The organism is Nocardia sp. NPDC055321 (assembly GCF_053645575.1).
On the sequence record NZ_JBSHMS010000002.1, the window covers coordinates 279332 to 337002 of the forward strand.

Genomic DNA, 57671 nt, shown 5'->3' on the forward strand with positions numbered 1-57671 from the left:
TGGCGGTTCATCCGGCACGGCATTCTTTTCCACCGTTTGGGGGCGCGGAGGCACGAGCATCCGCGCCCGCATCGTGCGTTCGGGGTCGGTGTCGCCGGGCGCCCGGCAGTCGCGATGTTTCACGGGAAACCATGACGCGCACTCGAGAATCGGGCGCGTTGTGCGTGTCGGGTGCGCATAGTTGCCGTTCAACTTCCGTATTGTGTCCGGTACTGGCAAGCTAGTCCTCGTCGAGCGTGAGCGCAGACTGCGATGCCCGGCAGCGGCTCGAAATCGGCTGCGGCGTCAGCTGGGAACGGCTTCGGGATGGGTATCGATCGTCGCGCACCTCGCACCTTCTCGGTGACAACGCAACGTCGCGTCATGCCCACTGGCCTTCGTAGTCGGTCTGTCGTCGAGGTTGCCAGGTGCGGCGGTAGTGATGGAATGCGCCAGCTCGGCCACGTGTCTTTGAGTTCTCGGGGTTAGGAGCCTGTATGTCCAACGGTCCGGCGAATGTTTCACGGGAAACAACGTCCCGAGTGCCCGGCATGCTCGATACCGGATCCTTCGATGTAGAAGAGTTCAGTCGCACGCCCTTCGGCAACATCTCCCCTATCGAAACCCCCATCGCCGCGGAAGCCTCCCGCGCCAGCCAGGTGCTGCACCCCAACGGCGCCGGCGCGATACCGCGCCCCCGGGAACAGCGGGTCATCACCATCGCCAATCAGAAAGGCGGCGTGGGTAAGACGACCACGACCGTCAACCTGGCCGCCGCGCTCGCCATGCAGGGCATGCGCGTGCTGGTGGTCGATCTCGATCCGCAGGGCAACGCGAGCACCGCGCTCGGTATCCCCCACCACTCCGGCATCCCGTCGAGCTACGAACTACTCATCGGCGAATGCTCGGTGAAGGACGCCATCCAGCAGAGCCCGCACAGCGAACGGCTGCTGTGCATTCCGGCCACCATCGATCTGGCCGGCGCCGAGATCGAACTCGTCTCCATGGTCGCCCGCGAGAACCGCCTGAAGTCCGCCATTCAGGAGGCGAACCTCGCCGGCTACGACATCGACTACGTCATGATCGACTGCCCGCCCTCGCTCGGCCTGCTCACGGTCAACGCCATGGTCGCCGCCAAAGAGGTGCTGATCCCCATCCAGTGCGAGTACTACGCGCTCGAAGGCGTCGGCCAGCTGCTGCGCAACATCGGTCTGGTGCAGGCTCATCTCAACCCCGAATTGCATGTCTCCACGGTCGTTCTCACCATGTACGACGGCCGCACCAAGCTCGCCGATCAGGTGGCGGAAGAGGTGCGCGGCCACTTCGGTGACGCGGTGCTGCGCTCGGTCATCCCGCGCAGCGTCAAGGTCTCCGAAGCGCCGGGCTACGGCATGACGGTGCTGGATTACGATCCCGGTTCCCGCGGCGCCATGAGCTACCTCGACGCGGGTCGCGAGATGGCTTCCCGCGCGGCGCAGCCCGCCGGATCGGCCGCCGTGCCCGATGCTGGTGTGTAGTAGATGAGTTCGATCCGGTGGGTGATGAAGGAAAGGGGTCAGTAGACCGATGAGTCAGGCGAAGAAAGGTGGACTGGGACGCGGTCTCGCCGCGCTGATCCCGACCGGGCCGACGGCGACACCGGGCGGCCTGGGCAGCGCCGCCGCCAACGTGGTCATCGGCCTGGACCCGATCGGCCCGCAGCCGGCTTCGGCCTTCCTGCACCGGGTTCCGGATCCGGCCGATGTGGTCGAGGACGCGGTGGATCTCGCGGGCGCGGACGCCGGTGCGACGTACCGGGAGATCCCGCCCGAGCAGATCGTCCCGAACCCGAAGCAGCCGCGTCAGGTGTTCGAGGACGAGGCGCTCGCCGAACTGGTGCACTCCATCAAGGAATTCGGCCTCATGCAGCCCATCGTGGTGCGGCAGGTCGAATCCGGGGCGACGCCGAAGTATCAGCTCATCATGGGCGAGCGGCGGTGGCGCGCCAGCCAGGAAGCGGGGCTGGGGGCCATCCCGGCGATCGTGCGCGAGACCGCGGACGAGTCGCTGCTGCGGGACGCGTTGCTGGAGAACATCCATCGGGTGCAGTTGAATCCCCTCGAAGAGGCGGCGGCCTATCAGCAGCTGCTCGAGGAGTTCGGCGTCACCCATGATGAACTGGCTTCGCGAATCGGCCGCTCCCGACCGGTCGTGACGAATATGATTCGCCTGCTGAAACTTCCGATTCCGGTGCAGCGCCGGGTCGCGGCCGGCGTGTTGTCCGCCGGGCACGCCCGCGCACTGCTGGCGCTGGAGGGTGGAGCCGACGCGCAGGAGGCACTGGCCGCGCGGATCGTCGCCGAAGGTATGTCGGTGCGGGCGACCGAGGAGGCCGTCACCCTGGCCAACCGGGAACCCGATTCCGCCGCCACTCCCCCGAGTGCCAAGCGGAAGCCGATCCAGATGCCGGGCCTGCAGGATGTAGCGGAGCGATTGTCGGAATCCTTCGACACTCGGGTCACCGTGATTCTCGGAAAGCGCAAGGGCAAGATCACTGTCGAGTTCGGTTCCGTGGACGACCTCGAACGCATCGTCAGCCTGATGGAGCAAGCGAAGAGCTGAGCGGTCTCAGGGGCTCCGCCCCCGGGCTCCGAAAGTGTGGAAAATCGGAGGTTCGGGCCCCCACCCACCGGGTCGGGGAGGAAACGTCACTGTGACAGAGGCGTTCAGCACCCCTGAACAGAGGCCCGGAGAGGCGTGTTGCTTTGATCGCTTATTCTTGCTGGCGAGCGGATATTGATGCGGCGTGAGTGTGGATGAATCGGACAGCTGGAGGCTGAGCAGAGCGGTGTCGACCAGCGTTACCGCACTAACCCTCGGCGGACTCGACAAACTTCCGGCACACGCCCGGCGGTGTGTGTTCTGGGAGATCGATCCGGCGGTGGCCGCGGACTCCCGGGAATTCAGTGACCCGGTCTTCGAGAAGGAGGCCTGGCTCTCCTCCGTGCTACTGGAGTGGGGTTCCTGCGGGCAGGTCGCACTGGTCGACGACAAGCCCGCCGGGTGCGCGATCTACTCGCCGCCGAATCGGGTGCCGCGCGCCGGACTGTTCCCCACCTCCCCCGTGAGCCCGGACGCGGTCCTGCTGACCACGCTGCGGGCCGAAAACCCCTACCACCACAACGGGGTAGCCCAGCAGCTCATTCAGGCCGTGGTGAGCGATCTGGTGCGTCGTGGCGTCCGGGCCATCGAGGCGTTCGGCCTGCGCTGGGATCCGCCGGCCACCGCGATGGCGGATCGCTTCGGTTCCATGACCCTGCTCGAACGGATCGCCCCGACGCCGTCGCGGGCGGCCAATCCGCCGGCCGCGGCCGGGTGCGCGCCGGAGACGTGCATGATCGACGCCGATTTCCTGGAGGAGGTCGGCTTCAAAGTGGTTGCCGCGCACCATCGTTTCCCGCGGTTGCGGCTGGAGCTGGACAGTGACCACCTGTGGAAGGAGGACGTGGAGCGCGCGCTGGATCAGTTGCTCGCGGCCGCGGCCATGACCATGCCGAACCGGCTCGTCACCCTGTAAGAGGTTGCCCCGCACGGCGAAACCCCGCTCTCCCGAGTGATCCGGAGGCGGGGTTTCTCGTTGCCGGGGGTGTGCGCTCAGATGCGGTCGGCGGCGGCCAGTTCCTCGGCGAGCAGTTCGGCGAAGGTGTAGGTGCCGGTGGGCTGATCGTCCTGCCCGAGCAGATAGAGCCGCTTCACCGAGATCAGGATGGCTTCGGCGATGACGTCGCGCATGCGCGGATTCGTCAGCACGGACGAGTCGTAATCGTTTGTGAGGTAACCGATGTCGACCTGGACGGTCGGCATCTTGGTGAGCCGCAGCAGATCCCAGGTGCGCGCGTGGGTTCGGCAGTCCTGCAACGAGGTTCGCGCCACGATCTCCCGCTGGATGAAGCCGGCCAGCACCTGGCCGATCATCGAGGTGGAGCCGTGCGAATTGCCGAAGTGGAAGCTGGCGACCCCGCTCGCGGAGGTGCTCGGGTTGCCCGCGCAGCGCAGCGAGATCATCAGATCGGCGTCGAAGGTGTTGGAGGTCTCGGCGCGGTCGGCGTCGGTGGGATTGGCGCCCCACGGCCGGGACAGGAAGGTCTCCATGCCGGTGGCGGCCATGCGGCCCTCGAGCCGGCTCGCCAGATCCCAGAGGATCTCCGACTCGTAGACGTCACCGAATTCGGTGGGCACGGCCGAGCCCTTGTCCGGCCCGCCCAGGCCCGGATCGATGACGATGCGCTTGCCGGTGAGTTGCGGCCCGGCCCGGTGCACGACCTCTTCCTCGGCGATGCGATGCGGATTGCCGCCGGTGACGCGGGCGCCGAGCAGATCGAGCGAGCGCAGGGTGTCCGGACCGCAGATGCCGTCCGAGGCCAGGCCGATCTCGCGCTGGAAGGAGGTGAGGCCCTCGTGCGTGTGCGGGCCGAAGAAGCCGTCCACCCGGCCGACGTAGAAGCCCAGATCCTGCAGGCGGCGCTGCAGGGTGGCCACGTCGTCGCCGTACAGCGGGGCGGAGAGCTGATAGATGAGGGTGCGGGCGCCGAGCCGGTAGGAGGCCTCTTTCAGCGCCCGATAGGTGGCGGGGCCGACGACGCCGTCCACGAGCAGACCGCGATGCTGCTGGAACGCGCGGACCGCGGAGTCCAGATCGTGGTCGAAGCTGGCGTCCGAGTCCTTCCAGTACTCACCGTTGCGGGCGCCGGGGTCGCTGTTGGGGTGTGCGTGCAGGAACCCGAGGCTTGCGAGGGTGCTCCGAACCTCAGCTACGGCTGGTCCAGTATCGCCGTGACGAAGTCGGTGCATGCGTAAGAGCCCTTTCCTTCCGCCAACCCGGGTACCCACTCGTGCAGAGGTTTACACCACGCACGACCGGAGCGTCGGTCGATTGTCTCAGACCCGGACCAGATTTCGGCAACTGTCGAGTGCAGGCATCCTACCGTGGCGCCCGCGAACCGAACCCCGAGCCGGAGCCCGGGGTCCCGCGCGGACGCCGCGGCGACGAAATCCTACAGAGTGCGCCCGAACTCGGGTGTCAGATGACGCCTTCGAGTTCACGCAGCAGCGCGGCCTTGCCCTTCGCGCCGACGATGCGCTTGACTTCCTTGCCGCCCTGGAAGAGAACCATGGTGGGCAGCGACAGGATGCCGTAGTCCTTCGCGGACTCCGGGTTGTTGTCCGCGTCCACCTTGGCGATGGTCAGTGCGTCGGCGTGGGTGGCGGCGATCTCCTCCAGCACCGGGGCGACCATCTTGCACGGACCGCACCAGGTCGCCCAGAAGTCGACCAGTACCGGCTTCTCGCTGGCCAGCACGTCCTGGGCGAAGGTGGCGTCGGTGACGGTCTTCGTGGCGGTGGTCTTGGCGTCGGACATGGATCGCTCCTTAGTTGGTGACTTCCACCGGCTGGCCGGCGTGCTCGAGAGTGTTGCTGGTGATGTCGCCCTGCTCGGCGAGCCAGCGTTCGGCGTCGATGGCCGCGCGGCAGCCGGTGCCCGCGGCGGTGATGGCCTGGCGGTAGGTGTGATCGACCAGGTCGCCCGCGGCGAAGACGCCGGGCAGCGAGGTGTAGGTCGACTGGCCCCGCACCTGCACGTAGCCTTCGCTGTCCAGATCGACCTGGCCGACGACGAGCTCGCTGCGCGGGTCGTGACCGATGGCGACGAACAGGCCGGTGGCGGCCAGTTCGGAGGTCTCGCCGGTGCGAGTGTCGCGGATGGTCAGGCTGGTGACGGCCGAATCACCGTGCACCTCGGCCACTTCCGAGTTCAGCAGGAAGCGGATCTTCTCGTTGGACTTGGCCCGCTCCAGCATGATGCGCGAGGCGCGGAACTCTTCGCGGCGGTGGATGACGGTGACGCTGGCGGCGAACTTGGTGAGGAAGGTCGCCTCTTCCATGGCGGAGTCGCCGCCGCCGACCACGACGATGTCCTGGCCCTTGAAGAAGAAGCCGTCGCAGGTGGCGCAGGCGCTGACGCCGCGGCCCAGGAGCTTCTGCTCGCCGGGGACGTTCAGGTAGCGGGCGGCCGAACCCATGGCCAGGATGACCGCGTACGCCTCGTAGACCTCGCCGCCGACGGTGACCTTCTTGATGCGGCCGGACAGGTCGAGCTCGTCGACGTCCTCGGTGCGGATGTCGGCGCCGAACCGCTTGGCCTGCTCGCGCATCTCCTCCATGAGGTCGGGGCCCATGATGCCCTCGCGGAAGCCGGGGAAGTTCTCGACCTCGGTGGTGGTCATGAGGGCGCCGCCGAACTGGGTGCCTTCGAAAAGCAGGGGCTGGAGTTCCGCGCGCGCGGCGTACACGGCTGCGGTGTATCCGGCCGGTCCGGAACCGACGATGATCAGGTCGCGAACAGCGGTACTCAAAGGATCCTCCGAGGCAATATTTCGGGTGTCAGGCGTGTCGGTCAACAACAGCGTAAACGCTGTTGTTCCCGTTGCTCGGGGGGTACGGGGCCGGGGACCGTCCGGGACCTTCCATAGGGGAATGATCGTGTCGGGCGCGCCCCCGGGCCGGGATCAGCCGATATCGGTGGTCGCGAGCACCCGCGGATCGTCGGCCGTGCAGCTCGCGGCGAGGACCGCGGCGGTGATCACGGGGGCCTTGGGTCCGGTCAGCAGCACGAGCACCGCCTGCTGTTCGCCGAACACCACGCTGCGCGCGCCCAGGACCGGGCGGTCGAGACCGGCGGCCCGCAGGCAATCGGTGAGGGCGTCGCCGGCCGCCAGCGGGCCGCTGATCTCACGCCTGCCCATGGCGCTGAGCATCGTGGTGTGGGGTAGGTCGGCCGCGAGCCGGGCTTCCGCGGCCGGGACGGCGGTGCCGGTGGCGTCCCGGGTGCGCATGGCGTCGGCTGCCACCAGACCCCCGGCGACCAGTGCGGTGGCCGCGGCCGCGGTGGTGAGCCAGAGCCACCGCCGCGACGGGCGGCCGGTGCTGCGCCCGGCCTGGGGATCGAATTCCTCGTCGGTGTCGCGGGTGTCGCCGGCCCCGTGCTGTTCGTCGAGTTCGCGCGGGTCGAGCCGGCCGGTGTCGTAGATGCCGGCCCCGGCGAGCAGCGGGATGGGCGCGGTGGTCGGCGGGCCCACTGGGGTGGTGCGTGCCCGCGCCGGGAGCCGGTGCACGGTGGCCGCCTGCCGGGGCGGCACGGCCGGGGCGGACAGGTCGTCGATCATGCGTTCCAGGCGGTCGCTCACGTCGCCGGGCATGGGGTGCAGCAGGTAGTCCTCGCGCCCGAGATCGCGCAGGCCGGCGTTCACCGCGTCCAATGAGCGCAGATAGCGTGCGGCGTCCGGATCGCGGCGCACCGCGGGCCAGAGTTGGTCGGCCAGATGCTCGGGCAGGTTCCCGGCGTGCAGGTCGGCCAGGAGCTCGGTGGCGAAGGGCGGCCGGGGTATGGTTCCGGCCCCCGCCCCGATATGTCCCGCGCCGACGTGCTCGGCCTTGTCGTTCATCGCCCCTCCAGAAGGACCCGGGTGTGGGAATTCGGCGGAATGTCAGGTGTCGATCGAGTTCAGGTGTGCTTCGAGTCGCCGCCGGCCGCGCGCGCAGCGACTCTTGATCGTTCCGGGGGGAACGCCGAGGAGTGCGGCGGCGTCAGCGACCGAATAGCCCTCCAGCACCACGGCGACCAGGGCGGTGCGCTGATCGGCGGGCAGCAGGAAGAGTGCGGCGTCGACGACCAGCGCGGTCTCCAGATTCGCGAAATCGTCGCGGGCATAAAGGGGTTCGGCTAGCGACTCGTCGGACAACGGTACCGTGTGCCGCAGTTTGTTGCGACGTATCCGATCGAGGCACGCGTTGACGACTATGCGATGCAGCCAGCTGCGCACCTCGGACTCCCCGCGGAAGGCGCCCGCACCGCGGTGGGCGGACAGTAGGGCGTCCTGTAGCGAATCCGCGGCGTCCTCGCGCGTGTAGGAGGCGCGTAGCGCGGTCTGCCACAGATGGTCGCGGTGACGGCGGAACAGCTCGGCGAAGGCGTGCCGTTCACCGGTGGCGTGCGCGGTGAGCAGATCCTGGTCGGAGGCTTCGGTCACGCGGGGGCGGGACCGGACGGCCGTGCCGACGAAAGGGGCATGCGCCCCCGTGATTTCCCCGTATTGCTGCGCAGACGACAATGCAACCCCCAAGGGGGTGGCCACGGTCTTCACGGCCGGCCGTGTGCCACCTCGGTTGTCCGCACGCCTGCCGGATCGCAAAGGGCCGGATGGCGTGCGCTCCCCTGCCGGTGAGTACGCAAGATCATATCGAGGATGCCGATCCCGGAGCAGTGGTTCGGGCGGCAAAAGCGCAGCTCGCACCCCCTTTTCAGGCGAAAGGGACAGTCCGTGCCGACCGGCCCGATCGCCCCGCGCCCGTGGGCGCGGGGGAATCGATTCCTAGGGAGCCGCTTCGAAACGCAGTTCGGCGATGGAGGTCTGGTGCTGGCCGCCGTTGCTGCCCAGCGCGGTGATCCAGATCAGGACGTAGCGCGCGGGCTGATCCGCCTTGACCGGAATCTCGGTGAGACCGTCACCGAGCGTCGCCGACCCGATCAACTGGGTCTGATCGAGCGTCGGCGACGCGGTCGGCGAGGTCCGGATCTCGACCTGCGTTCCGGCCGAGGGCGATTCGATGACGACCTTGGTCAGCTTGCTCGGGCTGCCCAGCGTCGCCAGCACCCCCAGCCCCTTCTTCAGGGCCGGGAACTGCTGGAAGTACGCGTCGGTGCGCCACAGGGTGGCGCCGTTGCTGTCCAGGACCGCGCCCACGCCGCCGGGATTGTCCGGGGTGCCCTCCGGGGAGAACACCATCGCGCCGGTGACCGGCACCGGCACGCCCTCCGCGGCCGTGGCCGGGGACGACGGCGCGCCCGGGGCCGCGGGCGCGGACTGCGAGGTGGTCAGGCCGATGTTGCGCTGTTCGTTGAGCGGCTCGGACGAGCTGCCCGGCGCGAACACGCTCAGCAGCCACCAGATGATGACGCCGACCACCAGCGCGGCGAGCACGCCGAGCCCGACCAGGATCCACATCATTCGCTGCGAGCGTTCCTTCTCGGCCGCCAGCAGTTCCGGATCGGCCAGCGACTCGTCCGGCGCGGACGGCGGCCGCTGACCCAGGCGCAGCACCGGGATCAGATCGGTCTTCTGATCCACCACCGAGGCCTGTTCCAGCACGTGCTGGACGGTGGCCGCGGTGCGCACGCCCTTGTTGGATTCCAGCGAGCGCACCGCGACCGCGGAGATCTCGAAGGGCACCTCGGGCCGAATCTGCCTGGGCTCCACCGGGGTTCCGTCCGGCCCGAAATCGGCCAGCGGCAGCCCGCCCATGGTGGCCGCGGTACCGGTGACGCCACCGGTGCGGATCGGCCAGTGCGCGGTGATCAGCGCGTAGAGCATCGCGCCGAGGCCGCGCACGTCGGACTGCGCGTCGGAATCGCCCAGCGTGCCGGGGAACGCGAGCACCGCGTCACCGGTGGCGCTGATGCGCACCCGGTCCGGGTGATCGATGGACAGCGAACCGCCGCCGCGATGGGCCATCTCGGCCGCCGCGGCGAGGGCGCGGATGGCGCGGGCGGCTCCTATCGGGGACGGCACGGTGTCGGCCATCTCCTTGAGCGAGCGGCCGGGCGTCCATTCGGCGACCACGATGCCGCCGGACGAACCGCGCACCACGTCCAGGACGCGGGCCAGGCCGGGCGAGTTGATCCGGCCCAGGCGCAGCGTGCGCGACAGGATCGCCTGCGGCCCATCGTGTCCGGAGTTCTCCGAGGCGGTCTGGTCGGCGTCGACGAAGGTGAGCGCGACCTCGCGGTCCAGCTTCACGTCCAGGGCCTGCCAGAACTTCAGCCCGCGCGCGCCGCCGTGCCCGGCCAGCAGCCGGTAGCGGCCACCGGCCACCGAGGCGCCGGGCATGAGCTTGGGACCGCGCTGGACCCGCTTGCCGGTCGTCTCGACCCGCATGGGCGGCATGAGCGGGGAAACCGCTTCGTAGACACCGGTTTCGGGGCCCGCGCCGGCCTGCTCGGGTAGGTCTTCCGGCTCGATCCGGGGGCCGCGTTCGCCGCCTCTGGATGCGGAACCGGCCTTGCCGCCCGGGGATCCACTCGTGTCGTCCGGGGTCGGAGGGACATCTGTGGAGAGCCCGCCGCCCGCTGAAGATTCAGCGGCCGGGGTACCGCCCGCCGCGTCGTCGCTCACCCTCGCTCCTCCTTCGCCCTGGTGTGTCGAAGCACGATATGTCGGGGCCGGAACCGGGCCACCGGCATCCGATGTCGTACGGGCACCGCCGTCCTGCGACATACGGACAGCATCGTCCCATGTCGTGCGGGCGTTGTCCGGCTTCCGGTTCGAGTCTGCCGGAACGCCGGATCCGGCGGTTGCGCTCGTCTGCCGAACAGGGTACGGGAACTCGTGCTTGACGGTGGGTTCAACCGCCTCGGGCCGGACGACGGGCAGCACCATGGTCTGCGCGTCGAGGTACGGATCGAAGCGGTAGTAGTACGGCGCGGCGCGCAGATCGGGCCGCGGGATCAGTGAGGTCTCGTGGATGTCCTCGAGCGGGGTGCCGTCGAGTTCGAGATCCGGTGCGGGCGGGGTGATCCCCAGGCGCCGCGAGACGGCCACGGTGATGGCGACGATCTCCGGGATGCCGGCCAGGCGCATGAGCGCGAAGGCGACACCGAACATGATGACGGCGGTCAGCGCGACCCGGACGACCGAGCCGACGCCGCCGAAGGAGTCCGAGAGCCGGTGCAGGCCGATGACCTTGTCGGCGATCAGCATGACCGCGCCGCCGGCCGCCGAGGCCAGCACCACCCGGGTGATGGTGTGCCCGACATTGGCCATGCGCAGGTCGCCGAGACTGCGGTGCAGCAGCCAGCCGCCGATGACCGCGCCTGCGACGAAACCCAGGCCGTTCGCCACGCCGAGGGCGATGACGACGTGCTCGTCGTCCACCACGAGCGGGGACAGCACCGAGAGCAGGACCTTCACCGCGACGATGCCGAGGATGATCCAGGTCGGGGTCCACGCCTGCTCGCGCGCGTAGAACACGCGCAGGTGAATCAGGACCAGCGCGTAGGGAATCAGCGTGAACGCGGACCAGGCCACGGCTTCGCCGAGGCGTTCGGCGTCACCGGCGCCGAACTTGCCGTAGGACAGCAGCGCGCTGCCGATCTGCGGTCCGGCCAGCGTGAAGAACGTGACGATGGGGACCAGCGCGATCATGGTGAGCCGGGTGGCGGTGCCGAGATCGTCGACCACGGCGGGCGTGTCGTCGGCCGCGGCGTTGCGCGAGAGGCGCGGCATGATCGCGGTCAGCAGGGTCACGCCGATGACGCCGTACGGCAATTGCAGGAGCAGCCAGGCGAATTGGTAGATGGCGGGACCGGCCGCGTCGACCTGGGAGAGCACCCGGGTGGCGACCATCCAGCCCAGCTGGCTGATCAGGACGTACAGGATGATCGCGGCGCCCATGGCGGCGAACCGCTTGAGTCGCGGGTCCATCCCCCACAGTGGACGTAGGTCGATGCGCTCGCGCCGGATCGCCGGCAGCAGCACGACCACCTGCACGACCACACCGAGCGTCGCGCCGATACCGAGCAGCAGCAGCTTCGGATCGCTCATCTTCGTGGGATTCAGGGTGATCTCGCCCGGCGTGAGCCAGTACAGCACCAGCACGGTGAGCACCACGACGTTGTTGAGCACCGGCGCCCACGCGCCGGGCCGGAACACCTGATGGGTGTTGAGGATCGCCATCAGCAGCGCGGACATGCCGTACAGCAGGATGGCGGGCAGTACGAGGTAGGTGAAGGCGGTGGTGAGCCCGGTGTCGACCTTGCCGTCGTGCGGGACGAGCAGCGGCGTGAACACTGGGGTCAGCAGCAGCGCCAGCAGCATTCCGGTGCCGAGCACGGTGAACGCGGTGGTGAAGAGCCTGCGGACGAAGGCCGCGCCGCCGTCCGGGTCCTCTTTCTCCGCCCGCACCAGCGTGGGCACCACGATCGCGGTGAGCACCGCGCCGAGCAGCAGCTCGGAGATCATGGCGGGCAGGGTGTTGGCGACGCCGAAGGCCGAGGCGATCGACGGGCCGAGCACGGTGAGCAGCATGAGCTGTTTACCGAATCCGGTGATCCGGCTCATCAGCGTCGCGATGGCGATGGATCCGGAGTCCCGGACCAGTTTCGCGTTGGAGTTGTCCCGTTTGTCGATGGCCGCGGGCTGGTCTCTGGTGACCGGTCCGCCACGCGTGGCGGGCATGCTGCGCGGGAGCGGCTGGCGCTGTTGCGGATTCGACAGCGGCGGCGTCGGGTAGCGCTGCGGTCCGGGTCTGCCCGCGGGCCGGTTGGGGTCGGCGTCGCTGTGGCCCCAGTGATAGCGGTCGTCGGGATTGGGTGCGGGCCGGGCGGCGGGGGCCCGGCCGGGTACGGGTGGCCGATCGCCGCGGGGCGGCTCGGTCGGCGGGTTCGATCGGCCCTGTGGGGGTTTCGGCGGCGCGGGCCGCTGCGGCATCGCGGGCCGCTGCATGAAGGGTCCGTCCTCGGCGGGCCGGGGGCCGCGCTCGCGTGGTGGACCGGACGGTTGACCCGGTTGTGGGCGACCGGGCGCCCCGGGAGGATTGCCCGGAGTCCGGGGCGGTGGCGTGCCTCGCCCGCCGGGGCCGAATCCCGGCGGTGCGGGTCGCGGTGGCTCGCGCCGCGGCGGAGCTCCCCGTTCCCACGGTGCGGAGGGCGGCCGGCGGGCGGGCGGCTGCCCGTCCTCGGGCCGGCCCGAGGAGCGCGGACCGTCGCCGTATTCGCTCACCGTGCCTCCTGTTTCCTGAGCGGGCTCACCGCGCCTCCTGCTTGTGTAACTCGCGCTTGCGCGCCCGCCGGAATCGGTTCACCCGGCGCCGGGTTTCCGCGTCGAAACCCTCGTCGGCCGGATCCGACTGCCCGCGGAAGCGGTGCCAGAGCCGGCGTCCGGCCAGCAGGAGCAGTAACGCGCCGGCGCTCGCGGTGACTATCGCCAACACCTGACCGTAGGCGTTGGAGCGCACCGAGACCTTGACCTCGTCGCCCAGCGGCACGCCGTCCGGCGTGGTGAGCGCGATCGGGATCTTCAGGCTCCGGCTCTCGGACACCTCGGTCGGTATCTGGAACGAGCGGGTGCCCTTGGCGGGCAGCTGCTGTTCGCCGATGTCGGAGATGGTGGTGTCGGCGGGCGCGTCGATCCGGAACTCGACGCGGATCGCGACGGGCAGATCGTTGCGGGCCACCAGCAGCAGGGGGCTCTGTTCCGAGGCCAGGGTGTAGACGCCGCCGGGCGGGAGCACGGTCACCGACAGGAACAGATCGTCCACACAGCGGCTGGTCTGATCGATCCGGCGCTGGGCGTTGATATCGGCCTGGGCGCCCCCGGCTCGCCGGTCCGACAGCGTGAGCGCGCGGATCAGGTCGTCGCGCAGCGGGGTCAGGAAGGCGCGCGGGCTCAGTTCCTGCTGCGGCACGTCGACCAGGGCGCTCATCAGTTCGGTGAGCCGATGCGCCTGCTGGCGTACCGGTTCGGCGAAGTGCGTGGGCACCGCTTCCTCGGCGGCCGCGGCGAGGTAGTCGAGTTCGAAGGGCTGCGGATCGGCGGGCTGGGCCAGCAGGTCGCGGAACGAGCGCGCGGTGGCGAGGTTGGCGCGCAGCAGTTCGTCCACCTGGCCGAGCAGCGCGGTGGCCTCGTCGCGGTTGGGACCCCACTGCTGCGGCGGCATGAGCAGGGCCGAACGGGGTTGTCCCGGCTGCGGATTCAGCGCGGACCAGGAGATGGCGCCCAGCGCGTCCTGCAGGCGCGCCGCGCGGGAGTCGTTGGTGACGTCGTAGCGCACCTGGTCCGGGGTGAACGGCGGGGTCGGCGGGTGCGAGCCGACCGCGGCCAGTGCGGTGGCGGCCCAGATGTCGAAGGTCGCGGCGCGCAGTTCCGGCGTGGCGGGCGGGGTCGTGCCGGTGGCGGGCAGCGGGACGCTCGCCAGCCGCACGATGTCGGGGTTCACCGGTTCGAGGGGGGCGTCGGGGCTCTTGACCGTGGTGATCTCCGGGCGCGCGGTGCCGTTGGTGACGGCGTTGTCGGCGAGCACCGCGGTGGTGAAGCCGTGCTGGGCGAACAGGCCGGCGGCCTCGGAGTCGATGCTGCCCGCGTCCGGCAGGGCGACCCCGCGCACCGATTGCACCGACAGGATCGAGTCGACCAGGTCCGCGGGCGCGTTCAGCGCGCGTTCGGAGAGCGTGGGGTCGCCGGTGGCGGCCAGCGCGGTGGGATCGACCTGCGCGAACGGCAGGGCGACCACGCAGAGGCCGGGGGCGAGGGTGCGCAGCCGGTCCAGCCAGGACCTGGCCGCGCTCGCGCCGCCGCCGGCGCGGGTGGATCCGTCCGGATCCGAGGGGCTGGCGAGCACCCGGTAGCCGTCGGTCATGTCGGAGACGGTGAGCAGCAGATCCGGGTCGACGGCCAGGCACAGCGCGGTGCGCAGGTTCTTGTCCCGGCCGCCGTCGGGTTTGAGCGCGGTCTCGAGCGCCGACAGGAGTTGATCGAGGCGGCCGCCGGAGGTCAGGGAGGCGGCCAGGTCGTCGTCGGTGAGCAGGGCCTCGCCCTCGGGCGAGCCGGGTCGCCCGGCCACCAGGCGCGGGCGGTCGGCCAGCGGCCAGACGAGAGTGGTGGCGACCGGCGGCGCGTCCACCGCGGGCGGGACGGCCGGGGCCGGGGCCTTGGGGTCGGTGGCCGCGGGCACGCCGAGGACGGGCAGCAGGAAGCGCGCGTCGTCGAGGCGGGCCTGACCGCCGTACGCGGGTTCGCCGTTCACGTTGAGCAGCAGCGGATAGACCCCGGGCGCGGTGATGTCGAGCGCGGAGATGTCGCCCGGCGTCTCGGCCCCGGCGCGCAGGGCGACGGTGAGGCTGAACTGTTTCCGCTGGCCGGGCGTCAATTGTTCTGCGACGTCCTGGAATTCGCCGGCGACGTCGTAGTTGATCTGGTCCAGGCGCAGCGCGGTGCGCAGCCCGCTGGGGCTGTTCACGGGCGCGGCGCGCTGGACGCGCACGCTGACGTCGTCGACCGGGCGGTCGCCGATGTTGGTGACGGTGCCCGAGACGACGAAGTACGGATCGCTGGCCGCGGTGATCGCCGTCGGCGAGACCGAATCCAGGGACAGCTTCAGGAATTTCGGTCCGCTGGGCGCGCCGGAACCGTTGCCGGTCGGCTGTGCCGTCGCGAACGGCGGGCACGCCACCAGGACGGACAGCAGTACCGCGGCGAACGACAGAATCCAGCGGTGCAGCGTTCTCGGTCGAGTCGGGTGTGCCGCCGCGGTGTCTTGCTCAGGCCCCCCGGACCCCGCACACGTCATTGTCTGCCGTTCTCCATCCGGTCGATCAGCCGGTTCGCGACCTCGGCCAGGCGCCGCTCGTCGGCGTAGGCGAGGCGGGAGTCCAATTCGCTCAAGGGAACCCAGGCCACCTTGGTGACCTCCACGTCGGCGTCGGAGAGTTCCCCGCCGAGCGATCGCATCAGGTAATGGTGCACGGTCTTGTGTACCCGGCGGCCCTCGGTCACGAACCAGTAGTCGATGCTGCCCAGTTCGGCGACCACGCTGCCGTTGATGCCGGTTTCCTCGGCGACTTCGCGAATCGCTGTCTGTTCAGCGGTTTCGCCCTCTTCGATATGTCCTTTGGGCAGTGACCAGAGCAGCCGCCCGCGGCGGTCGGTGCGTCCGATCAGTGCGGCGCAACGCTTCTCGCTGGGGCCGTCGAGGCCGTCGACCACGAGTCCACCGGCCGAGGTCTCCCGCACGGTGCGCATGCGAGGTTTCGCCGCACTACCGGCCGAACCACGGCGCCGGGGCTGGCGGCGTCGACTGTTCGCGCGATCGGCCGGAGACACTGGGTCAGTCTAGCGGGACGGCCTCTAATCACCGCTTCACCGCGACCGCCCCGTCGTCCCGCGCCCTCCCGGACGCTTGGCACGCGTCCGGGATCGGCGGGCGGGGCGGATTCCCGTAAGCTGCGTTTTCGTGGTTTCGCAGCAGTCCGAGCAAGCAAGCGTGGACCGCCGTACCCGATTGCTGGCCTCGGCGGCGATCACCGTGGGGCGGCTCTCCGATGTACTGACCCCGCTGGGGGAGATGTTCGCCGCGCACGGTCATCAGCTCTATCTGGTGGGTGGCACGGTGCGCGACGCGGTGCTCGGGCGGCTCGGTACCGACCTGGACTTCACCACCGACGCCCGGCCCGAGGCGGTGCAGGACATCGTGCGCGGGTGGGCCGATCATCTGTGGGACACCGGCGGGCTGGCGTTCGGCACGGTGAGCCTGGCCAAGGACGGTCAGCAGCTGGAGATCACGACCTACCGCAGCGAGAACTACGACCGCGTCTCGCGCAATCCGGAGGTGACCTTCGGCGACAGCCTCGAAGGCGATCTGGTGCGCCGCGACTTCCGGGTCAACGCGATGGCGGTGCGCATCGGCGGGCTCGGCGAACTCGAGTTCGTGGACCCGCTGAACGGGATGGACGATCTGCTGGCGGGCGTGCTGGATACGCCCGCGCTGCCGGAGGATTCGTTCCAGGACGATCCGCTGCGCATGCTGCGCGCCGCCCGGTTCGTGTCCCAGCTGGGGTTCGACCTGGCGCCGCGGGTGCGGGCCGCGATCGTGGAGATGGCCCCGGAGCTCGAGCGCATCACCGCCGAGCGGGTGCGCGCGGAGCTGGACAAGCTCATCGGCGGCGCGCATCCCACCGAGGGCATCGACGTGATGGTCGAGACCGGGCTGGCCGCGCAGGTGCTGCCCGAGGTGCCCGCGATGCAGCTGGAGATCGACGAGCACCACCAGCACAAGGACGTCTATCAGCATTCGCTGACCGTGTTGCGCCAGGCCATCGATCAGGAGGAGGGCGATCCGGATCTGGTGCTGCGCTGGGCCGCGCTGCTGCACGACATCGGCAAGCCGCCCACCAAGAAGAACGAGTCCGGCGGCGGCGTGAGCTTCCACCACCACGAGGTGGTGGGCGCGAAGATGGTGCGCAAGCGCATGCGGGCCCTGAAGTATCCCAAGCAGTTCACCGAGGACGTGGCGCGGCTGGTGTACCTGCACCTGCGTTTCCACGGGTACGGCAAGGGGCAGTGGACCGATTCGGCGGTGCGCCGCTACGTGACCGACGGCGCGGAACTGCTGCCGCGCCTGCACAAGCTGGTGCGCGCGGACTGCACGACCCGCAACAAGCGCCGGGCCGCGCTGCTCAGTTCGACCTACGACGATCTGGAAGCGCGGATCGAGAAGCTGGCCGAGCAGGAGGATCTGGCGCGGGTGCGCCCGGATCTGGACGGCAACGCGATCATGGAGTTGCTGGGTATCCAGCCGGGGCCGGACGTGGGCCGGGCGTGGAAGTTCCTGAAGGAACTGCGCCTGGATCGCGGCCCGCTGCCGCGCGACGAGGCCGAGGCGGCGTTGCTGGAGTGGTGGCAGAGCGCGAAATAGGCGCGGGGACCCCGGGTTCGAGGGCCCGGGGCTCAGAACACGATGAGCGTGGTGCCCGCGACGATGGCCGAGCGGATCTGCGCCAGATCGAACGAGCCCTCGATGCCGGGCAGGTCGGCGGTGAAGCGGATGTGGTCGCCCTCGCGGTGCGCGCTGGTGATCCGGGCCTGATTGGGCAGTTCGGACAGCGGAATCGGTTGCAGCCGGGTCCATCTGCGGGGTGCGCGGACGCCGAGCCAGTGCGCCCGCTGCACGGTGATGTTCAGGACGTTGTCGGTGATATGGGCTTCGATGAGGGCGCGCAGGCGTTTTCGCCGGTGGGTGGCCAGGACCAGGCCGTCGCCGGCGGGCTCGACCGTCCAGTCCGGTTGCCAGGAGTTGATCCAGTTCAGCAGCGCGGCGATGGTGACGACGCCGGTGACGTCGAGTTGCGCGGCGCGGACGGTGGTCGGCACGCCCGGGACGAGCCGGACGCCGTGCGCGATGACGGTCAGCTCCTCGACCGGGTGCTCGTTCCAATACATGCCGGTCACAACGGTTTTGGTCTGGAAGTGCGCGCCGCGTCTGCGCACCTTGAGGGTGTGCAGGGTGGCCCGCAGCTCGTGACCCATGAAGGTGGCGGCGGCTTCCTGCCCGCCGAATCGGCTCAGGATGCCCTCGGAGAGCAGGGTCATGAGCACGTCGGGCATCAGCGCGGTGACGGTGCCGACGCCGATTTCGGTGACGGGGTCGATCCAGGCGGTGGTGAAGCTGGTCCACTGGTCGACCCACGTCTGGTCGAACAGGCGTTTTCCCAGGTCCAGCCCGAGGTCCACCGCGCGCAGCGGGGACCAGGCCTTCGGATCGAAATACGTGGCCATGTCTGCATCGAGCGTACTGGTCACTCGTCCGCACACCAGGGGCACGCGCGTGACTCAGGACACACCCGGGCGGCCGGGGTACGGACCGCGTTTCTTGTCCCGGGCTCGGCGCGCCTTCACAATCGGAGCTGCGACCCGAGGACCGTTTGCTGGGAGGCCGTATGACCGTGGATCTGAACAGCGATCTGGGCGAGGGGTTCGGCGCGTACGGCATGGGCGACGACGCCGCGATGCTCGAGGTGGTCACCAGCGCGAACATCGCCTGTGGTTTCCACGCCGGTGACCCGGTGATCATGCGCCGCACCTGTGCCCTGGCCGTCGAGCGGGGCGTCCGGATCGGCGCGCACATCGGCTATCGCGATCTCGCCGGTTTCGGCCGCCGCGCGCTGGCGGTGTCCCCCGCCGAGCTGCGCGACGAGACCCTGTACCAGCTGGGAGCTCTGGACGCTTTCGCGCGCGCGGCCGGAGACCGGGTGCGCTACGTCAAACCGCACGGCGCGCTCTATCACGCGGCGGGCGCCGACCGCGCCCTCGCGGACGCGATCGTCGCGGCGATGCGCGAGTTCGACCCGGACCTGGTCCTGCTCGGCCCCGCGAACACCGAGCTGGCCCGGGCCGCCGAGTCCGCCGGAACCCGTTTCCACGCCGAGGGTTTCGCCGACCGTGCCTACACCCCCGACGGCCTGCTCGCTCCCCGCGGCCGTCCCGGTGCGGTCCTGACCCCGGATGCCGCCCTGGCCCAGGCCCTCTCGATCGCTCGCGACGCCAAGGCCACGACGGTGGACGGCGGCACGGTGACGGTCGACGCCGCCAGCATCTGCGTCCACGGCGACTCCCCCGCCGCGGTGGAGATGGCCCGCCGGATCCGCGCCGCCCTCGACGAGGCCCGGATCCCCGTCCGGCCCTTCACCTGAGGGGGTGCGCCGTGCGCGCTCGCACCCCGGTGGCGCCGGATCCCGCGCGGGAGCGCCGGCCCCTCGTGCCCTCGGCTCGGATCGCACGGTGTGCCGGCGATTCGGCCGGCGCCTCGCCGAAAACGCCCTCCGCCGCGCGTGATCGGGGGTTCGATGGTTCGGGACGGCGGGTTGCCCACCGGCACGCGGCCGATGCCGTGCGCGCCGCGGCGATGACGGTGTGGCGGCTCGATCGTCCGGCCGCACCCACGGGAATGAGCGAGTCATGAGCGATTCGGATATCGAGCGGGCCGGCGAGATCCGCCGCGCGGGCGACAGCGCGCTGCTGGTGATCCCGCCCGTGCGGTCGATGGTGGCCGACCTGGTCGCCGCGTTGCGCCCGCGCCCGGCGGGGGTGCAGGACGTGCTGCCGGCCGCCGAGACGGTACTGGTCACCCTGGTCTCCCCCACCGCCGTGGAATCGGTACGGCGGCACCTGGATACGCTGCTGCGCCACCTGGACGCGGCGGCCCGGGTCAGCGTGGGTGGCGAACGCGCGGCCGCTGGCCGTTCCACCTCGAAGTCGCGGGACTCGGACAGCAGGACCCACCCTCGCACCGGAGCGGCTGAAACCGGCCTCACCCCTGCTGCTCCCGATTCACGAGCGGACAGCACGGATCCGGCGGCGGGTGATTCCCGTGCACACGCGCTGGATCCCAGGGGACCCGCCGTCGTCGATCCGCCCACCGAGCCGGTGCTCATCCCCGTCCGGTACGACGGCGAGGACCTGGCAGCCGTGGCAGAGCTGCTGGGGCTGACCGAGGCCGAGGTCATAGCCCAGCACACCGGGGTCGAATGGCGGTGCGCCTTCGCGGGATTCGCGCCCGGATTCGGCTATCTCGAATCCGCCGACGGCCGCCTGTCGGTCCCCCGCCGCGATCGCGCGCGAACCGCCATCCCGGCGGGCGCGGTGGCCCTCGCCGGCGGCTACAGCGCGGTCTACCCCCGGCGCAGTCCCGGCGGCTGGCAGCTCATCGGCACCACGGAGGCCGTGATGTTTCACGTGGATCAAGACCCGCCCGCCCTCGTCCGCGCGGGTACGCGCGTCCGGTTCGTCGATATCGAGGCGGGGCGATGAGCGCGGGACTGCGGGTGGAGAAGGTGGGGCCGCTGGCCACCGTGCAGGATCTCGGGCGGCCGGGGTGGTTCGACTCCGGGGTCGGGGTCGCGGGGGCGGCGGACCGCGGGTCGTTGCGGCTGGCCAACCGGCTGGTGGGAAATCCCGAGGGGGCGGCCGGAATCGAGGTGCTGCTGGGTGGGCTGGAGCTGCTCGCCGAGCGGCATCTGACCGTCGCGGTGACCGGTGCGGCCGCGCCCGCGACGGTCGACGGGTGTCCGGTGGGGGCGGCCAGCGTGCTGCGGCTCGAGGAGGGGCAGCGGCTGCGGCTGGGCTGGGCGACAGCGGGATTGCGCAGCTACGTCGCGGTGCGCGGTGGGCTGGCGGTGGACGCGGTGCTCGGTTCGCGCAGTCGCGACACGCTGTCCGGCCTCGGCCCGGATCCGCTGCGCGCGGGCGACGCACTGCCGATCGGCGCACCGCCGCGCGAGTACCCGATCGTCGACGTGGCCCCGGTGGCTCCGCCGCCGGCCGGGCGCATCACAGTTCGGGCGATTCCGGGCCCGCGCGCGGACTGGTTCGCCGACCCGGCCGCCCTCTTCCGCGGTGACTGGTCGATCTCCTCGGAGACCGACCGCATCGGCGCGCGCCTGGACCGCCGCACCGGCCCCGCCCTGGAACGCGCGCGATCCGGCGAGTTGCCCACCGAGGGTATGGCGCTGGGCTCGGTCCAGGTCCCCCCGAGCGGCCAGCCGGTCGTCTTCCTCGCCGACCACCCGATCACCGGCGGCTACCCCGTCATCGCCGTGGTGCCGGCCGCCGACGTGGACGCCGTGGCCCAGGCCCGCCCCGGCCAGCCACTACGCTTCCTCCCCTACTACTGATCCCCGCGCCGGACGCCCAGTCACGTACGAAAACGGCTGTGCCGCACACGTCTCGGATGCCGCGACTCATTCCTCCGGCCGCAGCCGCGCCCGCATCAGATACACGTTGTAGCTGTCCCAGGCCGACATCAGGAAATACAGATCGGTGGCCGTCGACCACGGGTGGATGAACCCGCCGTACGCCGAGGGATAGTCGTCGAGGTCGGCGAGCGGGACCGGTTCGGTCCACACGCCCTGGGGTTCGGCGGCGGTGCGCAGCACGATCTGGTTCCGCTGCAGGTCCAGGTAGACCATGCGCCAGCGTCCGCTGCCGGGGTCGTAGTGCACCGAGAGCTCGCTGGCGGTGCCGGAAACCAGTGGGGTGGCGAGCAACTCGTTGGGTCCGGCGGCGGCGGTCCAGGTGTCGCCGATCCAGTACTGGTAGGCGGTCTTGTTCAGCACCTGGTCGGCGGGCACCCGGGCGAGCCCGACCGTGCCCATGCGCCCGTTGGGCGTGCCGAACATGTAGACCCAGTCGCCCCGCGGCACCATCGCCACCACCTGGAACCGGCCGAGCCCGAAGAAGTTCTCCCAGCGCGCCCACTGCGATTTGGTCCAGGTGCGCCCGTGGTCGTCGGACCAGGCGAGCCCGCCGTGCCCGGTCCACCACATGCCGGGCATCCCCCATCGGGCGACCGACATGTAACTCAGGTACTGCCGGTCGCCGACGCTGAATCCGGAGGTCGGAATGGTGGTGACCTCGAGGTTCTTCAGCCGCCGCGCGTCCAGGATCTCGGCGGCGTGGCAGCGGCTGTCCTGGACGAAGGTGTCCAGCGCGAGTCCGTCGCTCAGGTCGCGATCGGTGCTGTAGGCGATGACGTTGCTGCGCCAGTCCTGATCCCCGGTGCCCGCGCCCGGCGGCTCCCAGCCCTTGCCGAAGGTGTCGCCGAAGACGACCGCGACCTCCCCCGGCCGGTGCTCCCACACGAGTCCGAGGTCGGTGCCGTCCACGGACCAGCGCATGTCGGTGCGATTCTCGGATCCGCGCCCGGTGACCTGCTGGACCAGTTCGACCGATTCGACCGCGGGCAGCGGCAGCGGCGCGACGGCCCGCGCGACCTCCGGCGGTTGCACCGCAGCGGGCGGAAGGGGTTGCGGTTCGGGGGGTTCCCCGCCCGGCACCGGAATGGGAATGGGCTCGATGTCGGGCTGGAATTCCAGGCGCGGCAGCTGCGGCAGCGGCCCGCTCCCCGACGAGCCGCCGGTGGCGGGCGGTGCGTCCGGGACGCCCGGCGCGAGTCCGGGTTCCGGGTCGGCCGGCGGCTTGTTGTCGCGAATGTCCGGGCAGGGGTTCGCACACGGATCGGCGGGCAGCGGCGCCGGGTCGATGCGCGTGTTGTCCGGTCTCGGCCCCGGCATGGGCACCGGCACCAATTCCGGTAGCGGGAACTGGATTCGAATGGTGGGGTCCGGCGGCGGGGGCGGCGGGATCGGAACCCCGGGCTCGGGGTCGCGGCGCAGCGGATCGAATCCGGTTTCGCCGCAGCTGTTCACCGGCGGCGGCGCCCACGGGTGACTGCGCGCCTGGGCCGGGGCCGCGGGCAGCAGCAGCGTGCCCACGGTCAGCACGCCCGTGCACAGCAGCGCCGCCGGGATTTCCGAGCGCGAACCGGGTCGAAATCCCATACGGCGTACTTCTCCTCGTCCGGACGTGCACCGAGAGCGATTCGCTCCCACGGTAACCGCCGGTTCGCGGAGCCCGCGCCGGGTGGAACACGTTGTCGGCCGGTTGTGATCGAGCCGAGACGAACACGCCGGTCGACCGGCCGTGGAACACGCGGGGCGATCGCCCGGCGAACGCGCGAGGGGACCGCCCGACGAGCGCCGGCGAACGCGATCGCCCGGCGAACACGCGGGCCGACCGGCGCGAGTTTCAGGGCGTGCGGCGCGAGTTCAGCGCGATGGCGGCGATGCCCAGCGCGTAGATCCCCGCCGCGACGAGCACCGCGGCGGGCGCGCGCCCGTCGATGGGAATCCACACCGCTGTGAGTGCCAGCGCCCCGACGTAACTCATGTTGAAGATGGTGTCCTGCAGCGCGAACACCTGCCCGCGGTGCAGGTCGTCGATATCCATCTGCATGGCGGCGTCGCCGGTGAGCTTGATGGTCTGCCCCGCGATGCCGAGCAGGAACAGCCCCGCCAGGAAGCAGGTTTCCGCGCGCCGCTCCCCCGCCCCGGTGGCCAGGGTGATCGGCGTGAGGAGCGCGAGTTGCACGACGATGGCGAAACCCAGGGCCGCCACGACCGTTCGCGATTTCCCCCAGCGGGGAATCACCCAGGGCGCGACGAGCGCCGCGACCAGCATGCCGGCCCCGGTGGCGGTGATGGCCGCGCTGAAGCGGGCCAGGTAGGCGGCGTCCTCGGTCCAGTTGCCGCGCCGCAGCACCAGCACGACCAGCAGCGCGTTCATGCCGAGCGCCATGCGGTGCGCGCCGATGCCGAGCAGCGCGGTGGTGACCTCGCGTGAGTGCCAGGCCGCGCCCGCGCCGCGCCGCAGTCCGGCGGCGACCGCGCGCACCGAACCCAGGGCATCGGTGCGCGGCGTGTCGCGGGCCGGCCCGAGGTCGGCGCGGTCGCTGCCCGGCGGCGCGCCGCCCGTACGGTCGGGTCCCAGGACGTGCGGCCGGAAGCCGGCGGCGGCCAGGCCGCCCAGGATCGATCCCGAGGCGCTCACCGCCACCGCGATCGCCGAGGCCGTGTCGCCCGCCCCGATGATCCCGATGATCCCGAATCCGATCCCGGCGCCGAGGAACGCGCACGCCGAGGAGATGGTGACCAGCACCGAGTTCATCGGCACCAGCCAGTGCGTGTCCAGCACCCGGGGCAGCGCGGCCGAGACGCCGGCCCCGATGAACCGTGAGGTGCCGATGACGGCCAGCGCCAGCACCAGCAGCGGCGGTGAGGGCGCCCCGGCCAGCAGCCCGGCCGCGGTGAGCGCGATGAGTGATCCGCGCAGCACGTTGGCCACCAGCAGGACTCGGCGCCGATCCCAGCGGTCCAGCAGCGCGCCCGCGAAGGGCCCGATGACCGAGTACGGCAGCAGCAGCGCCGCGAATCCGGCGGCGATGGCGAGCGGATCGGTCTCGCGTTCGGGGTTGAACAGGATGGCGCCCGAGAGCGCCGCCTGGAACATCCCGTCGCCGAACTGCCCGGTGAGCCGGACGGTGCTGAGCCGCAGCGTGCCCGGATTCTCGCGGATCCCGGTGCGGGCGTGCGCGAGTCCGGAGCGGAGCCGGGACAGCCGGGTGCCCCCCGCCGGGGTGCCGGCGGGGCGCGTGTCCGGTTCGCTCACCGCGCGGGGTGCGTGGTCACCAGAGCGAATACCGCGGCGCGCATGTCCTCGGCCATGGGGAGATTGTCGAGACTGTCGGCGTCGATCCACTGGAATTCATCGTGTTCGCCGGGCGAGAGCAGTACTTCTCCCGCGTCGGCCTCCACGACGAAGCTGTATTTGCGTACCCGGGATTTGGTGCGGGTCGCGTAGTCGAATCCGCCGAGTACTTCGGTGATACGCAGGATTCGGAGTCCCGTTTCTTCGAAGAGTTCGCGTTCGACGCATTCGGCGAAGGTTTCGCCGGGTTCCACGCCACCGCCCGGAAGTTCATACTTACCCCCATGCCAGTCGTCGGCGACACGCCTTACGACCAGGAGTTTTCCGCCGCGGAATACCGCGACGCCCACCACGAAGTGGTTGATCCCCTCGCTACTGGCCTGCTGCCGGAGTTCGCGTTCGATGCCCGCTAATACGTCGGGTCGCATCCCCTTGCTCTCCCTCCGGTTTCACTTGCGGCACATCATGATACGGTCGCCGACCGAACCCCGCTGCCGGGGTGCTCGGGTCGGGGTCGCGCCGCCGGGTATTTGCCCGAATCGGAGTCCGGGGGTGAAGTGCCTGGTCTGGGGCGTGCGGGGTGTTGCTGTCCGCACGCTAGAATTTACCGGGAATTCAGGTTGGCCCATCCGAAGTGCCCCTACCCTGGATTCTGATCGGTGCACGCCGGTGAGAGGAGTACGGCGGTGTCCACGCTCACGACACCACACATCAACGTCCATCGTGCCGGTGACCGTATGAAAACCCGTGTCGCCTGGCTGGATTCGAAGCATTCGTTCTCCTTCGGGGAACATTACGATCCCGACAACACGCATCATGGACTGTTGCTGGTCAACAATGAGGACATCGTCCTGCCCGGGGAGGGATTCGAAACCCATCCGCATCGGGATATGGAGATCGTCACCTGGGTTTTGAGCGGCAGCCTGGTGCATCAGGATTCGCTCGGTCACAACGGGGTCATCTATCCGGGTCTGGCGCAGCGTATGACGGCGGGTTCGGGCATCCTGCATTCGGAGAAGAACGATTCCTGGCGGTTGAGCACGGCGCCCGCGCACGAGGAGCCGGTGCACTTCGTCCAGATGTGGGTGGTGCCCGACGAGCCCGGCGCGACCCCGGGGTATCAGCAGCTCGAGGTGGACGCGGAGTTGGCGGGCGGTGCGCTGGTGACGGTGGCCTCGGGTTTGCCGCGGTATCGCGATCGCACGGCCATCGCGATCGGTAGTAGTCATTCGGCGATGCACGTGGCTCGGATGCCCGGTTTCGGCGAGGGATCCGAGGTTCGCCTACCCGAGGCGCCCTACCTGCACCTGTTCGTCGCGCACGGCGAGGTGGAGCTGGAGGGCGTCGGAACCCTGTACGCGGGCGACGCGGTCCGCATGGTGCGCAGCGGCGGGCAGCGGGTCATCGCGAACCTGCCGTCGGAAATTCTGGTGTGGGAGATGCACGCGCGCCTGGGTGGGCAATAGCATCGGGAGCGATTCGTGAATACGTCAAAAGGGACGAATCGGGCACGTTAACGGTTGGCTCGTACGTCCGCGATACCGGGAGCACCACCCACGGAAGGACGTCTCATGTCGTACCCGCCCCCACCGCCCGGCGAATACAACCCGCAGGGTGGGCAGTACCCGGGTCAGTACCCCGCGCCGCCGCCCGGGAACTACCCGCCGCCCGGTGGCCAGTACTGGCAGGAATCGCCCAAGGGCAAGGGCCTGGCGATCGCCGCCCTGATCCTCGGCATCCTCGCGCTGCTGTTCTGCTGGACCATCGTCGGCGGCGTCTTCGGCGGCATCCTGGCCATCATCTTCGGCGCGATCGCCATGGTGAAGGCCCGCAAGGGTCGCGCGGGCGGGCTCGGAATGGCCGTCACCGGCCTGATTCTCGGCGTTCTCGGCCTGATCGCCGCGGTCGTCATCGGCCTGGTGGGCTACAAGATCTTCGAGGACAGCGGCGGCAAGGACTTCCTGGACTGCGTCAGCAACGCGGGTAGTGATCAGTCCAAGCTCGATCAGTGCGAACGGGATTGGAACCAGCGCATCGAGGACAAGTACAGCATCACGCTGGAGCCGACCCCGACCCCCTGAGGCGCGGCGGCCGGTGCTGAACGGGCTTGCACGCGCGCGTCGCGTTCACCACTTCCGCGAGTTCGGGCCGAAAGTCCCCGTCCGGTGGGCGGATCCAGGTCCGGTAGCCGGTGTGCTCGTCCGTCGGTGACGGCAGCACGATGTGGCTACCGGGCAGCGCCACCGCGGCGCACTCGCTGAAAAGGTCGGAGAACAGGACCATATCGAGGTACGAGTCATCGGTCGGACCGGTGAGAAACGTCCAGCGCCCGGCGCGCGGATGGCCGATGACGGGCCCGCATCGCGCGCGGGCCGCGAGGTGGTCGCGCACGCGTGCACCGAGGTCGGCGGGCATGGTGACGGCCCCGACGGCGCCGACTTCCAACATGATTCGGCCGAGCGCGGAGTCCACGATGCCGTAGAGTCCGTGCTCCTTCCGGTAGCGGCGGCAGCGGGCCAGCGCTTCCTGAGTGTCGGTGTACGAGGACGGGTCCAGCGCGCTCATGGCGAACCTCCTGCTACCGACCCTATTCTGCCGCAATCGGTATGACAATAGTCACACGCCGGTGAGTTGCGGGGGTAGCATCGGCTGGCATGGCACCCGTCTCGCCCACCGTCGCCCGGTGGGAGTTGGTCCTGCGATTACGGGAGCTGCGCGAGCAGCGCGGCTTCGATTCGGCGACGTTCGCCAAACGGACAGGGTTCACCCCGGCCAACTGGTCCCACGTGGAGAAGGGCCGGCGGGTGCTCACCGCCAGCACCATCGAACCGGTGCTCGCCCTGCTGGAGGTGGAGGGTGAGGAGCGCGGTGAACTGCTCGCGCTGCTGGCGCAGAGCAAGGAGCGGGGCTGGTGGGCCAAATCGTCCGCGCTCATCGGCCCGGAGCTGCAGCGCTATTACGGCATGGAGTTCGGCGCGGACAGCATTCGCAGCTACGACAGCCTGGTGATCCCGGGCCTGCTGCAGACCGAGGAATACACCCGGGCCCTGATCAGCGCCGACGTCATGATCCGGCCGGTGCAGGTGGAACAGCTTGTCGCGGTGCGCATGCGGCGGCAGGAGCGGTTGCGGGACGCGGCGCCGCTGGAGCTGACCGCGGTGGTCGGTGAGGCCACGCTGCTGCAGCAGATCGGCGGTTCCAAGGTATTGCGCGGCCAGCTCGAACATCTGGCACACCTGCTGGACGAGCTGGATTCGCTGACGGTGCGGGTGATTCCGTTCACCGCGCCGGGCGGCGGAATTCTCGGGGGCTCGAGTTTCCATCTGCTGGATTTCGCTTCGGAGTCGCTGCCCACCTTCGGCTGGGCGGAGAGCGCGGTTTTCGGTGGCGCCGTGGACGATTCGGATCAGATTCGCGATCTGGGTTTCGCATTCGTGCGTGCACTTGACCAATCACTCAGTCGTGCAGAGTCTTTGGAGTTGATCAAGACTTATTCGCAAGGGTAGGAGACACATGCGAGACGGTAAAATACCGACCATGGACAGCACCGCGAAATACCTTCCGGAATCCACCGGGTGGTTCACATCGTCCCGCACCAACAATGGGAATCAATGTGTCGAGGTTCGTTTCGACGGCGATGCGGTGTTCATCCGGGACAGCAAGTTCCGGCGTGACCCCGCGCGGAGCCACGCGCACGAGCCGATCATCACCGTGACCGCCGCCGAATGGATGCGTTTCCTCACCGTTCTGCTGAACCCCGGCCCCGCGCCCGCGGATTCCGGGCTCCTGCGGGCCCGGCCCGCCCCCGGCGGTCACACCGCGCTGCGGCACGCCGGCATCGGTCTCGTCTTCACCCCCGGCGAGTGGGAGGCGTTCCTGGCCGGTGCGCGCGACGGCGAATTCGATCGGGTGCTCGAATCCGCGTAGCGCGAACACCGGACGATCCGCCGGGCTCGCCGCGCCCGGAATCGGCATACTGGGGATCGTGACTTCGCAGCTGAACAATCCCTCCGGTCTCGACCTGTCGTTCCGCGATGCGGGAGTACGGGTGCAGGACGACCTGTTCGCGCACGTCAACGGCGAATGGCTGGACAATTACGAGATACCGTCGGATCGGGCGGTGGACGGCGCGTTCCGCACGCTCTACGACCGGGCCGAACTGGACGTGCAGCGGATCATCCAGGACGCCGCGGCCTCGGACGCCGCGCCCGGGAGCGAACAGCGCAAGATCGGTGATCTCTACAACAGCTTCATGGACGAGGCCGCCATCGCCGCGGCCGGGCTGACCCCGATCGCCGGGGAGCTGGCCGAGGTGGCCGCGGTCGCGGATCGCGGCGAGTTCGCCGCCCTCATCGGCCGGCTGCAGCGCACCGGCGTCGGTGGCGCCCTGGCCTTCTACGTCGACACCGACGACAAGGACTCCACCCGGTACCTGGTGCACGCCACCCAGTCCGGCATCGGCCTGCCCGACGAGTCCTACTATCACAAGGACGACTACGCGGAGATCCGCGACAAGTACCGCGTCCACATCGCCCGGGTCTTCGACCTGGCGGGCCTGGACTACGACCCGGAGCGCGTGTTCGCGCTGGAGGCCAAGCTCGCGGCGGGGCACTGGGACGTGGTGCGCCGGCGCGATGCCGAGAAGAGCTACAACCTCACCACCGTCGAGGCGCTGATCGCGGATCACCCCGAGTTCGACTGGGCGGCCTGGACTTCGGCCCTCGCCGCGGGCGTCGAGCGTTCGGGCGCGGAGCTGTTCGCCGAACTGGTGGTTCGCCAGCCCGATTTCGTGCGCACCTTCGCCGAGCTGTGGGCCTCGGAGTCGCTCGACGACTGGAAGGCGTGGGCGGCCTGGCGCGTGGTCAAGGCGCGCGCCCCGTACCTGACCGACGAGCTGGTCGAGGCGAGCTTCGACTTCTACGGTCGCACCCTGACCGGCGCGCCGGAGAACCGCGAGCGCTGGAAGCGCGGCGTCTCGGTGGTGCAGGATCTGCTCGGCGAGGCGGTCGGCAAACTGTATGTGGCCCAGCATTTCCCGCCCGCGGCCAAGGCGCGCATGGTGGAGCTGGTCGGCAACCTGCAGGAGGCGTACCGCCGCAACATCGCCGACCTGGAGTGGATGAGCCCCGCCACCCGCGAGGCCGCGCTGGCCAAGCTGGAGAAGTTCACCCCGAAGATCGGCTACCCGGACGAGTGGCGCGACTACGAGGCCATCGTCATCGACCCGGCCGACCTGGTCGGCAACTACCGCAACGGCTATGCGGCCGAACATGATCGGGATCTGGACAAGCTGGGCGGCCCGGTCGACCGCGGCGAATGGTTCATGACCCCGCAGACGGTGAACGCCTACTACAACCCGGGCATGAACGAGATCGTGTTCCCCGCCGCGATCCTGCAGCCGCCGTTCTTCGACATGAACGCCGACGACGCCGCCAACTACGGCGGTATCGGCGCGGTCATCGGCCACGAGATCGGCCACGGCTTCGACGATCAGGGCTCGAAGTACGACGGCGACGGCAACATGGTCGACTGGTGGACCGAGTCCGACCGCACCGAGTTCGGCAAGCGCACGAAGGCGCTGATCGATCAGTACGACACCTTCTCCCCCAAGGATCTGTCCGACGATCACAAGGTCAACGGCGAGTTCACGATCGGCGAGAACATCGGCGACCTGGGCGGCCTGTCGATCGCGCTGTCGGCCTACGAGATCTCGGTCGAGAACGGCGACTCCCCCGTCCTGGACGGTCTCACCGGGCTGCAGCGCGTGTTCTTCGGCTGGGCCCAGGTCTGGCGCACGAAGGCCCGCCCCGAGGAGGCGATCCGCCGCCTCGCCGTCGACCCGCACTCCCCGCCGGAGTTCCGCTGCAACGGCGTGGTCCGCAACCTGGACACCTTCCACACCGCGTTCGACGTGAAGCCGGGCGATGCCCTGTACCTCGACCCCGAGCAGCGCGTGAAGATCTGGTAGCGAACGACATTCGCGGCCCGTACCCCACCCGGGTGCGGGCCGCAGTGCTGTGGCCCGACCGGCTCCCCGGCCGCGTCACCGCCCGCAACAGACCGCGCACGGGTCGTGCGCTCACGGACAGATCCGCGGCGGATCGGGCCTGCTACGAGCCGCGCCGAATCCGCACGCGCGGTGGGCTACTCGACCCGGATCCGGTCCTCGGTGACGGCGTCGAAGTAGAAGATCTCCTCGGGCTTGGGGCGCAGGTACAGGCGGTCGCCCAGGGCTACCGAGAAGCGGCGATCCACGCGGGCGACGATCCGGCCCGAGCGGCTGGACCAGTCGCCGGTGATGCCGTGGGAGTAGAGGAACGACTCCGCGCCGAGTTCCTCGAGGAGCTCGACCTCGACCGGCAGCGCGCCGGCCGGGTCGGTGGTCACCTCCCAGGATTCGGGGCGGATGCCGGCCACCACGCGATCGCCGGTGACGGTGCGCGGGAGCGGGATTCGCAGCTCGGACAGCACCGCCGCGCCGTCCCGGACCGGGGCGGTCAGCAGGTTCATGCCGGGCGACCCGATGAAACCGGCCACGAAGGTGTTCACCGGATCGTCGTACAGCTCGCGCGGCGCCGCGATCTGCTGCAGCCGGCCGTCGCGCAGCACCGCCACCCGGTGACCCATGGTCATGGCCTCGACCTGATCGTGGGTGACGTACACCGTGGTCGTGCCGAGGCGCTTCTGCAGCGCCGCGATCTGGGATCGGGTGCTGACCCGCAGTTTCGCGTCCAGGTTGGAGAGCGGTTCGTCCATGCAGAACACCTGCGGGCGGCGCACGATGGCGCGGCCCATGGCGACCCGCTGGCGCTGCCCGCCCGACAGCTTGGCGGGCTTGCGGTCCAGCAGATCCTCGAGTTCCAGCATGGCGGCCGCCTCGCGAACGCGAACCATGATGTCGCTCTTGCTCATTCCGGCGTTGCGCAGCGCGAACCCCATGTTCTGCGCGACGGTCATGTTCGGATAGAGCGCGTAGCTCTGGAACACCATGGCCACGTCCCGGGCGCGCGGCGGCAGGCCGGTCACGTCCTGCCCGCCGATCCGGATGCGGCCCGCGGTCACCGCTTCCAGGCCCGCCAGCATGCGCAGACTGGTGGATTTGCCGCAGCCGGACGGGCCGACCAGGACCAGGAATTCGCCGTCGGCGATCTCCAGGTTCAGATCGGCCACGGCCGGGTCCGGTGCACCCGGGTAGCTGAGGGTCGCGCCCTCGAATTGCACGGTCGCCATGCGGATGCCTCTCCTGGCCGTCTACTCGGGCAGCACGCTACTTCGGCAGCTTGGGGGTGATCTGCCGGTCGAGAATGTTCTGCAACTGGGTGGTGATGTCACTGAAAGCCGCTGCCGCGTCCCGATTCTGGAGGCCGATCTGCTCCAGGCCGGTGCCGATGATCTGGTCGGCGCCGGGAATGAAGACGCGGGCGTAGTCCTGGGACCGGGTCAGGGCGAGCTGATCGATGGCGGTCTTGGAGTTCGGGTTCGCGGCCAGGAAGGCCAGTTCGCTCGGGTCCTGCAACGCGGACTTGCGCACCGGCATGTATCCGGTGCCCTGCGAGAAGTACGCGGTGTTGGCCGGATTGGTGATGAACTCGATGAACTTGAGCGCGTTCTCCTTGCGCTTGTCCGAGATGCGCGCCGGAATCGCCAGTCCCGCACCGCCGGTGGTGGCGCCCGCGCCGTTCGGGTGCGGCAGGAACGCGGTGCCGAACTCCAGCTTGCCCGCGGCGTTCTGCTTGATGCTCTTGAGATCGCCGGTGGAGGCGATGGTGGAGGCGATGAGCCCGTTGCCGAACTCGACGGCGATCTGCGGCCGCACGCTCGCGTACTTCTTCACATTGATCATGTCGCGCAGGAAGTTTCCGGCCGCGATCGACTTGGGGTCGTTGAACTTCAGCTTCCACTCGTCGGAATAGCCGCCGCCGAAGGTCCACATCGGACCCTGGAAGGTCCAGGCCAGGTACGCCTTGGCGTCACCCCAGCCGTGCGCGAACTTCTCACCGCTGAGGGTGGATTGGAGCTTGGGGCCCCACTCGTCGAACTCGGCCCAGGACTCCGGGCCACGGTCCGGCAGCCCGGCCTTGGACCAGGCATCCTTGTTGTAGTAGAAGATCTGCGTCGACCGCGCGTACGGCAGCGCGTAATGCTTGCCGTTGAACTTGTAGTCGGTGAGCAGCGAGTCCACGTAGTCCGCGGCGTCGACCCCGGCCGAGGCGAAGTGGCTGTCCAGCGGTTCGATGGTGCCGTTCAGCGCGTAGTTGAACCACCAGACATCGGACAGCACGACCACATCCGGCAGGTCACCGCCCGAGAGCGCCGCGTTGAACTTCTGCGACACCTCCTCGTAGTTCTTGCCCGCGTCGATGAGCTCGACCCGCAACTCCGGGTACTTCGCCTGGAAGCGCGTGATGAGCTCGGCTTCCAGATCCTTCGATGTGCCGGGGTGATTGGACCAGAAGGTGATGGTGTTGGCGTCACCGTCCTGCTTGCCGCCGCCACCGGTGCCCGCGCACGCGGTCAGCGCCAGCCCGGCGCCCGCCGCGCCGGCGAGGCCGAGGAAGCCACGCCGCGACAGGGCGGGAAAACGTGAATCGGACACGGGAATCTCCTTCGGGGACTTGCGTTCGCTCGGCATCAGCCCTTGACCGCACCGGAGGTGAGGCCCTTGATCATGTGGCGCTGCAGCGCCAGGAAAACCACGAGAATCGGCAGCATGGTCAGCACCGTGCCGGCCATGACCGGCCCCCAGTCGGTGACGCTGGGGTTCTCGGTGTTCTGCAGCAGGGTGAGCCCGACCGGCAGGGTGGCGACCCGGGCGTCGTCGGCCATCAGGAACGGCCACAGGTATTCGTTCCACTCGTTGACCAGCGTCACCACCGCGAAGGCCACCATGGTCGGCCCGGACATGGGCAGCACCACCCGGGTCAGCAGCCGCCACCAGCCCGCGCCGTCCATCCGCGCCGCCTCGATGACCTCGTGTGGCAGCGACAGGAAGTGGTTGCGCATCAGGAAGGTGCCGAACGCGACCCCGCACAGCGGCACGATGATGCCCTGAAAGGTGTTGCGCCAGCCCATCTGCGCGATGAGCGCGTAGTTGGAGATGACGGTGATCTGGTTCGGCACCATGAGCGCGGCGATGATCACCAGGAACAGCCCGGTCTTGCCCGGGAAACGCAGGAAGACCAGCCCGTACGCGCTGAGCACGCCGAGCACGAACTTCACCGACGAGATGGCCAGGGTGATGACGATCGAATTGCGCAGGAACGTCCAGAACGGCAGCACCGTGGTGGCCTCGCCGTAGTTCTCCGCGTGCCAGCTGCGCGGCCAGTACACCGCAGGCTGGGTGTAGATGTCGCCGCGCTCCTTGAAGGAGGTGAGCAGGATCCACAGCAGCGGGACGCCGACGATGATCAGCACGCACACCATGGCGGCGTAGCCGAAAATCGTTGCCCAGCGGGTGTTGTCGAGCCGGTTCAGCGCGGTGCGCACCGGCCCCGTGCGCGGCGTCGCGGTCGTCACCGGTCACCTCGATCCATGACCCGCACCTGGATCAGCGTGACCGTGAGCAGCACCAGGAACATGATGGTGGCGACGGTCGCGCCGTATCCGGCCCGGAAGTTGACGAACGATTCGCGATACACCTGGAAGACCATGGTGGTGGTGCCGGTGCCCAGCGGCCCGCCGCGCGTCATCACGTTGATGATGTCGAAGACCTGGAGCGAGTTGAGCAGCACCGTGATCGAGAGGAAGAAGGTGGTGGGCCGCAGCTGCGGCAGCAGCACCCGGGTGAAGGTGGTCCACCGGCTCGCGCCGTCGATCTGCGCGGCCTCCATCAGGTCGGCCCGAACACCCTGCAGCGCGGCCAGATAGATGACGAAGGCGTAGCCGAGGTTCTTCCACACGTAGGTGAGCGTGATCATGAACAGCGCCCAGCGCGGATTCTGGTAGAAGTCCGGCACCTTCTCCACGCCCAGCCGGTGCAGCACGTCCTGCACCAGGCCGAATCCGGGATCGAAGATGAACTGGAAGGCGACGCCGATGGCCGCGCCGGAGATGACGAACGGCGCGAACACCGCGGATCGGACCACATTGCGCCCGAACAGCTTCCGGTCCAGCAGCAGTGCCAGCGCCAAACCGAGCACCATACTGCCGACGACCGCCGCGAGCGTGAAAATCACTGTATTGCCGACGATTTGCCATGAATCGTCGCGCCCCCACCACTCGACGTAGTTGTCGACGCCGACGAAGGTCGCGGTGGTGTCGGAGATGTTCCAGTCGAAGAACGAGAGCCGAATGTTGTCGATCAACGGCCGATACACGAAGAGCGACAGCAGAATCAGGTTGGGACCGACCAGCACCAGGAACAGCGCGTAGTCCGTCCAGGGCCGCCCGCGCAGCCCACGCGACCGCGCCCGCGGCAGCACTCTCTCGGTCTCGGATCGCACCCGCGCAGCGTGACGGTTGCGAGCGAATAGCCGGTAACGTCTAGATGCTGGACGGTTGAATAGTCGGCGCACAGGCGCCACCGACCGTTCATCAGCAGCACCCGCGGGTGGCGCGGACATGGGACGAATAGTACGGCCGCCCAGTCCCTTTCATGCCGGAACCGGATAACCGAACTCGCCCGTACTCCCCCATTCACGCCGAATGCCCCGCCCATCAGGGCGGGGCATTCGAGATGTCTTGTCGCGTAGCGGAACTACCTCAGTTCCAGTCGCCCCAGCCGTCGCTGGTGCTCAGGGTGCCGCCGGCGGTGTTCTGCACCAGCACCGGATCACCCTTCTTCACGTTCTCCTGGAACCACTTCGCGTCCTCGGTGCTCACGTTCAGGCAGCCGTGCGAGGCGTTGGAGACGCCCTGCTGCGCCACCGACCACGGGGCCGCGTGCAGGAAGATGCCGCTGTTGGACATGCGGGTCGCGTACTCGACCTCGAGCTTGTAGCCCTCGGGCGCGGTGATCGGGACGCCGTAGGTGGAGGAGTCCATGATCATCTTGCGGTTCTTCTCGCTGACGATGTACGTGCCGTTGGGGGTCTCGTGACCCTTCTTGCCCATGGAGGTGGGCATGGTGCGCACGACCTCGCCGTTGCGGGTGACCACGATCTGGTGGGTGGCGTCGTCGGCGGTGGTGATGAACTCGTCGCCGATCTCGTAGGCGGTCTTGGTGCCGCCCGCCTCGACGGTGATCTGCGAGCCGGCCGGCCAGAAGTTCTCCGGCCGCCAGCGGACCTGGCTGTCGCTGCGCCAGTAGAAGTGGCCGTCCACCTTGTTGGTCGAGGTGATGCGGATCGCCTTCTCGGCGGCCGCGCGGTCACCGATCGGCTCCTTGAAGTTGATGATGATCGGCTGCGCGACGCCGACCACTTCGCCGTCACCGGGGCTGATGTTCGGCGCGGTGAAGTCCGCGGGCGGCAGCGGCGTGCTCGCGCCCGGCGCGGTCGGCAGATCGCCGGGGACCGGCTGCGGCATCACGGCCGAGGGCACGCCCGGCACCTCCGGGCCGCCCGGCCAGAGCGGCGCGGCCTGGGCGGGCGCAGCCACCACGGCCCCGGCCGCCGCGAGGGTGGCGAGGGAGAGCATTCCGAACCGGGTAACGCGCACAGCGATGATCCTCTCGTTGCCGCCTCTCCGGGATCGTGTGCGCACGGCTGGGCTGTTTGCCCGATTAGCCGTGGATGACCGTTGAGAAACACGTGGCGGCGGTTGGGGAGCAACCCGCTGGGGTGTACGCGGCGAGCTGCTCCGAACTGACGAAATCAGTCGTGTCTGACCATCCATTCCTACATGCCGGTGCGCGGCCTGCCAATTGGGTTGCGCGAGTTATTCATCCGCACCGGCGAATGTGGTCCGCGACACAGTGATGTGAGGACCGGGTGCCGCGGGTGCGTATGTGCCGTTCGCATCGGCGATTCGGCGACCGAACGTCGCCCGCGCGCGGTTGGCGCGCTCACTCGGGGTCAAACCTGGTTGTGAGGGAGATCACTGGAGTCGCGGCCGGGCTCGGGTATGTCGAAGGTGATCGCCGCGTGCGGACCGGTCGCGATGTTGTGCGGCACCGTGAGCGGAACGCGCCCGCGCGCGAAGCGCGGCGACAGCCGCATCCGCACCGATCCAAGCACCGTGGCCAGCACCACCCGCAGCTCGAAATCGGCCAGCGCGGCCCCGGCGCAGCGCCGGTGACCGCCGCCGTACGGCGCGAATTCGAATGGGCTGTAACGCCGTTCGAGAAAGCGCTCGGGCCGGAAAAGGTGCGATTCGGGCCACACTGCCGGATCGGAGTGCAACAGGTGCACCGACAGCCCCATGGTGTCACCGCTCACCAGCGGCGTCCCGCGCAGGGCGTAGTCACCGGTGAGCCTGCGCACCACGATCGGCACCGGCGGATGCATCCGCAACGTCTCCTGGCAGACGGCGTCGAGATACGGCAGGGCGGCGAGCTCGACCGGATCGGCGCCGGGCCCGGCGGCGTCGAGTTCGGCGCGCAGCCGCGCCAGCGCCGCGGGCGTGCGGTGCAGCCGGTACAGCGCCCACACCAGCGCGGTCGCGGTGGTCTCGTGCCCCGCCACCAGCAGGGTGCGCACCTGCTCGCGCAGTTCGTCGGCGCCGAGTTCCGCGTCGTCGTCGTACCGGGCGCTCAGCAGCATGCCCAGAATGTCCGCGCCGCCATCGTCTTTCGCACCCGCGCCCTCGGCGAATCCCGCACCCCGAGCTCCGGCCGGGTCCGCCCCGGCCCGCCGGCGCGCGATCTCCGCGTCGATCAGCGCGTCCAGCCGGTCCCGGGCCGCGGTGAACCGCTCCCACCCGGTCACGCCGAACACGTTGCGCCGCAAGGCCGGAACCAGGAACAGCGGACCGCCGAACGAGGTCAGGAACGCGGCGGTGGCGGCGGTGAACTCGGCCCGTCGCGCCGGATCCTCGATACCGAACACCGCGGTGAGCATGACGCGCAGCGTGATCGCCCGTGCCGCGGCCCGGGCATCCACCCGCGTGCCCGGCGTCCAGGCCCGCCCGGTCCGCTCCCCCGTGATCTCCGCGCGTGTCGCGTCCCGAATCACACTGCCGTACGCGCTGATTCGCGCCCGGTGGAAGGCCGGCATCAGCAGCGCCCGCCCGCTCCGATGCCGCGCCCCGCGCGCCAGGATCAGCGATCCCGCGCCCACCATCGGCTCGATGGGATTGGGCAGCGGCGGTTCCAGCAGTTCCACCGGCGCCCGGAACAGCTCCCGCGCCCCCGCCGGACTCCCGGTGAACACCGCCGAACCGAAGGCCGGGAACCGCATTCGGAACGGGTCGCCCTCCCGCGCTCGCCGCCACCGGAAATACCGCTCGAGGTCCAGCCCCGCCGCCACCGCGTGCAGGGGCACCAGCCGGGGTTCCCCCGGCGGGGAGGGTGTCTCGGATGCGGGCTGTCCGGTCGTACTCCTCATGCTCCCCTATACGAGGTGACCTGCGGCGCGGTTCGAGAAGCGTGTCCCGCCCGCGTTCGCGGCGGTCGACGGTGTCCGCGGGCGTGGTGTATTCATGGGCGGGGAAGTAAGGCTTCGGTGTTTCTCGAATTTAGGACGAACGCGTGTCGCGTCAGCAGATTTCCGCCCGGATCGCCGCTTCGGTGATCGCCGCCGCCACCGTGCTCCTGGCGGGCTGCGGTGACATCACCGATGGCAGCCCGCTGGCCTCACTGGCCGCCGATCCCCCGCCGCCGCCGACCTCGCCGCCGCCGACCCGGCCGGTGCCCAAGACCGCCACCGCGGAACCCGCCGACGCGAACGACAAGGGCGGGGTCACCGGTTTCGACGCCGCGGTCGGCGACTGTGTTCGCTTGGGCGGCACCATGACCGACGCCACCATCGTGAAGGCGACGTGCGGCGCGACCGACGCCAATTACAAGGTGATCGCCAAGGCGCCCACCAACGATCAGTGCCCCGGCGACGCCGACCAGGCCTACTTCCGGACCATCGCCGGCGTCGAGACCGGTGCGCTGTGCCTCGATATCGACTGGGTCGTCGGGGACTGCATGGATCTGGGCTCGGACAACCCGGCGCGCATCGACTGTTCCGCCAAGACCGGGAAGGACGCGGTGCGCGTGCTCGCCATCATGCGGGGCACCTCCGACGTCAACGACTGCACGGTCGGGGGACGGGGCTATACCTATGCGGAACGCAAACTCGTGGTGTGCGTCTCGGCGCTGTGAGATCGCGGCGCTCGTGCGGTCCGTAGACGCGAGCGGGGCGGTGATCCGTTCGGATCACCGCCCCGCCCTGTCGTTCTCGCCGCGAATCAGATCGGGTAGTAGCCCGAGCCGATCCCGCCGCGCCCATTGATGTCGCTCATGATGGTCGACATGTTCGTGCCGACCTCCGGGCCGAAGCAGGCCACCGCGAGGTAGGCGTTCACCATGCCCACCAGGGTGCTGCCGACCACGACCGGCGCGCCCGAGTCACCCTCGACGACGCACATCTGACTCCAGGTCTCGATGCTGCTGTTGAAAACGTCGCCCCAGGAAATGCCGCAGGTATTGCCGGTGGTCCGGCCCTCCTTGCAGACGATCATCGGGAATCCCGGGGGACCGCCGATCCCGGTGATGGAGACATTGCCCACGCGATTCACCGGAACGACCCGATCCGGATCGAACTGAATGACCGCGTAATCCAGATCGTGATTGGAGTAGACGAACTTGCCGATCAGCCCGGTGCCCCGCGATTTCTCGGCGTACACCTCGGCGCCCGCGTCACCACAATGCCCGGCCGTGAGTCCGACCAGGCGTCCGGCGCCGTCGTGACCGATGGTGGTCACGGTGCACTCGAACATGTCGTCGATGATGATCCCGGAGCCGCCGCCGATCACTGCCGGCGCGGGATCTGCGTTCGCGGCCCCCGTGCCCAGCAACGCCGTACTCAGGGCGACGGCGAAGACTCCTGCCGCCCCGGCGAGTTTCCTGATCATGTCCCTCCAGAAAGTTTCGGAAGCCGCTTAGGACCAACCTGCGTCCTTCATCCTGTCAGTATTCGTCCCAGTGGGCCGCTTGTACTGCCGCATGTTGCCGAGCCGTGTCCTGCGCGAAGTTTCGGTTCGGACCTAGTTGGATGAAGAGCAGCGGAATAATGCACATTGGCTATCGAATTACGATAAATTCTTTCCATTTAATTCTTACAGGGCTCGTCTTCACATCTGGGAAAGTGCTCCGCGGTTAGTTGGAATTAGAACAAGTTCTAGTCTTCTGCCAGGTTCTTTGTGACGAAAACCAACCGTGACGTGGCTGTTCACGGACGTTCTATGAAAGTGATCCGGCTCTATGACCGGAACCACAAGAGCGTGATGTGTTTTTCCTAACTCCGTAGTAAGGTGCGTCAAGCAAACAGTCGTCGGAGGCGGGTATCCCGGCGTCGAGAGGGGTAGTCAGTGCAGTTGACCAAGAGCCAGGACGGGCAGGGGAGCCCAACCGGGTCGAAGGTGAGTGGCGCGGTCGACTGGGCCAAGGGCTACTGGGACGACCATCCCAAACGGTCGCTGGAGACCGGCGGCCGAATGATGGCCATGGGCGTGTCGGCCATCGCGGAGCTCTTCATAGCGATCTTCCGCAAACGCTTTCCGTTCGCCGAGTTCATCCGGCAGTGCGCCTTCATGACCAATGTCGCCGCGGCGCCCACCCTGCTGGTGGCCATCCCGATCGGCGTCATCGTCTCGATCCAGGTCGGCTCGGTCGCCGGGCAGGTCGGCGCGACCTCGTTCATCGGCGCGGCCAACGGCCTCGGCATCATCCAACAGGGCGCGCCCCTGGTCACCTCGCTCATGATCGCGGGCGCGGTCGGCTCGGCGATTTGCGCCGATCTCGGCTCGCGCACCATCCGCGAGGAGATCGACGCGATGAAGGTGATGGGCGTGGATCCCATGCGCCGCCTGGTCGCCCCGCGACTGGGCGCGGCCATGCTGGTCTCGGTCCTGCTCTGCGGCTTCGTGGTCTTCGTCGGCTTCCTGACCGGCTACGTCTTCAACATCTTCGCCCAGGGCGGCACCCCCGGTTCCTACATCGGCACCTTCGCCTCGTTCGCGATCACCACCGACCTGTTCGTCGCGCTGCTCAAGTCGCTCATCTTCGGCGTGCTCGCCGCGATCATCGCCTGCGACGCCGGCCTCAACGCGCGCGGCGGCCCGGGCGGTGTCGCCAACGCGGTGAACACCGCGGTCGTCATGTCCGCCGTCATGCTCTTCGGCGTCAACCTGATCCTCACGCAGGTCTACAACTCCCTGTTCCCACCACAGATGGTCTGAGTCGTGTCAGCAACGTATGTTCCGCCGCTGCTGCGGCCGTTCCAACGCATCCGGGGCGTGGCGTCCTCGCCCCGAGACTTCCTGGCGCGCATCGGGCATCAGGTCTTCTTCTTCCTGCGCTCGGTCGGCTCCATGCCGATGGCGTTCAAGCACTACCCCAAAGAGGTCTGGCGCCTGCTGTCCGACGTCACCTGGGGCAACGGCAATCTCGTCGTCGGTGGCGGCACCATCGGCGTGGTGCTCATCCTGTCGGCGTTCGGCGGTATGACGGTCGCCATCCAGGGCCACACCTCGCTGAACCTGCTCGGGCTGAGCCCGCTGACCGGCGCCATCTCCGCGTTCGCCACCACCCGTGAACTCGGGCCCATGCTCGCGACCCTGGCCTTCGCCGCACAGGCGGGCTGCCGCTTCACCGCGCAGCTCGGCGCCATGCGCATCTCCGAAGAGGTCGACGCGCTGGAATCGGTTGCCATCCGGCCGCTTCCGTACCTGGTGAGCACCCGCATGATCGCGGCCATGATCGCCATCGTGCCGCTGTACTGCCTGGCGCTGCCGCTGGCCTACATCTCCTGCTCGCTGACCGTGCAATTGATCGGCGGCACGGCATCCGGCACGTTCCAGCACTACTTCTATCAGTTCCTGATACCCCAGGATGTGCTGTACTCACTGGTGAAGGCGATCATCTTCGTCGCGATCACCACCTTCATCCAGTGCTACTACGGGTTCTTCGCCTCCGGCGGCCCCGAGGGCGTGGGTGTGGCGGCCGGTCGCGCGATCAAGCTCTGCATCATCGCGGTGGTATTCGCGGACCTGTTCATGACCTTGGCGATCTGGGGCGTCGACCCCGGTATCCGGATCTCGGGATAGGGGGCGTAACCGATGATCATCGATCCGAGCGGGCGCGGACCGACGATGCGGCAGTTGCTCATCGCGGGCGTCGCCGGCCTCACGGTCTTCGCCATCATCCTGGGCTTCCTGATGGCCAGGTACAAAGGCTATTTCGTCGAGAAGGTCAACGTCACCGCGAACCTCACCACCACCGGTGACGGTCTCCCGGAGAACGCCGACGTGAAGTTCCGCGGCGTCCTGGTCGGCGCGGTCCGCGATGTGTCCGTGGCCGCCAAGGGCGAGCTGCAGGAAGTCCACATCGAGATGAAGCCGGAGTTCACCGACGGCATCCCGGCGAACGTGACGGCCCGCGTGGTCCCGTCCAACCTGTTCGCGGTCACCTCGGTGGAGCTGGTCTACAACGGCAGCGACGGTTCGCATCTGAAGGAGGGTTCGCAGATCGCGGAGGACCGCTCCAAGGGCACCATCGCGCTGCAGGACACGCTCACCACGGTGCGCAACATCCTCAGCAAGATCGATCCCATCCAGTTCGGCCGGGTGCTCGGCACCCTGTCGTACGCGCTGGACGGCAGCGGCCGCATGCCCGGCTCCACCATCGAGCGCGTGGATCGCTGGCTGCTCGCGGTGGACGAGTCGATTCCGGACCTGGGCGTCATGCTCACCGACTTCTCCGATTCGTTCCACGCGCTGAACCAGTCCGCGCCCGAACTCATGGGCGTGCTGGCGGATTCGGTGAAGACCGCGCAGACCATCTCCGATCGGCGCGGTGAGCTCATCGCGCTCATCGCGGGCGCGTCGGGCACCGTCGACAAGGTCAACGGTCTCTTCGCGCGCAATCCCGATGTGGGCAAGCAGGTCACCACCGGCACCAGCGCGCTGTTCGGCGCGCTGTCCGACGACCCGAACGCGATCCCGCTGGCCATCAAGAACCTGAACGTGTCCATTCAGAAGCTGATGTCGACCTTCCACTGGGGTCCGCAGCGGCAGATGGTCTGGAACCTGGGCCTGACCTTCACCCCGTACAAGCCGTGGAGCCGCGAGGACTGCCCGCGCTACGGCGAGCTGGCCGGCCCGAGCTGCGGCACCGCGCCGGAGGTCTCGGATCCGGGCACGCTGCCGGAGTCGTTGCGGCCCAAGGCCCTGGACTCGGCCGCCGGCCTCGGTCCCTTCACGCTGCCGCCGGGTCTCGCGGGCCTGCCGGGCCTGACCACCGGTGGCGAGATCACCCAGCCGGATCCGCAGGCGGGCAATCCCTTCGCGGGCACCCCGCTGCAGGGGTTGTTCCCGAACCTGGTGCCGCCGGCCGCGCCCGCCGCACCCGCGGCGGATCCCGCCGCGGCCCCCGCCGCCGGCCCGATCTCCTACAACTCGGACGACGCCATCACCCAGCTCCTGGGCCGTCGCCCGACCGCCGGTGAGTACCTGCTGCTCAGCTCGATCCTTAGGGGTGGAACGTTGCAAGTGACCGAAACCGGGGCCGGTCGATGAGCATTCGTAAACCGCTGATCGGCTTCACCCTCTTCGCCGTGGTGGCGATCCTGGTGACCACGGTCATCTGGAACACGCTGGCGCGCACCGTGGACGGGAAGACCAACACCTACACGGCCACCTTCAGCGACGTGCTCGGCCTGCGCGAGGGCGACGACGTCCGCATGGCGGGCGTGCGCGTCGGCAAGGTCGAGAAGATCGAGCTGGACAAGAAGAACGACGCCGAGGTGACCTTCATCGTGCAGCGCGATCAGACGCTGTTCGGCGACACCAAGGCGCTGGTGCGGTACCAGAACCTGATCGGGCAGCGCTACATCGCGCTGGCTCCGGACAAGAAGGGCGGCGATCACACGCCGCTGAAGAACAAGGCCTCGATCCCGATCGAGCGCACCGAGCCGTCGTTCGACATCTCGGGGCTGCTCAACGGTTTCCAGCCGCTGTTCGAGGTGCTGCAGCCGGAGCAGGTCAACAACCTGTCCAACACGTTCATCCAGGCGCTGCAGGGCGACAACGTCTCGCTGTCCGCGTTCATCACCCAGTCCGCGGCGCTGGCCAGCGATTTCCAGCGGCGCGACGCCATCCTCTCGGACGTGATCACCAATCTCTCCGGTGTCATGTCGGGCCTGGCCAAGCGCGGCGACGAACTGGAAACCCTGGTGACCCAGACTCGTTCGCTCATCGGCGGGCTGTACGAGCAGGGCCAGTCGCTGCAGGCGTCCACGGTGCAGATCGCCGACGCCACCACCGCGCTGGTCGGCATGCTCGGCCTCATCCAGCCCAAGCTGGCCCTGGCGCAGACCTCGACCCGCGACGCCCTGACCCTGCTGCTCGCCAACGGCGACAAGCTGGACAAGGCCGCGGTCGATCTGCCCGGCATCCTGTCCGACGTCGGCAAGTTCACCCAGAACGGCGCATACGCCAACGCGTATATCTGCAGCCTGGATGTCTCGCTGTACGGTGTCCTCTTCCCGCGCGGTCTGTTCAGTCAGATCGGCGGCAACAACCACTCGGCGGTGTGCCGGCCATGATGGCGAAACTCAAGTCCCGCTTCGATTCCAACCGCAATTTCTGGCTCGGCCTGCTCGGCGCCGCGATCGTGGTCGGCCTGCTGCTGGCCTCCAGCGTGTTCAACATGCTCGGGGTCGGTGAACAGAGCGTCAAGGCCGAGTTCGCGCAGACCGCCGGCATCAAGGTCGGCGACAAGGTCGCGGTCTCGGGCGTGTCGGTGGGCCGGGTCTCCGGCGCCGAACTCGAGGGCGACCACGTGCTGATCACGCTGTCCATCAACGACGACGTGAAGCTCGGCGCCGACGCCCGCGCCTCGATCAAGATGGCGACCCTGCTGGGCGCCCGCTTCCTGGACCTGGATCCGGGCGACGGCACCGGCCTGCCGGGCAAGAGAATCCCCAAGTCCAACACCTCCGTTCCCTACAACCTGTCCGATGTGGTGCAGGAGGGCACGCCGAAGTTCGAGAACCTGGACACGGTCAAGCTCGCCGAGTCGCTCGACCTGATCAACCAGCAGCTGGGCGACACCCCGCAGCTCACCGTGCAGGCGCTGGACTCGATCGGCGCGCTGGCCAAGACGATGAACGATCGCAAGGACGCGGTCGATCAGCTGCTCAAGGACCTGGACCGGGTCACCCGGATCCTGGGCGACAACCGCAACAGCGTGCTGCTGGTCATCACCCAGGGCGAGGCCATCGCCAGCCGGGTGATGGAGCGCCAGGCCCTGCTGCGGACGTTGCTGGACAACGTCGCTCAGCTCAGCGGGCAGCTGCAGGCCATCGGATCCGAGAACAACGATCTGTTCGGCCCGACCCTGATCCAGCTCAACACCATGGCCGACGGTCTGCAGAAGAACAAGGACAACCTGGACCGGCTGTTGCAGATCATGCCGCCGGCGGTGCGGCAGTTCAACAACGTCTTCGGCAACGGCAACTACGGCGAGGTCGCCCTGCCGTGGCTGTTCCCGGACAACTGGTTGTGCTCCGTCCAGGTGATCGAGGGGTGCGTGCAGAAATGAAATCCATGAATCTCGCCCGAATCGCCAAGGCGGGCATGATCGGCGCGGCCACCCTGGCCGTGGCCAGCTGCTCGATCGTGCCGCTCGGGGTGAAGGACGCGGTCGGGCAGACCCAGCACATCACCGCCGACTTCCTCAACATCGCGGGCATGTTCGAGGGCAACCCGGTCACCGTGCTCGGCCTCGAGGTCGGCAAGGTCGACAAGATCGTGCCCAAGGGTCAGTACGTCGAGGTCCACCTGACCGTGGACAAGGGTGTCGAACTGCCGAAGAACGTTGTCGCGGCGCTGATCTCGCCGTCCATCGTGACCGACCGTCACATCGAGCTGGCGCCGCGCTACACCGGCGGGGAGAAGCTGAAGGACGGCGCGCACCTGACCGTTCAGCAGACCAAGACCCCGGTCGAGCTGGACACCATGATCAAGACCATCGACGCCTTCTCCGCCGCGCTCAAGCCGCAGGAGGGCCAGGAGGGCGTCGGGCCGCTCTCGGGTCGCGTGCTCTACCCGATGATGAACGGCAACGGCGAGAAGCTGCGCGACGTCCTGAACTCGCTCTCGGGTGCGCTCAAGCTCGGCGTCGACAACAAGGACGCCATCTCCACCATCATCATCAAGCTGAACGAGCTCACCACGATGCTGGCCGACAACGACCAGTCGGTGCGCGACTTCAGCAATCGCCTCACCCAGATGAGCACGCTGCTCGCCGAGCAGGCCCCCGGCCTGCAGGCCACCCTGGATCAGCTGAACGCCTTCCTGGGCAACACCAGTGGCGCGTTCTCCCAGTACGCCGACCAGCTCAACGGCACGCTGACCGGACTCACCGCGGTGACCCAGCAGCTGCGCGACAACGCCGCCGGCGTGGTCGAGATCGTCGACGTGGCGCCGCTGCTCATGCAGAACCTGGACCGCTCGGTCAACCGCGAGAAGGGCTTCATCCGCCTGCACGGTCTGATCGGCACGGCGCTGTCCGGTGAGATCATCAGCGTGTTCTGCGAACGCGTGCAGATGAAGGCGGACGGCTGCCGCACCGGAAAGATCGAGGACATGGGACCCGATTTCGGCCTCACCGCCGCGATGTTGGGACTGACGCGATGAACAATCGATTCCTGCAGCAGCTGAAGGCGAGTACCCGCACCCGCCGCGCCGTGGTGGCCATCGCGGCCACCACCGCGCTCGCCACCTCCGGCTGCGGTCTGACCGTGGAGAGTCTGCCGCTGCCCAAACCCGGTGCGGGCGAGGACACCTACACCATTCACGCGGTCTTCGAGAACGCGCTGAACCTGCCCGATCAGGCGAAGGTCAAGATCGGCGGCTCGGACGTCGGCGTGGTCACCAAGATCACGACCAAGGATTTCCAGGCCATCGTGGACCTCGACATCCGCAAGGACATCGAGCTGCCGGCGAACTCCACCGCCGAGCTACGCCAGGCGACCCCGCTCGGTGACGTCTTCGTCGCGGTGTCCAAGCCCAAGTCCGGCGAGGCCGGGCCCGCGCTGAAGGACGGCGAGACGCTGACCCAGACCTCGGCGGGCGCGACGGTCGAGGAGCTGCTGCTCTCGGTGTCGTTGCTGTTCAACGGCGGTGGCATCGCGAGCCTGTCCAAGCTCATGGCCGAACTCGATTCGATCGTGGGCGGCCGCGGACCGCAGCTGGCGCACCTGCTCACCGAGATGACCGGCATCGTCGGCAGTCTCAACGCCAACAGCCAGAACATCGACAACGTGCTCGCCAACTTCGGCGCGCTCGCGGACACCCTCGAGACCAATCGCGGTGAGCTGGGCCAGGTCGCGGACACGCTGCCGGGCATGATCGGCGCCATCGCCGAGAACAACCAGGCCATCGCGCAATTGCTGGAGAAGGTCTCGACAACCAGTGCGGCCCTGGGCGATTACGCCAACACCACCCAGGACGAACTGGCCAGCCTGCTCGACAACGTGCATCAGCTGATGGACGCGCTGGCCCGCACCGAGGCGGACTTCGGTCCGATGCTCGACGGCCTGCACGACATCCGCCCGCTGGCCGACGCGTCGTTCAAGGGCAACACGCTCGCGGTCGGGGCGACCCTGACCATGCTCGACATCGGGCTGCTCACCGATCCGGCCAACAGCAAGTTCCCGGATCTCCGCGATCTCAACGATTTCGCCGGCAGCCTCATCCAGGTGCTGCAGATCGTCCAAGGCAGAATCAACGGGGGCCACCGGTGAACTGGGTGAAGAACCACAAGAACCTGGTCTCCAACGGAGCCCTGGTGCTGATCCTGCTGGTGGGCGCGGCGTACCTGGCCGTGAGCGTCATGCGGATCAACCCGACCCGCGAAACCTACCGGGTGACGGTCAATCTCGACCGGTCCGGTGGTCTGCAGGCCGGCAACGACGTGACCCTGCGCGGCTACCGCATCGGCAAGGTCACCCAGATCAAGCTGGTCGACAAGGGCGCGGCGCTGGCCGCGACCGTCGAGATCGATTCCAAGTACCGCATTCCCAAGGACACCGTGGTGTCGGTCGGCGCGCTGTCGGGCGCCGGTGAGCAGTACATCGACTTCCGGCCGGCCTCGGACGGCGCGCCGTTCCTGGGCAACAACGATGTCGTGCAGTTCGACAAGGACAAGGTCAAGACGCCGACCCCGGTGTGGTCGGTGCTCGACAACGCCAGCGAACTCATCGCGCAGGTCAACCCGGATCAGTTCAGCGTCATCCTGACCGAGCTCGACACCGCGCTGTCCGGCGGGCCGGATCAGCTGCGCTCGCTCATCGACGGCATCAGCCTGGCCACCACCGGCCTGGACAATCTGCTGCCGCAGACCACCAACCTGATCCGCAATCTGCAGACCATCAACGCCACGACCTCGCTCGCGCAGCCGGATCTGGGTACGCTGACTGCTAACTCGTCTGTGCTGTTCCGGCAGTTCAACGATGCCAACGCCGAGCTCCAGACGATCCTGGAGCAGGCACCCGGGCAGTTCGAGTCGCTCGGCGCGGTCCTGGATCGCACCGCCGACCCGATGAGCAGCCTGGCCGCCAATTTCGCCGCCGTCACCAAGGCGGCGCAGTTGCGGGTCCCGGCACTGCGCGCGCTGTTCCCCTCGCTCGTGGTGGGCACCTCGGCCATGGGCGTACCCGCTCATGACGGCGAGTTCTATACGATCCTGGATATCTGGCCCCGGCCGAGCTGCGAATACCCCACCGCCAAGGTGCGCAACGAGGCGGCGACCGAAGGTTCGCTGCCGAAGTGGACCGGCTACTGCGTCAACCCCGACGCGGGTACCCAGATTCGTGGCTCGGGCAACGCGCCGCGGCCGAACGTGCCGGACAACGGCGCGCTGCCGCCGGCGGGCGCCGATCCGAGCGAGCGGACGCTGCCGCCGATCAAATAACAGAACTCCACCGCGCAGCGGTGCAAAAATCCGGCTACCGGCGGCGATCGCCGCCGGTTCCGGCATACTCGCTGAACTGAACCGAGACGGTGCGTCCGCAGCGCGCCGGGAAAGGTGGGGATCGATCCATGTCGGATGACGCCGCCCAGGACAAGACAACTGAAGACCAGGCCACCACCAAGGCCGACGCCGTAGCCCCTGGGAGCGGTTCCGAGAGCGGTTCCGGCGCCGATGCCGAGACCGCGAAGATCCCCGCCGCGGACGCGGCGGCCGAGCAGGCGCCCGCCGCCAAGCCGGAGCTGACCAAGGAGTCGGACACGGCCGCGATCCCGCAGCCGCCCAAGTCCGCGGCCAAGGAGCCCAAGGCGTCCAAGGCTCCGGCGCCCGCCGCGTCCGGCGGTGGCCGGTTCGGCAAGGGGCCGGTCCCGCTCATCGCCGCTTTCGCCGCGGGCGTGGTGCTGGTGGCCGCGGTCGCGGCCGGCGTGGTGCTGTGGAAGCAGGCCGACGACAGCAAGCAGGAGATCGAGGCGCGCGACGCCGCGACCGCCGCGGCCTGCGATTTCGGCAAGGCCGTCTCCAACTACGACGCCAAGAGCCTGGACGACTACTTCACCCGGGTGAAGGACCTGTCCACCGGGCAGTGGCTGTCCTTCTTCGACGGCGCGTCCGGCGCGCTGAAGGAGGCCATGTCCAGCGTGCAGGCCAAGTCCACGCTGGACGAGATCCATTGCGCGTGGGAGTCGGGCGACGACAGCAAGGCCAAGGTCGTGCTGATCCTGACCCAGGTCCGGTCCAACGGCGTGGTGGCCCAGTCCGACATGCTGACCGTGCCGGGCGTGGCGGAACTGGAGAACACGGACGGCGTCTGGAAGGTCGCCAACTTCGACTCCCCCGCCATGAAGAGCCTCGCCGGCCCGACCGGCGGTGGCGGCGCGGCGCCGAGCACCGCGCCCGCGCCGAGCACCGCCCCGGCCCCCGGCAACTAGTCGAGCCGATCTTCGGCGACCGCCGCCCGTGCAGGATCCACGGGCGGCGGTTTCGTCGTATCCGGGCGTGTCGCCACGCCGGTGCAGGCCCGAAAGGCCGTGTCTCAGAACAGGGTCAGCGCGTCCGCGACCGGTGCGTTCTTGGCCGCGGTCGCGCGGCGGCGGGGCGTCTTCGCGGTGTGCGCGCTCGCGGGCAGCGCGGTGGCGACGGCCGGTGCGGCGGGCGCGGGCTGCGGGGTGATCACCGGGATCGGCTCGGTGACGGGCTCGGCGGGCAGCGGTTCGATCCGCGGCTCGGCCGGCGCCGGTTCGGTGGCGGCGAGTACTCCGGCGGCGTTGCTGCCGGGCGCGTCGGTGCCGACGCCGGACGCGGCGACCTTGCGGGCGGCCTGTCCGGCCAACGTGTCGGCCTGCTCGTTGAAGTAGTTGCCCACGTGGCCGCGCACCCAGCGGAATCGGACCGGACCGGGCCGGGCGGCGATGGCCCGGTCGATCTCGCGAATCAGCTCGATGTTCTTCACGTCGGCGCCGCTCGAGGTGCGCCAGCCGTTGCGCCGCCAGCCGTTGATCCACTCGGAGGCGCATTTGATGGCGTAGAGCGAGTCGCTCTCGATGAGCAGCGGTTCGGAGCCCGAGTGCGCGCGCACGGCTTCCAGCAGCGCGCGGAGTTCGGCGATCTGGTTGGTGCCCGAGACCGCACCGCCGTCGCCCGACCCGCCCGCGTGATTGACCCAGGCCCAGCCGATGGCGCCGCCCGGGTTCCGCAGGCACGATCCGTCGGTGCTCACGATGATCATGCTGGTTACCCTACGCAATCCGGCCGACAAGATCCGTTCCGTGGAATTCCTCTATCTCCCTACGCAATTGCGACTCGGTACGCCGAACCGCTGATTGTACGGCGGCTGCCAGCATACGGGAGAGCAGTCGCCCGGTGAGTCCCGGCGGCGTCCAGTACTCGGTTTCCGAGGTCAGCACGGCGCGGCCGTAGCCGAGCGGGTCGAAGCGCAGCTTGATCACCGCGAGGGGATCGGCGCAGCCGGTGGCCGCCCGTTCGTCCTCGCCACGCCGCGCGGGCGCCGGCTTCCCCTTCCGGCGCCTGCGCAGCGTGTACTCGATGACCGCGTTGCGGCGGTACTCGGTGATCTCACACTCGACCGTGGGATGCCACGGGCCGACCCGGAGGGTCGTCGCGAAGACGGCTCCCGAACCGTGATCGGATTCCCCGATCGGTTCGAAGGCCGCCACGGTGAAGGCCCAGTCCGGCACGAACTGATGGTTGTCCGTGTACGTGAACGCGACCTCGACCGGCGCACCGACGTCACTCGCGTATTTGATGTGGCCCATAGGCTGCTCCCTGTCCCACGGCTGCCAACAAAAGTACTACAGCAATCCTATTTATTAAATGGATACCCGGATATCGCGGGTGCCGATGTGGATATCCAGCGCTCGCCCGGCAATTCCCCCGATTTCGGTCAATTGTCCAATTGTGCGGCGATGTGCTCGGCGATCGGCAGCGCCGAGGTGGCCGCCGGGGACGGGGCGTTGAGCACGTGCACCGAGCGCGGCGTCCGCTCGATCAGGAAGTCGTGCGCCAGCGTGCCGTCGCGCAGCACCGCCTGCGCCCGGATGCCCGCGGTGCGCGGGAGCAGGTCCGCCGCGGTCAGTTCGGGGCAGTAGCGGCGGCACTCGGCCAGATATCCGCGCTTGAACAGCGAGTTCCGCATCTCGCGCAGTCCGGTCCGCACGTTGGCCGCGGCCACCCGGTGAAAACCGGGGAACCCCAGCACCTCTCGCGCGTCCCGCAGATTCACGCTGCCCTTGGGGTAGCCCTCGCGGGCGAGCCCGAGCACCGCGTTCGGGCCGACGGTCAGCTCGCCGTCGATCGTCGGGCTCAAATGCACGCCCAGGAAGGGCAATTCGGGATCCGGAATGGGATAGATGAGGGTGCGCACCAGATTCCGGCGATGCGCCGGCAACCGGTAGTACTCGCCGCGGAACGGCACGATGCGCAGGTCGAGATCGAGACCGGCGAGCCGGGCCAGGCGATCGGCCTGCAAACCCCCGCAGACCACCAGCCGGGCCGTGCGCCAGGTGCCCGCGGGCCCGGAAACCGTTACCGCGTCCTCGTTCTCGCCGATCGCGGTGATCTCCGCGCCCAGCACGATCTCGCCGCCGCCCGCGCGCACCCGGTCCGCCAGCGCCTCGGTGACGCGGGTGTAGTCGATGATCCCGGTGCTCGGGACGAACAGCGCGCCGACCCCGCGCACCCGGGGTTCGCGCCGCCGGAGTTCGGCGGCGTCCAGCAGTTCCACCTCGACGTCGTTGGTGACGGACCGCTCGTAGAGGGCCAGCATGCGGGCGTGCTCGGCGGCGTCGGTGGCCACCAGCAGTTTTCCGCACACCTCGAACGGAATCCCGTGCTCGGCGGCGAAGGTCTTGGTCCACTCCGCGCCTTCGCGGCACAGCCGGGCCTTGAGGCTGCCCGGCTCGTAGTAGATGCCCGAGTGGATGACCCCGCTGTTGTGCCCGGTCTGGTGGACGGCGAGCCGGTCCGCCTTCTCGAGCAGGAGCAGACGGGCGCCCGGATGCCGTTCGAGCAGGCGGTGCGCGGTGGCCACCCCGACGATGCCGCCGCCGATCACGCAGTAGTCGTACACGGGGGAAGTCTCACACAGCGGTGCCGTCCGGCGTGTCGGGCGACCCCTCCCGGGTGCCGGCGGGGTCGAGCGTGTCGGCCGCGCCGGGGTGTTCGGGTACGACGGGGTGTTCCGGTGTGGCGAACTCGCCGGTGGCGGCGGTGGCCGCCGGCGCGGGGTGGCGGGCCAGCTGCAGGCCGTGGGCCCCGATGGCCGGATCGGACAGGGTCAGGGTGACCTCGCCGCGCCGGGTGTCGAGATCGGTGCGCAATTGGGTGACCGCGCTCGGATTGCTGCCGACCACGCCGAGCTGTTCGCCGATCGGCCCGCGCAGCACCAGGTCGGCGAGGGTGGCGAACAGGTTGGTGTCCACGGTGAAGGTCAGCGAATTGCGCTGCACGGGAAGCACTTGCGCGCCGACGTAGGTGTTTCCGACCCGCAGTTGCCCGGCCAGCGCGGAGCTCTGCGGCCGCGGCGCCTCGTCGGCGGTGACGCCCTGCGTCGTGGCCGGTCCGTCGTGGTTGATCGCCACCGTGCGCGGGTGTCCGAGCAGCGCTGCGATATCGGTTCTTTCGGCGAGCGGCACGACGTCGCCCGGGTAGCGATCCGCGCTCACCGCGGTGCGATCCCGCGCGGGCGCTGGTCCGGCGAGGATGCTGTCCGAATGCTGTACGCCCGCCATCTGATTGGCGATGTAGGCGCCCGCGGTGACGGTGAGGCCGATGCTGGCCATGGCGGCGGTGACGACGGCGGTGTAGCGGGCCGCCTGTGCCGCGCGCCGGGTCGACCGGACGGCCTGCGTCGCGAGTTCGTGCGACATGACTGGTGCGTCCTTCCTCTCCCCTGGTCCCCCTGCGTCTTTCGACGCCCACGACCCGCACCATTGAAAGTCGTACGCGCGTCCAGGTTACGGCGGCGCGCGGTGGCGGCAGTCGTCGATGAGAGCAGGATCACAGCATGGAACGCATATCGCGGTGGCCAGCGATTCCACGGGAACGGAGAGGTTTCCGCCCTCGAAAGGGTGGGTAAATACCGGGTAGCGGCGAGCGCCAACTCGACTGCCATCGAGGACTTCCGGCCAATGTCGTCCGGTCGCACCAGGCACGGCGCACCCACGGTGGCGCTCGCTCGCTCCTTGCCTCCTGGAATGGGACTCGGGGCAGATGTCGCGCCGACATCGCCTCAGGTGAAGGTCCGACGGGCCGGAGGCCGGGATCGACGGCAGGTCAGTGGAACTGGCCTGCCGTTCGTCCTGTTCCGGGCGGGCCCGCGAAAGCCTGTGCCAGACCCAGCCATTCGGCCACGTCCGCGCCCTCGATCTCGAGTGCGAGATCGTCCAGGTGCCGGCGCTGGGTGACGGCGAGACAGAAGTCCAGGGCGGGTCCGCGCAACCGCTGTGCCGCGTCCTCGGGGCCCCACGCCCAGGTGTCGCCGTCCGGCGCGGTGAGTTCGATGCGGAACTCCTCGGCGGGCACGGCCCGATTGTTGGTGATGTACGCGAAGTTTCGGGTGCGCACGCCCAGGTGGGCGATGTTGCGCAGCCGGGCGGTCGGCGTGCGCGTGACCCCGAGCGCGTCGGCCACGTCCTGCCCGTGCGCCCAGGTCTCCATGAGCCGGGCGGTGATCATGGACGCGGCGCTCATGGGCGGGCCGAACCAGGGGAGTTTGACTCCGGCCGGAACGACGCGCAGCGCCTCGACCAGGGCGGCGCGGTCGCGGCGCCAGGCGGCGAGCAGGTCGGCGGGCGGCTGTTCGGCCGCGATCTCGGCGGCTTCGTCCACGAAGGTCAGCGCCCGGGGGAGGGCTTCCTGCACCAGTGCGCCGAAGCGCTCGGCGTCGGTGGCGGCGATGACCGAGACCTGATCGGTCCAGTGCAGATGCCCGATCTGATGGGCGATGGTCCAGCCGGCGGCGGGGGTGTCCTGCGTCCAGTCGACCCTGTCCAGGTCGGCGACCAGCGCGTCCAGGTCACCGCATTCGGCGGTGAAGTCGGCCAGTAGCGCCTCGAGATCGGCCATCGCAAGTCCTTGTCGCCGCGCGGAAACCGGTCGTCCACCGTGCCGGTGAATGCCGTCGACGGTCAGCATCGCAGTGCGGCCAGAAAAATGCAAGCGTGCGTGCTTGTATTTACGGCGACGCTGTTAGCGCAGGTGAGCGACTTTCTGGCTACCAGCCGAACAGGGCCAGGTGCACCCCGCCGACGGCGAGTCCGAGCACCGCGCCGTGCAGGTAGAGCAGCCACGCGTCCTGCTCCACCGAGGCGTAGAACATCTCCATGAACTCGCCGGGGGTGAGAAGCTGCAGTTTGCGCGCGGCGAATTCGTCGATCTTCTTGGCCTGGGCGGCGGCGAATTCCGGATCCTCGGTGAGGCTGGGGGCCAGGCCCGCCGCGGCGCCGGCGGCGCCGACCTTGAGATTGTCGAACTGCCGCGCCCCGAAGGCGGCGCGCACGAAGGTGTGGGTCGGCCCGAGCTGGCGATGGATCTCGGCGGAGATGAGCCGTTCGAGCAGCTGGCGGGTCTTGTCGCCGTTGGGCCCGTCCAGCAGTTCCTCGGCCAGGTTGGGCAGGGTCAGCACCTGGTAGGCCAGGATGTGCGCGAGGTCGGCGGCGGCCTCGGGCTGCCGCTTGGCCAGCAGCGCCTGCTTCCACAGGTATTTGTAGCGCGGCTGCGGATCGCCGGGCTCGAACATCATCTTGATGGCGATGACGTTGACGGCCACGCCGATGGCGGCGGCCGCGGTGAGGATGACGGCCCAGCCCGGGATCCAGCCGATGACCGGAATGCTCTGGTGCACATGCATGTACAGCGCGAGCAGCAGGCCGAACGGCGCGCCCAGCAGGCCGATGCGCACCATGAACTTGAGCTCGGGCGCGGCGACGGTGGTGGTGAGGTCCTTCAGGATGTGCGGGTTCTGCCGCAGGTACCGGATGACGAAGGCCTTGATGTCGATGAGCTGATCGACATTGTCGCCGAGTTGTTCGAAGGCGGTGCGGGCCAGCGTGGGCAGTTCGCGCTCGATGCGCTGGTACAGCACGTTGCGGACCGCGCGCGGCACCGCGTTCCAGATGTCCGGGTTCTCCCGCAGCATCACCTCGTTGACCAGGGACGGCACCTGCTTGCGCCCGACCTCGGCGATGTAGTCGGCGATGCCGTCCAGGTCGAGTTCGCGAATGAAGTCCCGGGGACTGCCGATTCGCATGATGGCCACGTCCACGCAGATGCTCGCCATCTTCTCGGCGCGGGCGGGGATGAAGCCCTGGAAGCCCAGGCGTTTGCCGTCGCCGGAGAAGGTGGGCAGCACCTGGACCCGGCGCGGGAAGTAGGGGTAGAGCAGTTCGAGGCCGGGGATGCGGAATCCGCGAAAGTAGACCGGCCAGAACAGCATCAGCACGCCGGTCCAGTTGGTGAGCCAGCCGGCGATGGCGCTGAAGAGCGGGAAGCTGATCAGATCCACGACGAGTTTTGACTGGCCGGTCAGCTCTTCCCAATTGATGAAGACGCCCGAGGCCAGTGTCGTCATGCTGCGTCCCCCTGCGCGTTCGATGCCCGAGACGCCTGCCACTCGAGACAAGCGTCGGTCAACACTCTCACCGGCGGCGGATGGTGTCAAAAGGTCCATGGCCTCGGCGAACGTGTCGGCGCGGCCGGGTCCGGCGCGTGCTCCGGGGTCCGGCAAACATGTGGCTTCCGGTGGATAGGGTGGGGCGAAATATCGGCATACCGCGCGGCGGGCGCGCGGACCGGGAATACTGGTCAATCGACCAGAAGGAAAGGGTGAGGGAGATCCCGATGACCGTCGACCGCCGTGGCTTTCTGACCGGCGCCGCCACCGCCGCGAGTGTCGCGACCCTGGCCGCCGCGGCCGGGCCCGCCTGGGCCGAGCCCGCACCCGCGCCGGCCGTGACGAAGTTCCCCTTCCCCGACGGCGCCGACCTGCGCGTGCTGATCACCGGCGACGCGGGCACCGGCGCCCGCCCGCAGTGGGCGGTCGCCGACGCGATCCGCGCGCTGCACGCGGAGAATCCGTTCGCGCTGGCGCTCGGCCTGGGCGACAACGTGTACGAGTCGGGTCCGTGGGCCAGTGACGACGCGCAGTTCGCCGCCAAGTTCGAGGACCCCAATCACGGCCTCGATTTCCCCTGGATCATGGTGCAGGGCAACCACGACAACTCCTCGATCATCCCCGGCGACGGCGGCTGGCTGCTGCGCGGCGATCACGAGGTGGCCTATCACGCCAGGTCCCCGCGCTGGTGGATGCCCGCTCGCTACTACTCGGTCCCGGTCGGCCCGCCCGGTCGCCCGGTGGTCGAGTTCTTCGTGCTCGACCTGAACCCGATCGCGGCGTATCTCCCGCCCCTGTTCGCCCCCTTCTGGGCCGCCGACGGTCAGTTCATGACCGAGCAGGCGGCCTGGCTGGATCGCGCCCTCGACGAGTCCACCGCCCAGTGGAAGATCGTCTGCACCCACCACCCGTATCTGAGCAACGGCAGCCACGGCAACGCCGGCGCCTACGAGGGCCTGACGATCGAGCCGATCAACGGCAACCACGTGAAGACGTTCTTCGAAACGCACGTCCTGGGCCGCGCGAACTACGTCCTCTCCGGCCACGACCACTGCCTCCAGGTCCTGGAGCCGACCCCCGCGACGAAGGGCACCCGCCAACTGGTCTCCGGCGCCGCGGCCAAAACGAACTCCGGCTCCCACGCGAAGGGCGCGACGACCCCGGCCCTGTACGAGAATTTCACCGATCTGGGCTTCATGGTCCTGGACCTGACTCCGTCGACCGCCGACCTCGCCGTCTATACCGTGGATCCGTCAACCGGCCGGCCCGTCAACGCTTTCCAACGTCGCCTGGCCTGAACGTCCCCAAGTCCCGGCTCCCGCAACCACTTCGGCTGCGGGAGCGGATTCAAACGCGTCGACGCCCATCGATCACGCAGTGAGTTCAGTCGGGCTTCTTTTCGACCTGTCGGTGCGCGTGTGCGCACAACTGCCGAAGCTCCAGGTTGGCCAGTATGAACACCATGTGGGCCGGGAGTTCGTACGGGCGCAGTGTCTGCCCCCGCCTACGCCGGTTGGCCGCCTGCCGACATGCCGGACGGCAGTACCGCCTTGGGCGCCCCCGTTTTTCGCGTCGTAACGCTCCCCCACAGGTTTCACACGCGATTCCGGTGAGCGTGGCGTCGCCGGATCCTTCGAACAGCGCTCGCAGCTCCGGACGGCGAAACCCTGCGAGCATCGCAGCGAAGCCAGCGCTGGGGTTTTCGTCGTCGCGAAGGTCCTCGATCATGTCCACCAGCTCGGAGAGTTGATAGAAGAACGCGGTGGCATTGATGCCCAGTGATTCACCGATAAGGGCGTCCGCTTCTTTCCACGTCGATGCATGAGCGATGTGCTCGCCCACCCCGTCACGCCTCTCTGTCCGGCGTCTCATCTCG

At 68.9% G+C, this 57671-nt stretch carries 51 protein-coding genes; 23 read left to right on the top strand and 28 right to left on the bottom strand.

Annotated features, from left to right (window positions below; all coding sequences use genetic code 11):
- Positions 1–192, bottom strand: a 192-nt coding sequence (locus ACWIGI_RS03830) for a hypothetical protein (protein WP_454200818.1), incomplete at its 3' end; no start/stop codon positions are given.
- A 338-nt stretch (positions 193–530) separates the two neighbouring features.
- On the opposite strand from ACWIGI_RS03830, the gene ACWIGI_RS03835 reads away from it, so the two are divergent.
- The 3 genes from ACWIGI_RS03835 to ACWIGI_RS03845 all read left to right on the top strand — a co-directional run bounded on the left by ACWIGI_RS03835 (position 531) and on the right by ACWIGI_RS03845 (position 3535).
- Entirely contained in the window at positions 531–1496 is a 966-nt protein-coding gene (locus ACWIGI_RS03835; protein ID WP_454201018.1) for a ParA family protein, read from the top strand.
- Positions 1497–1545: 49 nt separating this feature from the next.
- Positions 1546–2580, top strand: coding sequence for a ParB/RepB/Spo0J family partition protein (locus tag ACWIGI_RS03840; RefSeq protein ID WP_454200819.1), 1035 nt, complete (start codon positions 1546–1548; stop codon positions 2578–2580).
- 226 nt (positions 2581–2806) lie between these two features.
- Positions 2807–3535, top strand: a complete 729-nt coding sequence (locus tag ACWIGI_RS03845) for a GNAT family N-acetyltransferase (protein WP_454200820.1) — start codon at positions 2807–2809, stop codon at positions 3533–3535.
- A gap of 77 nt (positions 3536–3612) precedes the next feature.
- Here ACWIGI_RS03845 and ACWIGI_RS03850 read toward each other — a convergent pair whose 3' ends face one another.
- The 8 genes from ACWIGI_RS03850 to ACWIGI_RS03885 all read right to left on the bottom strand — a co-directional run bounded on the left by ACWIGI_RS03850 (position 3613) and on the right by ACWIGI_RS03885 (position 15890).
- Positions 3613–4809 (bottom strand): N-acetylmuramoyl-L-alanine amidase, encoded by a 1197-nt coding sequence (locus tag ACWIGI_RS03850; protein WP_454200821.1) that lies wholly within the window; start codon positions 4807–4809, stop codon positions 3613–3615.
- Between the two features lie 229 nt (positions 4810–5038).
- Positions 5039–5377 (bottom strand): thioredoxin, encoded by a 339-nt coding sequence (gene trxA / locus ACWIGI_RS03855; RefSeq protein WP_454200822.1) that lies wholly within the window; start codon positions 5375–5377, stop codon positions 5039–5041.
- Between the two features lie 10 nt (positions 5378–5387).
- Positions 5388–6371 (bottom strand): thioredoxin-disulfide reductase, encoded by a 984-nt coding sequence (trxB, locus tag ACWIGI_RS03860; RefSeq protein WP_454200823.1) that lies wholly within the window; start codon positions 6369–6371, stop codon positions 5388–5390.
- A 153-nt stretch (positions 6372–6524) separates the two neighbouring features.
- Positions 6525–7460: a hypothetical protein gene (locus tag ACWIGI_RS03865; protein ID WP_454200824.1), complete on the bottom strand. Its 936-nt coding sequence runs from the start codon at positions 7458–7460 to the stop codon at positions 6525–6527.
- 42 nt (positions 7461–7502) lie between these two features.
- Positions 7503–8045: an RNA polymerase sigma factor SigM gene (gene sigM, locus ACWIGI_RS03870; protein WP_454200825.1), complete on the bottom strand. Its 543-nt coding sequence runs from the start codon at positions 8043–8045 to the stop codon at positions 7503–7505.
- 342 nt (positions 8046–8387) lie between these two features.
- Complete coding sequence (gene murJ / locus ACWIGI_RS03875) at positions 8388–12248, bottom strand: murein biosynthesis integral membrane protein MurJ (RefSeq protein WP_454201019.1); 3861 nt, start codon at positions 12246–12248, stop codon at positions 8388–8390.
- 568 nt (positions 12249–12816) lie between these two features.
- Positions 12817–15357 carry a DUF6049 family protein gene (locus ACWIGI_RS03880; protein WP_454200826.1) on the bottom strand — a complete coding sequence of 847 codons (2541 nt, stop codon included), beginning with the start codon at positions 15355–15357 and terminating at the stop codon, positions 12817–12819.
- Positions 15354–15890, bottom strand: a complete 537-nt coding sequence (locus ACWIGI_RS03885; RefSeq protein WP_354988339.1) for an NUDIX hydrolase — start codon at positions 15888–15890, stop codon at positions 15354–15356. Before ACWIGI_RS03885 ends, ACWIGI_RS03880 begins: the two co-directional genes overlap by 4 nt.
- A gap of 130 nt (positions 15891–16020) precedes the next feature.
- On the opposite strand from ACWIGI_RS03885, the gene ACWIGI_RS03890 reads away from it, so the two are divergent.
- The gene (locus tag ACWIGI_RS03890; RefSeq protein WP_454200827.1) at positions 16021–17481 is read left to right on the top strand and encodes a CCA tRNA nucleotidyltransferase; all 1461 of its coding nucleotides are present in this window, start codon (positions 16021–16023) and stop codon (positions 17479–17481) included.
- A 32-nt stretch (positions 17482–17513) separates the two neighbouring features.
- On the opposite strand, the gene ACWIGI_RS03895 is transcribed toward ACWIGI_RS03890, so the two are convergent.
- On the bottom strand, positions 17514–18341 hold the full coding sequence (locus ACWIGI_RS03895) for a hypothetical protein (RefSeq protein ID WP_454200828.1): 828 nt from the start codon (positions 18339–18341) through the stop codon (positions 17514–17516).
- Positions 18342–18502: 161 nt separating this feature from the next.
- On the opposite strand from ACWIGI_RS03895, the gene ACWIGI_RS03900 reads away from it, so the two are divergent.
- The 3 genes from ACWIGI_RS03900 to ACWIGI_RS03910 all read left to right on the top strand — a co-directional run bounded on the left by ACWIGI_RS03900 (position 18503) and on the right by ACWIGI_RS03910 (position 21235).
- On the top strand, positions 18503–19255 hold the full coding sequence (locus tag ACWIGI_RS03900; RefSeq protein ID WP_454200829.1) for a LamB/YcsF family protein: 753 nt from the start codon (positions 18503–18505) through the stop codon (positions 19253–19255).
- 265 nt (positions 19256–19520) lie between these two features.
- Complete coding sequence (locus ACWIGI_RS03905) at positions 19521–20372, top strand: 5-oxoprolinase subunit B family protein (protein WP_454200830.1); 852 nt, start codon at positions 19521–19523, stop codon at positions 20370–20372.
- On the top strand, positions 20369–21235 hold the full coding sequence (locus ACWIGI_RS03910; protein WP_454200831.1) for a 5-oxoprolinase subunit C family protein: 867 nt from the start codon (positions 20369–20371) through the stop codon (positions 21233–21235). Before ACWIGI_RS03905 ends, ACWIGI_RS03910 begins: the two co-directional genes overlap by 4 nt.
- Positions 21236–21301: 66 nt before the next feature.
- Here the strand turns inward: ACWIGI_RS03910 and ACWIGI_RS03915 are convergent, their stop codons facing one another.
- The 3 genes from ACWIGI_RS03915 to ACWIGI_RS03925 form a co-directional block, all read right to left on the bottom strand.
- Complete coding sequence (locus tag ACWIGI_RS03915) at positions 21302–22900, bottom strand: DUF4185 domain-containing protein (RefSeq protein ID WP_454200832.1); 1599 nt, start codon at positions 22898–22900, stop codon at positions 21302–21304.
- A 247-nt stretch (positions 22901–23147) separates the two neighbouring features.
- Complete coding sequence (locus ACWIGI_RS03920; RefSeq protein WP_454200833.1) at positions 23148–24566, bottom strand: MFS transporter; 1419 nt, start codon at positions 24564–24566, stop codon at positions 23148–23150.
- On the bottom strand, positions 24563–25033 hold the full coding sequence (locus ACWIGI_RS03925) for an NUDIX hydrolase (protein WP_454200834.1): 471 nt from the start codon (positions 25031–25033) through the stop codon (positions 24563–24565). The genes ACWIGI_RS03920 and ACWIGI_RS03925 overlap by 4 nt, the downstream gene beginning before the upstream one ends.
- A gap of 258 nt (positions 25034–25291) precedes the next feature.
- Here ACWIGI_RS03925 and ACWIGI_RS03930 point away from each other — a divergent pair, with 258 nt between their 5' ends.
- Both ACWIGI_RS03930 and ACWIGI_RS03935 read left to right on the top strand, forming a co-directional pair.
- On the top strand, positions 25292–26071 hold the full coding sequence (locus ACWIGI_RS03930) for a pirin family protein (protein WP_454200835.1): 780 nt from the start codon (positions 25292–25294) through the stop codon (positions 26069–26071).
- Between the two features lie 105 nt (positions 26072–26176).
- On the top strand, positions 26177–26686 hold the full coding sequence (locus ACWIGI_RS03935; protein WP_454200836.1) for a DUF4190 domain-containing protein: 510 nt from the start codon (positions 26177–26179) through the stop codon (positions 26684–26686).
- Here the strand turns inward: ACWIGI_RS03935 and ACWIGI_RS03940 are convergent.
- A complete protein-coding gene (locus ACWIGI_RS03940; protein ID WP_454200837.1) occupies positions 26658–27170 on the bottom strand; it encodes a hypothetical protein in 513 nt (170 codons plus the stop codon). The two genes, ACWIGI_RS03935 and ACWIGI_RS03940, sit on opposite strands and share 29 nt — an antisense overlap.
- An 89-nt stretch (positions 27171–27259) precedes the next feature.
- Between ACWIGI_RS03940 and ACWIGI_RS03945 the strand changes: the two genes are divergently transcribed.
- From ACWIGI_RS03945 to ACWIGI_RS03955, 3 genes are read left to right on the top strand one after another with little or no spacing between them, the layout of a single operon-like run.
- A complete protein-coding gene (locus tag ACWIGI_RS03945) occupies positions 27260–28111 on the top strand; it encodes a Scr1 family TA system antitoxin-like transcriptional regulator (RefSeq protein WP_454200838.1) in 852 nt (283 codons plus the stop codon).
- 31 nt (positions 28112–28142) lie between these two features.
- Positions 28143–28532, top strand: a complete 390-nt coding sequence (locus tag ACWIGI_RS03950) for a DUF397 domain-containing protein (RefSeq protein ID WP_454200839.1) — start codon at positions 28143–28145, stop codon at positions 28530–28532.
- Between the two features lie 58 nt (positions 28533–28590).
- On the top strand, positions 28591–30573 hold the full coding sequence (locus ACWIGI_RS03955) for a M13 family metallopeptidase (protein ID WP_454200840.1): 1983 nt from the start codon (positions 28591–28593) through the stop codon (positions 30571–30573).
- Between the two features lie 176 nt (positions 30574–30749).
- On the opposite strand, the gene ACWIGI_RS03960 is transcribed toward ACWIGI_RS03955, so the two are convergent.
- From ACWIGI_RS03960 to ACWIGI_RS03985, 6 genes are all read right to left on the bottom strand, one after another.
- On the bottom strand, positions 30750–31835 hold the full coding sequence (locus tag ACWIGI_RS03960) for an ABC transporter ATP-binding protein (protein WP_454200841.1): 1086 nt from the start codon (positions 31833–31835) through the stop codon (positions 30750–30752).
- 37 nt (positions 31836–31872) lie between these two features.
- Positions 31873–33201, bottom strand: a complete 1329-nt coding sequence (locus ACWIGI_RS03965) for an ABC transporter substrate-binding protein (protein WP_454200842.1) — start codon at positions 33199–33201, stop codon at positions 31873–31875.
- A gap of 35 nt (positions 33202–33236) precedes the next feature.
- Complete coding sequence (locus ACWIGI_RS03970) at positions 33237–34028, bottom strand: carbohydrate ABC transporter permease (RefSeq protein ID WP_454201020.1); 792 nt, start codon at positions 34026–34028, stop codon at positions 33237–33239.
- Between the two features lie 89 nt (positions 34029–34117).
- Positions 34118–35026: a carbohydrate ABC transporter permease gene (locus ACWIGI_RS03975; RefSeq protein WP_454201021.1), complete on the bottom strand. Its 909-nt coding sequence runs from the start codon at positions 35024–35026 to the stop codon at positions 34118–34120.
- A gap of 280 nt (positions 35027–35306) precedes the next feature.
- Positions 35307–36182: a L,D-transpeptidase gene (locus tag ACWIGI_RS03980; RefSeq protein ID WP_454201022.1), complete on the bottom strand. Its 876-nt coding sequence runs from the start codon at positions 36180–36182 to the stop codon at positions 35307–35309.
- A 377-nt stretch (positions 36183–36559) separates the two neighbouring features.
- Entirely contained in the window at positions 36560–38029 is a 1470-nt protein-coding gene (locus tag ACWIGI_RS03985; RefSeq protein WP_454200843.1) for a cytochrome P450, read from the bottom strand.
- 143 nt (positions 38030–38172) lie between these two features.
- Between ACWIGI_RS03985 and lppU the strand changes: the two genes are divergently transcribed.
- The gene (gene lppU, locus ACWIGI_RS03990) at positions 38173–38793 is read left to right on the top strand and encodes an LppU family putative lipoprotein (protein WP_454200844.1); all 621 of its coding nucleotides are present in this window, start codon (positions 38173–38175) and stop codon (positions 38791–38793) included.
- 86 nt (positions 38794–38879) lie between these two features.
- On the opposite strand, the gene ACWIGI_RS03995 is transcribed toward lppU, so the two are convergent.
- Positions 38880–39545: a S1 family peptidase gene (locus tag ACWIGI_RS03995; RefSeq protein ID WP_454200845.1), complete on the bottom strand. Its 666-nt coding sequence runs from the start codon at positions 39543–39545 to the stop codon at positions 38880–38882.
- A gap of 507 nt (positions 39546–40052) precedes the next feature.
- On the opposite strand from ACWIGI_RS03995, the gene ACWIGI_RS04000 reads away from it, so the two are divergent.
- From ACWIGI_RS04000 to ACWIGI_RS04040, 9 genes are all read left to right on the top strand, one after another.
- On the top strand, positions 40053–40871 hold the full coding sequence (locus tag ACWIGI_RS04000; protein WP_454201023.1) for an MlaE family ABC transporter permease: 819 nt from the start codon (positions 40053–40055) through the stop codon (positions 40869–40871).
- Between the two features lie 3 nt (positions 40872–40874).
- Positions 40875–41738: an ABC transporter permease gene (locus ACWIGI_RS04005; protein WP_454200846.1), complete on the top strand. Its 864-nt coding sequence runs from the start codon at positions 40875–40877 to the stop codon at positions 41736–41738.
- Between the two features lie 12 nt (positions 41739–41750).
- Complete coding sequence (locus ACWIGI_RS04010) at positions 41751–43208, top strand: MlaD family protein (protein ID WP_454200847.1); 1458 nt, start codon at positions 41751–41753, stop codon at positions 43206–43208.
- Positions 43205–44236, top strand: a complete 1032-nt coding sequence (locus tag ACWIGI_RS04015; protein WP_454200848.1) for an MCE family protein — start codon at positions 43205–43207, stop codon at positions 44234–44236. The genes ACWIGI_RS04010 and ACWIGI_RS04015 overlap by 4 nt, the downstream gene beginning before the upstream one ends.
- Positions 44236–45234 carry an MCE family protein gene (locus ACWIGI_RS04020; protein WP_454201024.1) on the top strand — a complete coding sequence of 333 codons (999 nt, stop codon included), beginning with the start codon at positions 44236–44238 and terminating at the stop codon, positions 45232–45234. Before ACWIGI_RS04015 ends, ACWIGI_RS04020 begins: the two co-directional genes overlap by 1 nt.
- A gap of 5 nt (positions 45235–45239) precedes the next feature.
- Positions 45240–46331, top strand: coding sequence for an MCE family protein (locus ACWIGI_RS04025; RefSeq protein WP_454200849.1), 1092 nt, complete (start codon positions 45240–45242; stop codon positions 46329–46331).
- Entirely contained in the window at positions 46328–47440 is a 1113-nt protein-coding gene (locus tag ACWIGI_RS04030) for an MCE family protein (RefSeq protein ID WP_454200850.1), read from the top strand. The genes ACWIGI_RS04025 and ACWIGI_RS04030 overlap by 4 nt, the downstream gene beginning before the upstream one ends.
- Positions 47441–47445: 5 nt before the next feature.
- Positions 47446–48609 (top strand): MlaD family protein, encoded by a 1164-nt coding sequence (locus ACWIGI_RS04035; RefSeq protein WP_454200851.1) that lies wholly within the window; start codon positions 47446–47448, stop codon positions 48607–48609.
- 128 nt (positions 48610–48737) lie between these two features.
- Complete coding sequence (locus ACWIGI_RS04040) at positions 48738–49595, top strand: hypothetical protein (protein ID WP_454200852.1); 858 nt, start codon at positions 48738–48740, stop codon at positions 49593–49595.
- Positions 49596–49699: 104 nt separating this feature from the next.
- Here the strand turns inward: ACWIGI_RS04040 and ACWIGI_RS04045 are convergent, their stop codons facing one another.
- The 6 genes from ACWIGI_RS04045 to ACWIGI_RS04070 all read right to left on the bottom strand — a co-directional run bounded on the left by ACWIGI_RS04045 (position 49700) and on the right by ACWIGI_RS04070 (position 55753).
- The gene (locus ACWIGI_RS04045) at positions 49700–50392 is read right to left on the bottom strand and encodes a ribonuclease H family protein (protein ID WP_454200853.1); all 693 of its coding nucleotides are present in this window, start codon (positions 50390–50392) and stop codon (positions 49700–49702) included.
- Between the two features lie 10 nt (positions 50393–50402).
- Positions 50403–50939 carry an SRPBCC family protein gene (locus ACWIGI_RS04050; protein WP_454200854.1) on the bottom strand — a complete coding sequence of 179 codons (537 nt, stop codon included), beginning with the start codon at positions 50937–50939 and terminating at the stop codon, positions 50403–50405.
- Between the two features lie 128 nt (positions 50940–51067).
- Entirely contained in the window at positions 51068–52252 is a 1185-nt protein-coding gene (gene lhgO / locus ACWIGI_RS04055) for an L-2-hydroxyglutarate oxidase (protein ID WP_454200855.1), read from the bottom strand.
- A 10-nt stretch (positions 52253–52262) separates the two neighbouring features.
- Positions 52263–53051 (bottom strand): hypothetical protein, encoded by a 789-nt coding sequence (locus ACWIGI_RS04060; protein WP_454200856.1) that lies wholly within the window; start codon positions 53049–53051, stop codon positions 52263–52265.
- Between the two features lie 406 nt (positions 53052–53457).
- A complete protein-coding gene (locus ACWIGI_RS04065) occupies positions 53458–54249 on the bottom strand; it encodes a TIGR03084 family metal-binding protein (protein WP_454200857.1) in 792 nt (263 codons plus the stop codon).
- Positions 54250–54397: 148 nt separating this feature from the next.
- Positions 54398–55753, bottom strand: coding sequence for a hypothetical protein (locus tag ACWIGI_RS04070; RefSeq protein WP_454200858.1), 1356 nt, complete (start codon positions 55751–55753; stop codon positions 54398–54400).
- Between the two features lie 269 nt (positions 55754–56022).
- Between ACWIGI_RS04070 and ACWIGI_RS04075 the strand changes: the two genes are divergently transcribed.
- Complete coding sequence (locus ACWIGI_RS04075; RefSeq protein WP_454200859.1) at positions 56023–57093, top strand: metallophosphoesterase; 1071 nt, start codon at positions 56023–56025, stop codon at positions 57091–57093.
- A gap of 85 nt (positions 57094–57178) precedes the next feature.
- Here the strand turns inward: ACWIGI_RS04075 and ACWIGI_RS04080 are convergent, their stop codons facing one another.
- Entirely contained in the window at positions 57179–57637 is a 459-nt protein-coding gene (locus ACWIGI_RS04080; protein WP_454200860.1) for a hypothetical protein, read from the bottom strand.
- Positions 57638–57671: the final 34 nt, after the last annotated feature.

Bases quoted from the DNA above. Each gene is read 5' to 3' on its own strand.
- ACWIGI_RS03835 (WP_454201018.1), top strand. From the start codon at position 531: ATGCTCGATACCGGATCCTTCGATGTAGAAGAGTTCAGTCGCACGCCC.
- ACWIGI_RS03840 (WP_454200819.1), top strand. From the start codon at position 1,546: ATGAGTCAGGCGAAGAAAGGTGGACTGGGACGCGGTCTCGCCGCGCTG.
- ACWIGI_RS03850 (WP_454200821.1), bottom strand. From the start codon at position 4,809: ATGCACCGACTTCGTCACGGCGATACTGGACCAGCCGTAGCTGAGGTT.
- trxA (WP_454200822.1), bottom strand. From the start codon at position 5,377: ATGTCCGACGCCAAGACCACCGCCACGAAGACCGTCACCGACGCCACC.
- ACWIGI_RS03865 (WP_454200824.1), bottom strand. From the start codon at position 7,460: ATGAACGACAAGGCCGAGCACGTCGGCGCGGGACATATCGGGGCGGGG.
- murJ (WP_454201019.1), bottom strand. From the start codon at position 12,248: ATGCCCGCCACGCGTGGCGGACCGGTCACCAGAGACCAGCCCGCGGCC.
- ACWIGI_RS03880 (WP_454200826.1), bottom strand. From the start codon at position 15,357: ATGACGTGTGCGGGGTCCGGGGGGCCTGAGCAAGACACCGCGGCGGCA.
- ACWIGI_RS03895 (WP_454200828.1), bottom strand. From the start codon at position 18,341: ATGGCCACGTATTTCGATCCGAAGGCCTGGTCCCCGCTGCGCGCGGTG.
- ACWIGI_RS03900 (WP_454200829.1), top strand. From the start codon at position 18,503: ATGACCGTGGATCTGAACAGCGATCTGGGCGAGGGGTTCGGCGCGTAC.
- ACWIGI_RS03905 (WP_454200830.1), top strand. From the start codon at position 19,521: ATGAGCGATTCGGATATCGAGCGGGCCGGCGAGATCCGCCGCGCGGGC.
- ACWIGI_RS03910 (WP_454200831.1), top strand. From the start codon at position 20,369: ATGAGCGCGGGACTGCGGGTGGAGAAGGTGGGGCCGCTGGCCACCGTG.
- ACWIGI_RS03915 (WP_454200832.1), bottom strand. From the start codon at position 22,900: ATGGGATTTCGACCCGGTTCGCGCTCGGAAATCCCGGCGGCGCTGCTG.
- ACWIGI_RS03925 (WP_454200834.1), bottom strand. From the start codon at position 25,033: ATGCGACCCGACGTATTAGCGGGCATCGAACGCGAACTCCGGCAGCAG.
- ACWIGI_RS03935 (WP_454200836.1), top strand. From the start codon at position 26,177: ATGTCGTACCCGCCCCCACCGCCCGGCGAATACAACCCGCAGGGTGGG.
- ACWIGI_RS03940 (WP_454200837.1), bottom strand. From the start codon at position 27,170: ATGAGCGCGCTGGACCCGTCCTCGTACACCGACACTCAGGAAGCGCTG.
- ACWIGI_RS03945 (WP_454200838.1), top strand. From the start codon at position 27,260: ATGGCACCCGTCTCGCCCACCGTCGCCCGGTGGGAGTTGGTCCTGCGA.
- ACWIGI_RS03950 (WP_454200839.1), top strand. From the start codon at position 28,143: ATGGACAGCACCGCGAAATACCTTCCGGAATCCACCGGGTGGTTCACA.
- ACWIGI_RS03960 (WP_454200841.1), bottom strand. From the start codon at position 31,835: ATGGCGACCGTGCAATTCGAGGGCGCGACCCTCAGCTACCCGGGTGCA.
- ACWIGI_RS03970 (WP_454201020.1), bottom strand. From the start codon at position 34,028: ATGGTGTGCGTGCTGATCATCGTCGGCGTCCCGCTGCTGTGGATCCTG.
- ACWIGI_RS03980 (WP_454201022.1), bottom strand. From the start codon at position 36,182: ATGCTCTCCCTCGCCACCCTCGCGGCGGCCGGGGCCGTGGTGGCTGCG.
- ACWIGI_RS03985 (WP_454200843.1), bottom strand. From the start codon at position 38,029: ATGAGGAGTACGACCGGACAGCCCGCATCCGAGACACCCTCCCCGCCG.
- ACWIGI_RS03995 (WP_454200845.1), bottom strand. From the start codon at position 39,545: ATGATCAGGAAACTCGCCGGGGCGGCAGGAGTCTTCGCCGTCGCCCTG.
- ACWIGI_RS04010 (WP_454200847.1), top strand. From the start codon at position 41,751: ATGATCATCGATCCGAGCGGGCGCGGACCGACGATGCGGCAGTTGCTC.
- ACWIGI_RS04015 (WP_454200848.1), top strand. From the start codon at position 43,205: ATGAGCATTCGTAAACCGCTGATCGGCTTCACCCTCTTCGCCGTGGTG.
- ACWIGI_RS04020 (WP_454201024.1), top strand. From the start codon at position 44,236: ATGGCGAAACTCAAGTCCCGCTTCGATTCCAACCGCAATTTCTGGCTC.
- ACWIGI_RS04025 (WP_454200849.1), top strand. From the start codon at position 45,240: ATGAATCTCGCCCGAATCGCCAAGGCGGGCATGATCGGCGCGGCCACC.
- ACWIGI_RS04030 (WP_454200850.1), top strand. From the start codon at position 46,328: ATGAACAATCGATTCCTGCAGCAGCTGAAGGCGAGTACCCGCACCCGC.
- ACWIGI_RS04040 (WP_454200852.1), top strand. From the start codon at position 48,738: ATGTCGGATGACGCCGCCCAGGACAAGACAACTGAAGACCAGGCCACC.
- ACWIGI_RS04045 (WP_454200853.1), bottom strand. From the start codon at position 50,392: ATGATCATCGTGAGCACCGACGGATCGTGCCTGCGGAACCCGGGCGGC.
- ACWIGI_RS04050 (WP_454200854.1), bottom strand. From the start codon at position 50,939: ATGGGCCACATCAAATACGCGAGTGACGTCGGTGCGCCGGTCGAGGTC.
- ACWIGI_RS04060 (WP_454200856.1), bottom strand. From the start codon at position 53,051: ATGTCGCACGAACTCGCGACGCAGGCCGTCCGGTCGACCCGGCGCGCG.
- ACWIGI_RS04065 (WP_454200857.1), bottom strand. From the start codon at position 54,249: ATGGCCGATCTCGAGGCGCTACTGGCCGACTTCACCGCCGAATGCGGT.
- ACWIGI_RS04070 (WP_454200858.1), bottom strand. From the start codon at position 55,753: ATGACGACACTGGCCTCGGGCGTCTTCATCAATTGGGAAGAGCTGACC.
- ACWIGI_RS04075 (WP_454200859.1), top strand. From the start codon at position 56,023: ATGACCGTCGACCGCCGTGGCTTTCTGACCGGCGCCGCCACCGCCGCG.